Consider the following 57,671-nt stretch of genomic DNA (forward strand, 5'->3'; position numbering starts at 1 on the left):
CGCCGGCCCCCGTGCGAGGGCCGGCCATCCTTGAGGATGCCGGCCCATCGACGTTCCGTACTTCCTGCGGCGCGCCTCGCATCCACGCATCCACATGTCCACGCTGGCATCAACGGCGTTCGTGTCCGCGTTCGCATCGGCGGCGTCCGTGTCCACGCTCGTGCCGATGTCGTACGCGTCCGCGCTTGTGCCGGTGCTTCGTCTCGATGTCGCGTGGCCGCTCCGCGTGTCGCGCGGATGCGGGGGAGGATGGTTCAGAGCTTGCGGAGAACCGCCACGACCTTGCCCAGGACGGTGGCCTCGTCACCGGGGATCGGGTCGTAGTTGGGGTTGTGCGGGACCAGCCAGACGTGGCCGTCCCTGCGCTTGAAGGTCTTGACGGTGGCCTCACCGTCGATCATCGCCGCGACCACGTCACCGTTGTCGGCCACGGGCTGCTGGCGTACGACCACCCAGTCGCCGTTGGCGATGGCGGCCTCGATCATCGAGTCACCGGTCACCTGGAGGAGGAAGAGCGTGCCCTCGCCGACGAGTTGCCTGGGCAGGGCGAAGACGTCCTCGATGCTCTCCTCGGCGAGGATCGGGCCACCGGCGGCGATGCGCCCGACGAGCGGAACGTACGCGGCGGTCGGCCTGCTGATCGGCGTCTCGTCCTGGTCGGAGTCGGGGTCCACCCAGAGCACGGGCTCGCCGGGCAGGCGCACCTCCAGGGCACGGGGGCGGTGCGGATCACGACGCAGATAGCCCTTGCGCTGCAACGCCGTCAACTGGTGCGACACGCTGGAGGTGCTGGTGAGCTGCACGGCCTCACCGATCTCCCGCATGGACGGCGGGTAGCCGCGCTGCTGCACGGAGTCGCGGATCACCTCAAGGATCTTCCGCTGCCTGGGGGTGAGGCCAAGGGAGTCACGCCTTCGCACCGCCAGGTCGCTGACGGCCGAACCGTTCTCGTCGTGCTGGCTCATACGAACTCCTCGCCTCCCGATCTGTGTTGAACGCGTCGCACACAGCGACCATATCTCGGCCCAAGATCATATTCAAACAATTGTTCGAATGTCCTCGATATCGGCCACGCCGTGGTGTACAACATCGTACGGGAGTTCGATCGACATCGTGTTCGATTCGCCGATCTTTCTTCGATATGTGTTCGGCCAGGTCGAGGGGATGGGGGTCACCATGAAACCGACCACGACGACACCGCGATCCACGTCCGAGCCACGGTCCCGGGCCGCTCGGCGGTCCCCGGGCGTGCCGGGTGCCCCGCGCCTGCGGCTGGTGCCGCCGCCGAGGTCGGAGGCCGATCCCGGACGGGAGGCGGGGCCGAAACGGGAGGTGAGGCCCGGCCGGGAGGCGAGACCGGTGCGCGAGCCGGTGCGCGGTCCGAGGTCGGCCACGGGCCCGGATCGCACGCGGGCGTCCCGGCCCGAGGGGGCGCCGGGCGACACCCGCGGTTCCCGGGGAGCGGCTCCCCGGGTTTCCCGCTCGAACGCGGGCCCTTCCGGCGTGCGGCCCGCGGCGCCGGGGTCCGTGACGCCGGGCTCCGTGTCGCCCGGGTCCGGTCCGGCGGGGTCCGTGCCGCCCGGATCCGCTCCGCTCCGGCCCGCCGCACCCGGGGGCGGTACGTCCCGCTCGGCGTCACCCCGCTCCGGTGCGGCCCGGTCCGGCAAGTCCCGGTCTGACAGGTCCCGGTCTGACAGGTCCAGGTCTGAAAGGCCCCGGTTCGGTAGGTCTCGCCTGGGTGGGGTGGCGTCTGTTCCGCTCCGGTCCGTCCCCTCCAGGTCCCGCGGGTCCCGGTCCGGTCCTTCCGGGGCCGGCGCTCTTCGGCCGGGTGCTTCCCGGTCCGGGGCGGTCCGGCGGCCGCTCCGGCTCACCCGGCGGGGCAGGATCGTGGCGGTGGTGACGCTGGTGCTGTTCGCCCTGGGGGTGATCTGGATCGGCGGCCGCATCGACGTGGCCGTGGCGGGCGAGCGGGCCGGCACGCAGGCCCCGTTCCGGATCGCGGCGCACGTCGACGACACGCCCCGGCAGGGCGCGGCGACGCTGACATAGGTGGGGGCGGCCCCGCGGGCGCGCCCCAGGGGCCGATACGGAGCGGTGAGGAACAGTCGCGACCGGCCGCCCCGCGGGCGCGCGGTCCCACCGCGCGCCCGGGACGCGGGTGAGGCGGGTGACGTACGAGGTGGGGGTACATCCGGTCGGCCGGCGACACGCCGGGGAATAACGGCTGATCAGCGACTTCGCGCCGCAAGGTCCTTTCAACTTGCGTTCATGGTCGCGCACTTCTACGGTTGGAACCACAACATCTAGTGGCTGCACCTCAACACTTCACCATAGATTGTGTTTCCATTACCGCCTCTCGACTGATCGAGAGGCGTGCGCGAGCGTTTTCTCGTGCGTGCCGTGGGACGGGTGGGGTGGGTGTGCCGCTTCGGCAGGTCAGGAAGGCGGCACGCGTGCACTGTCCGTTCTGTCGTCATCCTGACACCCGGGTCATCGACAGCCGTTCCACCGAGGACGGAGGCGCGATCCGCCGCAGGCGCACCTGCCCCGACTGCGGGCGCAGGTTCACCACGCAGGAGACCGTACTGCTCATGGTGAGCAAGCGCAGCGGCGTGACCGAACCGTTCTTCAGGGACAAGGTGATCGCCGGAGTCCGGCGGGCCTGCCAGGGGCGGTCCGTCGGCGAGGACGCCCTGGCGCAGCTGGGCCAGCGGGTCGAGGAGAGCATCCGCTCCACCGGGTGCGCCGAGATCGCGGCCCACGAGGTCGGGCTGGCCATCCTGGGTCCGCTCCGCGAGCTGGACGAGGTGGCGTACCTGCGCTTCGCGTCCGTCTACCGCGGATTCGAGACCCTGGCCGACTTCGAGGCCGAGATCGAGCAGCTCCGGGCGGAGCGCTCCGCAGAACAGAAGTGAGACAGACCCCGGCGCCGGGGGTTGGGACGGCGCGTTGGTGTGATCCGATTCGCGGGTTCCACGGAGCCCCAGGAGGGGGAAAGTCATGACGGAGACCGTCAGCGGCACAGTGTCACGCGGGGGTAAGCGCCCGCGCAAGGGTCTGAAGATGAAGCGGATCTTCACCACCCCGGGCGTGCATCCCTACGACGAGCTGACCTGGGAGCGTCGCGACGTCGTCATGACCAACTGGCGCGACGGCTCGGTCAACTTCGAGCAGCGCGACGTCGAGTTCCCCCGCTCGTGGTCGGTCAACGCCGCCAACATCGTGACCACCAAGTACTTCCGCGGCGCGGTCGGCACCCCGCAGCGCGAGTCGAGCCTCAAGCAGCTCGTCGACCGGGTGGTGGGCGTCTACACGAGGACCGCGGTCGAGCACGGCTACTTCGCCACCGACGAGGACGCCGAGATCTTCGACCACGAGCTCAAGCACGCCCTGGTCAACCAGGTCTTCAGCTTCAACTCGCCGGTCTGGTTCAACGTCGGCACCGCCTCGCCCCAGCAGGTGAGCGCCTGTTTCATCCTGGCCGTCGACGACCAGATGGAGTCCATCCTCGACTGGTACAAGGAAGAGGGTGTGATCTTCAAGGGCGGTTCGGGCTCCGGCGTGAACCTCTCCCGGATCCGCTCCTCCAAGGAACTGCTCTCCAGCGGCGGCACCGCCAGCGGCCCGGTCTCCTTCATGCGCGGCGCGGACGCCTCCGCGGGCACCATCAAGTCCGGGGGCGCGACCCGCCGGGCCGCCAAGATGGTCGTCCTCGACGTCGACCACCCCGACATCGAGGAGTTCGTCGAGACCAAGGCCCGCGAGGAGGACAAGGTCCGCGCCCTGCGCGACGCCGGGTTCGACATGGACCTGGGCGGCAAGGACATCGTCTCCGTCCAGTACCAGAACGCCAACAACTCCGTGCGCGTCTCCGACGAGTTCATGAGCGCGGTGGAGAAGGGCGAGAAGTTCGGCCTGCGCGCCCGCCTCACCGGCGAGGTCATCGAGACCGTCGAGGCCCGCGACCTGTTCCGCAAGATGGGCAAGGCCGCCTGGGAGTGCGCCGACCCCGGCGTCCAGTACGACGACACGATCAACGACTGGCACACCAGCCCCGAGACGGGCCGCATCACCGCCAGCAACCCCTGCTCGGAGTACCTGCACCTGGACAACTCCTCGTGCAACCTGGCCAGCATCAACCTGCTGAAGTTCCTCAGGGCCGACGACACCTTCGACATCGAGAACTTCGTGAAGGTCACCGAGCTGATCATCACCGCGATGGACGTCTCCATCACCTTCGCCGACTTCCCGACCGAGAAGATCGACCAGACCACCCGGGCCTACCGCCAGCTCGGCATCGGCTACGCCAACCTCGGCGCGCTGCTCATGGCCACCGGCCACGCCTACGACTCCGACGGCGGCCGCGCCGTGGCCGGGGCCATCACCTCGCTGATGACCGGCGCCTCCTACCGCCGCAGCGCCGAGCTGGCCGCGGTCGTGGGCCCCTACGACGGCTACGCCCGCAACGCCGAGGCGCACAAGCGGGTCATGCGCAAGCACAACGAGGCCAACGACGCGCTGCGCACCTTCGCGGAGATGGACGGCTCCATCCACCGCGAGGCCTCCCGGCAGTGGGCCGAGTGCCTCAGCCTCGGCGAGCGGAACGGCTACCGCAACGCGCAGGCCTCGCTGCTCGCCCCCACCGGCACCATCGGCCTGATGATGGACTGCGACACCACCGGCATCGAGCCCGACCTGGCCCTGGTCAAGTTCAAGAAGCTCGTCGGCGGCGGCTCCATGCAGATCGTCAACCAGACGATCCCGCGCGCGCTCCGTCAGCTCGGCTACCAGGAGGAGCAGGTCGAGGCGATCGTCGAGTACATCGCCGAGCACGGCCACGTGGTCGACGCCCCGGGCCTGAGCCGCGGGCACTACGAGGTGTTCGACTGCGCCATGGGCGAGCGCGCGATCGCCCCCATGGGCCACGTCCGGATGATGGCCGCCGCCCAGCCGTTCCTGTCCGGTGCCATCTCCAAGACCGTCAACCTTCCCGAGTCCGCGACGATCGAGGACATCGAGGAGGTCTACCTGCAGGGCTGGAAGCTCGGCCTCAAGGCCCTGGCGGTCTACCGCGACAACTGCAAGGTCGGCCAGCCGCTGTCCGCCTCGGGACGCAAGACCGAGGGCAGGAAGGCCGACGAGAAGGCGGCCGCCGCGGCCGAGCCGGAGATCAAGGTCGTGGAGATCAGCCGCCCGACCCGGCGCCGGATGCCGAACCAGCGTCCCAGCACCACCACCCGCTTCACCGTGGGCGGCGCCAAGGGGTACATGACCGCCTCCTCCTACCCCGACGACGGCCTCGGCGAGGTCTTCCTGAAGATGTCCAAGCAGGGCTCGACCCTCGCCGGCGTCATGGACGCCTTCTCGGTGGCGATCTCCATCGGCCTGCAGTACGGGGTGCCGCTGGAGACGTACGTGGGCAAGTTCGTCAACATGCGCTTCGACCCGGCCGGGATGACCGACGACCCGGACGTGCGCATCGCGGCCTCGGTGATGGACTACATCTTCCGCCGCCTGGCCCTGGACCACCTGCCCTACGACGACCGCGCCGCCCTGGGGATCTTCTCCGCCTCCGAGCGCGCGGCCCAGCAGCGGGGAGAGGACCCGGCGCCGATCCAGACCGAGGCGGTCATCGCCGAGCTCGCCACGTCGGCCCCGATCGAGGAGCCGCAGCCCCGCTCCGAGGCCGAGCCGGTTCCCGTGGAGACCCCGCGGCGCGGCGGCTCCCTGGAGTCCCACGAGGGCCGCACCGCCGACGCGCCGCTCTGCATGACCTGCGGCACCACGATGCGCCCCGCCGGAAGCTGCTACGTCTGCGAGGGCTGCGGCTCCACCAGCGGCTGCAGCTGAAACAGATCGGGATACGACATCGTGAGAAAATTCACCCGATCGTCCATAGGAAACAAGCGCTTGGCGGTTTTGCCGCGCTAAGGGTGTAATCAAAAGAAGTGGGAAGCCAAATATCAGGCTTCCCACTTCTGCTGTCTCGTTAGCCCGTGAAGCACGGATGATGGCTGGCTAGGCGAGATCGGGTGCTGATGGATCGGCCAGATCGAGGATGCGTGCCGCCGTATCGAGGAGTTGCTTGTAGGTGATGACCACGATTCGCGAAAGGTGAGAATTGTAGACACGGAGGGTCTCGTTGATCTGAGTTTCAGAAAATTCGGTCTGGAAAGCGGGGTGGCCGATGACAAGAACGGCTGTCGCGCGCCGGGTGTCAACGCCGTGGCTGAGGATCGCGTCACGGTTCTCGTCGAGGAGTTTCAGATAGTTCTGTATCTGGGCCATGCCTTTGTGGACTTCCTCTGCGGGGATGGTGGATGTCCGATGGCTTTGGATCACCTTGACGGCGGCGCGTTTTAGTTCGACGACGTGCAGGGTGCCGTCGGGGCGGAGCAACGGGATGTCGAGCTCCAGGCCGCGGGTCAGCCTACGGCGTAGGGACTGGCCAACATACTCGCCGCTGAACAGCCACCATGCGCCAGTGAGTGCTTTCTGGATCTGGGACTCCGAGCTGTACGGATGCTCGACCACCCGCCGGATCTCAGCCAGTTTCCTGCGGCGAAGACGGAGCTGCATTCCGGCGAGGATCGTTTCGGCGTCGGCGCGGGAGAGGATCGTTCGTGACTCCGGCGGCAGCTCTGTGACGGGGTGACTTGACGTGGTGAGGGGTTCGTACGCAGAGCGCCGTAGCAGAGCGTTGGCCAGCCGAATACCGCCCTCCTCATCCAGCCTGTGGACCCGGTAGATCCCCGCCTCGCGGTCCTCCACGACTTGGATCGATGCTCTGGCCAGTCGTCTGAAATGGTCTCGCGCCTCGGCGACTTCAGCTTCCGGATACTGTTCGAGAAAGTCCTCGAAGATCGATGAGATCGCCAGATGCGTGTTCGAGGCCATCAATTCGAACATGCCGAAGGTCTGGTTCGAGGTTCCACCGAACAACTGGTATTTGTCCTCCAGGTCAGGGCTCAGGACCCGGCCCGTGGCGTAGCCCAGTGCGTCGTCGAGTCGGGCGGTGGACTCTAGGTCGTCTCCGGTTTCCGCCTGCCTGATCGCGAATCGGATGAGGTCCAGCATCGTTTTTCCACCTCGGTAGGAAGTACCGATGTGGTCAAGGACGTCTTGAACGGCTGACTTGACCTGATCGGATACGGCGAGCGAGCGAGTGAGCATCAGGAGCGATGTAAGCGCATAGTCCGAACGGATCTTTTTTCTGCCAGCCAATACCGTCAACTCCCTGTGCCGTCCGGGCGACCCGCTCGTCCGGGGTTCCAGACGCTGCCACACGCCGCCGACAGAACTCGGTTGTCAGCCAGAACTGAGGGATGAAACGGGTGAGTCGGCGTGGTTGTTATCATCTCGGCTATGCATGAGGAGCGGTCAACAGGACCCAAGGGCTTCAGGTAGCCCGTCAGGAGATACCTGGCGGTGTCATCAGGGAGTCCTATGTCCCGCACCGTCCATCATGTTTCCCGATCGCGTTCCGGTATCGGTCATGTGTCTGGTGGTCCTTGGCGGTCGGTGACTGTCGTTGATCTGCGGTACAGCGACGCGTGCCTGAAGGAGGCGGTCCGGGACGGTCGTCGGCCGTACCCGAAGCTCGTCCGCCGTAGGACGATCGTCTACTCCTGGGCGCGGGTTGATCTCCATGATCGATTCGTGTCGCGACAGGCGGGCGTCGAAGAGCGCCGGGAACGGCAGCGACTTCGTCGTTCTGCCGCAGTGATTCGTCAGGTGATCAACGCCGTAGTCGATGATTGTCTTGCCAATGAGGCGCTGGAAGATCTCGACGTCCCGCCGGCACGGCACCGCCGTAACGCGGTCTGGCTAGCGTGATCGCCTGAGGAATACCGCACCTTTGGAATAAGTGCACTGCCCCGGCATCCCGGGCCGACAGGCGGCCCCCGCGTAGCGCCCGGCGGTGAAAAGGGGGGCCGGATCCGGATCCGGCCCCCTTCCGGCGTTCTCAGAGGGCCCTCACGGCGAAAGGGAGCAGCCGATGACCGACGCGGACACCCGGCGGGAGACGCGGACGGGCGAGCAGGTGCGCGACTACCTGCTCGCCCAGCTCAACGCGACCCTCCGCCGACCGGGCATGTACGGCGGGGAGACGGCCCTCAGGCTCTTCTTCGACGCGATGGCGTTCACGGACGATCGCGAACAGGCCTGGAGGGAGGAGCAGGACTCTCTGCGGGAGCGAGGGGCTTTTCTCAGCACGGGCGTTCGAGGTGCCTTCGAGTCCCTCTGGGATGCCGGGACCGAGGACATGGTCGCGTCCGTCTACGCCGAGTGCGCCCATCGTCACGGCTGGCTCCACCTGGACCGTGTCCTGCCCCGGGACGAGTACGACGGGCTGATCGGTGTCGGCGAGACCTGGTGCGAAGGCGATCGTACCCTCGGGCAGATCCTCGGCATGGCCGGACCGCCGTCGCTCCACTGCGGTGGCACGAACCCGTACCGGCCCAAAACCCTGGTGTACGCGACGGAGCACCCGCGAGATCCTTTGCTCTGCCTGCATTTCTGGAACGAACTCCTCGAGCCGAGCACGGATCGGGTCGCCCTGTACGACGAGCCGGTGCTTCTGGCCGTCCGCGTCGGAGGTGCCGACTTCGCGGACGGCTTCACCTTCACACCGACCGGCACGAACCGGCGCTGGGAAACCTAGTCGGCTGGATATGTCGGATGTGCCTTGTCTTGTGGGTTTTTGATTGCGAGGCGTCGGCCGGGGTAGTCGGCCCGAGGCCGTCGTACCGCCGGCCGGAACGGTGGACGCAGGGCCCTGGGGCCGGGCGCCCGTCGCGACGCGAGCGGTGGGGTCACGCGGGTGCGGGAGCCCGCGTGACCCCAGCGCCGCCGGTACGAACACGCTTCGAGGAAAGGTGAGAACGTGTCAAGCAACTCTGGACAGACCGGTTCCCAGGCGGCGTCGGCCGCGGCCGAGACGCTGAACGACTCCGGCTCGACCGAGAAGGAGAAGTCGGCCGCGGCCAGCGCGCTGTCGCAGGCTCCGCAGAGCCAGGGGGAGACCGGTTCCGAGGCGGCGTCGGCCGCCGCGAAGACGCTGAACGACTCCGGCTCGACCAAGAAGGAGAAGTCGGCCGCGGCCAGCGCGCTGTCGCAGACGCCGTCGGACTCCGACGAGAAGTAGACGTCCACGCTCTCCCCGTCCGGCGGGCCCGTCCATTCCGGCGGGCCCGGCGGGCACGGGGGTCAGGGGGCGGGCAGCCGGTTGACGGCGTGGTCGCCGCTGCCCCACAGGTACTGGACGGCGTACGAGCGCCAGGGCCGCCAGGCGGCGGCACGGCCGGTGAGGGCGGCCGTGGTGACGGGAAGGCCCGCCCGCAGGGCGGCGGCGCGGACCCCCAGGTCGGTGGGGAGGAAGGCGTCCGGGTCGCCGAGGGCGCGCATCGCGATGGTCTCGACGGTCCACGGCCCGAATCCCGGGAGCGCTGAGAGCCGTGCGCGGGCCCTTCGGCGGTCGCAGCCGGGGCGCAGGTCGATCTCGCCGGAGGCCAGGGCGGAGACCAGGCCGACGAGCGTGGCGCGGCGGGCCCGGGGGAGGGCGAGGGCGGAGGGGTCCAGCAGGGACAGCGCCGCCGGTGTGGGGAAGAGGTGGGTGAGGCCCCCGCCGCGGTCCGAGATCGGTTCGCCGTGGGCGACGACCAGCCGGGCGGCGTGCGTGCGGGCCGCAGCCGTGGAGACCTGCTGGCCGAGCACCGCGCGTACCGCCAGTTCCGCGGGATCGACCGTACGGGGCACCCGGCGCCCGGGGGCGGCGGCCACGAGGGGGGCCAGCACCGGGTCCTCGGCGAGGAGACCGTCCACGGTGGCGGGATCGGCGTCCAGGTCGAGCAGGTCACGGCACAGGCCGATCGCGGCGGGCAGGTCGCGGGGGTCGGTGAGGTCCAGCAGGCAGCCGACGTGCCCGGTCAGAGGCCGCAACGCGACGACGCCGTGGCCGTGGGGGAGCCGCAGGGTGCGGCGGTAGGCGCCGTCCCGCCACTCCTCCACGCCGGGCACGGCGGTCGCGGCGAGATGCCCGAACAGGCCCTCCGCGCAGAGCGGCGCCTGGAACGGCAACATCGTCGACAGGACGCCGGTGCCGTCCTGCGGGCGCCGGTCGGGAACACGTTCCGCGTCGTCACGCATGTCACCAGCATCGCCGGTGCCCGCCCCGGGAGGGACCGCGCCCCCGCGGGTCACCGGCCGGCCCGCTCCCGAAGGGGCCGGAGAACGCGGAAAGACCCGCACGCAGGCGGGTCTCCTTCGTGGTGGGGATCAGGCCGCGGGGGTGGGGCCGCTCGTCCTCGGGAAGCGCAGCACGTTGCGGCCGGTGTAGGCGCCGAGGTCGATGACCTTGGCGTCACCGGGCACCCTGCGGCGCGACGCGGAACGGATGTCCCTGATCGTGAGCCGTGCGACGTACGGCGGCACGGCGACAAGTCTCCTCATTGAGCCCCCCGGCGTGATAGTTCCGTTATGGGAAGTGTTTACAGGCTTGTCCGTAAAACTGTTGTAAAGCCCGAAATTAGTAGGGGAGTGGACGTCCCGAGGGAGACCGCAGGTCCAGGCCGAAGGTTCGGGCCCGGCGCGTCCTCCGCCGCCGGAGGATCCTGGCGTGTCGCATGATCTGCTCCCTTCCCGAGCCGGTTGCGTTCCGTCTCGTCCGACGCCGCCTGCCCGGCTTTCCCGGAGGCCGTGCGGAGCAAACCTAGCCCTCCCCACTCTTTGGATCAACCGTTTTGACGACGCCGGGCGTTCGTTCGTGTACGCGGCGTGACGAAGCGCCGGACTCGCGGATGGGTCGTCTGTTTCTCGTGTGGCACGCGCGCCGTGCGGATACGGCCGGTGCGAGCCCGGATACTGTGGCCACGGCCGGTTACCGGTGTCCCCGAGTCCTCGAACGGCTCGCCCCGTCACACCGGGAGCGGGCATCCTGGAGCACGTCACCGGCGTCGCCTTCCGCCGGCCGCGACCCGCCGGCGATCCGACGACGATCCGACGACGATCCGACGGTGGCCGGGAGGGTCCGCACACCGTTCAGGCAAGGAGGGCGAGGCATGTCCCGGGTGGACGAGAACACCCCCGCGAGCACCCCGTGAGCACCCGCGAGCCTTTCCCTCCGTCCGAGCGTCCGAGATCACCGTTGAACGGAGTGTGAGTTGAGTACGGCACTTATCGACGGTGATCCCCAACGCCTGGGTGACTACTGGCTGGCCGGCCGGCTGGGCGCGGGAGGCCAGGGCGTCGTCTACGAGGCCTACGACGCCGAGGGGCGCCGGGTCGCCCTGAAGGTCCTGCACGGCGACGCCGGGGCCGACCCGGAACTGCGCGAACGGTTCGGCCGCGAGGCCGCGGCGGCCCGCCGCGTCTCCTCGTTCTGCACGGCGGGGGTGCTGGACGCGGACCTGGAAGGCCCCCGGCCGTACATCGTCAGCGAGTACGTCGAGGGCCCCAGCCTGCGCAGGGCGGTGACCGAGGGGCGCCGCTTCACCGGGGGCGACCTGCACCGGCTGGGGACCGCGATCGCCACCGCGCTGACGGCCGTGCACGAGGCCGGGGTCGTCCACCGCGACCTCAAGCCCGACAACGTCCTGCTGGGACCGGACGGCCCCCGGGTGATCGACTTCGGGATCGCCCGGACGATCGACATGTCGACGACCGCGACCGGCATGGTGGCGGGCACCCCGACCTACATGGCTCCCGAGATCTTCATGGGCCGGCGCGCGACCACCGCCGTGGACGTCTTCGCCTGGGGCGGGATCATGGTCTTCGCCGCGACGGGCGCCGACCCGTTCCGGGCGGAGAGCCTGGGCGGGGTCATGCACCGCGTGCTGTCGCTCCAGCCCCAGCTGGACATCCTGCCCGAGCACCTGCGGCCGTTCGTGGCGGCCTCGCTGGCCAAGGACCCCGCCTCCCGGCCCACCGCCAGGGACCTGCTGCTCGCGCTGGTCAGCGGGGACGGGGCCATCGACACGCCGAGGCTGCTGGCGGCGGGCAGCGACGCCGGCGCCCGGATCCGCGCCACCTCGGCCGATCCCGCGCTCGGCACCCTCGCCGAGGACGCCTACGCGGGGCTCGGCCCGGCCGAGCGGGAGCTGGCCCCCGAGGTCTTCCTGCGGCTGGTCACCGTCGACGACGACGGCCGCCTGGTCGTACGGCAGGCGCAGTGGGGCGAGCTCCTCGACGGGCGCCAGGAGGCCGAGACGGCCGCGGTCCACCGCCTGCTGAAGGTCTTCGCCTACCTGGTCACCCACGACGAGCGGGAGGTGTGGCTGTCGCGTCCCGCACTGCCGCAGGCCTGGCCCCGGCTGCGCATGTGGGTCCGGGCCAACCGCGACGGCCTGGCCGTGCACCGGGGGATCCTCACCGCCGCGCGCCGCTGGCAGACCCAGGGACGCAGGGACGGGGACCTGTTCCAGGGCAGCAGCCTGGAGAACGCCATGCACTGGGCGGCCACCGGCCGCCGCAACATCACGCTCAGCCCGATGGAACGCGACTTCCTGGAGGCGGGCGCGGCCCTCACCCGGCGCCGTGCCCGCCGCAACCGGGTGCTGTCGGCCACGCTGGCCGTACTGCTGGTGGTCGCGCTCGCCGCCGGCGCGCTGGCCGTGCAGCAGGGCAGGGTGGCCGACGCGCGCAGCGTCGTCATCGCCTCCCAGCGCGACGAGGCCACGGCCGCCCGGCTCGCGGCGACCGCCGAGACGCTACGGATCGCCGAACCGGTCACGGCCATGCTGCTCAGCGTGGCCGCCTGGCGGCTGAAGCCGGTGACCGAGGCCAGGGCGAGCCTGACGGGCTCGCTGGCCCAGCGCGAGACGGCCACCTTCCACGATCCGGCCACCGGCATCCAGACCCTCAGGCGGCTGAGCGCCGACGGCCGCACGCTCGTCAGCGTGAGCGACGGCGAGGTGCGCCTGTGGGACGTACGGACCGGAAAGCGCGTCGGCGGCTTCACCGGGGTCGGCGGCGACCTCTACGGCATCGCGCTGAGCCCGGACGGCGGGAGGCTCGCGGTGGCCGGCGGCATGAAGGTCAAGGTCTGGAACGTCAGGACCGGCAGGCCGACGCGGTTCTCCGCCCCCGTCCAGGGGCGCTCCGGCGGGGGCGACACCGGGGTGTTCTTCGGGCAGGCCGACGACTGGCTCGCGATCACCCAGGGGGAGAGCATCGGGCTGTGGAACGTCACGACCGGCAGGCGGGTGGCGCCGCCCGTGGTCACCGGGGACTTCGACATCTCGGCAGACGGGAGCGCGTTCGCGATCAGCGCCCTCGGCGGGGAGGTGGCGGCCTTCACCCTGGAGGACCTGCGCAGGATCCCGCTGGCGAACGGCACCTGCACCGGCGACTGCATGAGAACCCTGGCGTACGCGCCCGACGGCGGGACCATCGCCGTCGCCAGGGGCAGGAGCGTCGAGCTGCGCGAGGCGTCCACCGGGGCGAAGATCGACCTGCTGTTCGAGGAGGGCGCCACCGGCGGCCTCGTCTTCAGTCCCGACGGGAACTTCCTGGCCACGGCCACCGACACGGCCCTGCGCCTGTGGCGGGTCCGCGACGGACGGCTGCTGCTCACCCAAAGGGTCGACGCCCACAACCCCCAGGTGGCCTTCGACCCCGACGGGCGCACCCTGCGCTACCTCACCGAGGACTCGGTGACGAGCCTCGACGTCTCCGCGCTGACCAGGCCCGACGCGCTGAAGGGGGAGCGGGAGGGCTGGTCGGCCCTCAGCCCGGACGGGCGGCTGCTCGCCTTCCGCGCGACCGGGGCGAGCGAGATCCTGATCCGGGACGTCCGCTCGCGCGCCAGGGCAGGCTCGCTGCGGGTCGGTCCCGAGGGGTCCGACGGCGCCTTCAGGATGGCCTTCAGCGCCGGCGGCGAGCGGCTGGTGGCCACGACCGGCGTCGACGACTCCCCGCTGGCCGTCTGGGACACCGCCACCTCCACCAGGCTCCCCGCCTCCTTCGCCGTCCCCCGTCAGGGCACGGTGTCGGCCGCGGCGATCAGCGCCGACGGCACCGCCGTGGCCGCCTACGTCCTCCACTACGACGACGTTCTCGAAGAGGGCGGGGAGGTCCACGTGTGGGACCTGCCCGGCGGACGGCTCCGCTGGTCACGGCCCCAGCCGGTCGTCGAGCAGATGACGTTCACCCCGGACGGCGAGGCGCTCGCGGTCGCGGGCGGGGACCAGCGGCTGCTGGACGCCCGCACCGGAAAACCGTTCGGCGACGTCTACGGATCGCCCACCGTCGGTATCCCGGCGACCACGATCGCCTTCGGCGGGGACGGGTCCCGCTTCGCCGTCGCCGACCGGATCGGGCGGGTGTCGGTGCTCGAGACGCGCGGCAGGAAGCGGGTGGGCACCATCATCCGTGGTGAGGCCGGCACCGGGGCCCTCCTCACGTACTCGCCCCGGGGCGACGTCGTCGCAGCGGCGGTGAACGAGCGGTCGGTGGGGCTCTGGGACGTCGCGACCGGGCGCCGCCTCGGCCAGCCGATCGTGGCGCAGACCGGGAACCTCCACTCGCTGGCGTTCAGCCCCGACGGGACCCGGCTGTTCGCCGCCGACTCGGTGGGCACCGTGACCGCGTTCCCGGTCGACCCGGAGGCGGTGGCCCGCGCCGTCTGCGAGCGCGCGGGGCGCACCCTGTCGCGCGAGGAGTGGCGAACCCACCTGAAGGACCTGCCCTACCGCGACGTCTGCGCCGGGGGATGAGAACCTTCGTCCCCGAGGCCGCATCGAACCCCGAGAGAGTGGCGCGGGCGATCAGTGGAGGCTCGGCTGCGCGAGTGGATCGACGCCGGTCGTGGCCGCCCGGTGGCGCGCGACCGGCTCGCCCGGCTGCCGCCCGCGCTCTCGCCGTCACGGTGGTCCTGGTGACGGCGCTGGCCGCGGCGTCGATCGTGGCCGGTTCGACGGTCTGATCGGGTGGATGTCTGGGTAGGACCCACGGGAAACGGCCATGAGTTTTCGGGGGGAGACATGGCGAGCTGCGAGACGTGCGGCAACGACTACGACATGAGCTTCGAGGTGCACGCCCAGGGCGGGGTGCACGTCTTCGACAGCTTCGAGTGCGCGATCCAGAAGATGGCGCCGATCTGCGAGCACTGCGGGGTCCGGATCGTCGGGCACGGGGTCGAGGCCGACCGGCGCTGGTTCTGCTGCGCCCACTGCGCCCGCATGGAGGGGGCGGACACCATCGTGGACCGGGCCGGCATGAAGGTCTGAGACCGGCCCGGGCCCGGCGACGGCGGAACGCGCGACAGGAGACGTCACCGGTGCCGGCGGCGAGGTGGCCGGAGCGAGACCCCGGGACGGGAGGGCCGGGGCGAGGAGGGTCAGGTCGCCGGGGCGGTGACGAGGCCCTCGCGTCGTTCCACGACGATCACGACGATCGCCAGTGCCGTCAGCGCGGTGAGCTGCGCCAGGGCCGACCACAGGCCCGGCGCGACCGTCGCCAGGGCGGCGAGCGCGCCCCAGGTCCGCGGGCCGTTGCCCGTCATGCCCAGGACGCGCCGGAACCAGGCGCCGCCCACCATGAACAGGGTGAATCCCACGGCCAGGGTCAGGGCGGCGCTGAGCTTCAGCGGGTCGGTCGGATGGCCGATCGCCTTCTTGACGCCCGCGGAGACCGCGACGATACCCAGCAGCATCGGGATGTGCGCGTAGAAGTAGGCGCCGAGGATCAGCCGGGTACGCCGCACGGGCTCCGCCTCCTCCAGGGCGTGCTCGGCGCGCGTCTCGTCGTCGCCGCCGAAGTAGAGCCACCACAGGCAGGCGGCCAGCGCGAGGCCGAGCACGGCCGCGACGCCGAGGGCCAGGCCGACGTGGAGTCCCTTGGCGCCGATGCCGAGGGCCACGATCGACTCGCCGAGCACCACGATCACCAGCAGGCCGTGGCGCTCGACGATGTGCCCGGCCCGGAGGTTGAACCCCTTCTGCCCGATGTAGTACGGGCTGCCCCAGAGCAGGACCACCGCGGCGGCCCAGAGCAGGTAGGTGTACGGGGCGGGGACCAGGGCGGCCGCGCCGACCAGCGCCGTCCCGCCGAGGTTGAACGGGAGCACCCTGGTGATGGCCGAGGTGCCCTGCAGGTACAGCCCGGAGTGCACGACGACCAGCAGCAGGTACCCGATCGTGAAGGCCAGGCCGTCCCCGTCGAACACGGCGGGGATCGACAGCGCCACGATCATGAATCCGGCCATGCCCAGCAGGATCAGTACCCTGCGGGCGGGCCTGGTGGGCGGGACGGCGTTGGTCAGCCAGGCGTACCCGGCGTACATCCACCAGATGACGCCGAAGACCAGCAGCACGCGCAGCGCGCCCTCGAGGGGACGGCCGTCCTGCAGGCCGTCCACCATGAGGCCGGTGAGCTGGGTGACGGTGAAGACGAAGACGAGGTCGAAGAAGAGCTCGAGCGTGGAGACACGCAGCTCGGTCTCCTGGGGTGCGGGCACGGCCCGCTCCGCGAACCAGCCGGGGAGGCGCATTCGATCATTGTGCAGGTATGACATCTCATGCGAAACCGTTTATCTCACATCGAAGCATGCTGCCGGGGCGACAGGCCCCACCGGCCGGGACGTCCTGCGGGGGACTCCCCGGCCACCTCTCGCGCTCTTCCGGCCGCCGCCTTCCGGGCGGCCCCGGAACCGTGCGTCCGGGACCGCCCGGGGAGGAACGATGTCAGCACTCGATGAAGATGCTCCGCCAGCCGACGGGTGTCCTCTGCTCGGCGTTGCGGTCGGAGGGGAGCCGGAAGTGCATCTGGCCGTGCGTGCCGGGCTGGTTGTACATGCGCCCGGACTGCCCGTCGCCGTACCACTTGTAGGAGCCGTTGAAGGGGATGTCGGACGGTCCGCACGCGTCGATCACGGCGGATCTGCCGGTGAACCCCGGCCCCTCGTAGGCGATGTACTGCGAGGCGTAGGCGGCACCGGCGGTGATCGCGACGATCCCGGCCGTCAGGGTGGACACGAGGATGGTTCTCTTCACTGCGCTCCTTGGGGACGAGGTTCCGTGTTTCCGCGCGCCCGCCCGGGTGCGGCGGCCAGGGCCGGAGGGCTCCGGGGTGCCCTGACCGCCATCCCGCTGCGGGACGGAGCCCATCATGCACGAAGAGTGACGACTCGATTACTTACCGTCACGACAGGATGTGGTCACCTCGCTCACGCGGGTCCCGCGATGAGCCCGCACCGGCCGTCATCGGGACACCGCCGCCGGAAGCACCGATCCTGGATCACGGCCCCTGGATCACGGAGTCCGTGACCCGGACTCCGGGTCACGGACTCCGGGTCATCGATCTCGGGGCGCCGGTGTCGAAGCGCTCCCACCCGGACGCCCCCGCCCGGGTCTCGTCGTCGGGCGACCGGCCGGTGCCGTCCCCCGGTTCAGCCCTCGGAGGGTGTCTCCTTCTGCCCGGCCACCAGGGTGTCACCGGTCGTCCCGGGGGCGGGCGGGGGAGCCGGTGCGGACGGGGCCGCCGTGGCCCTCGGCCCGCTACCTCCCGCGGGAGGCCTGCGGGTACGAGTGCGGGGGCGGGCGGCGGGGAACTCGGCCGTGTCGGCTCCCGACTCCGTGTCGCTCCGCGGGCCGCTCCCGGGAGCGGCCTCGGCGGTGGCGCTCCGGGAGGCGACGTCCCCGGACGGGGCGGACCCCGCGAGGGAGGCGGCCTGGCCGGAGAGGGACGGGTCGGAGAAGGACGGGCCGGGACCGTCGCCGGGCCTCTTCCCCGGGACGGGTGCGGCCGCGGCCGGCCGGGCGTGCGTCTCGGGCTCGCGCAGCGCGGCGATGACGTCGTCGGCCTCGGCCTCGGCGGCGAAGTCCTCGGCGGCCTCGGCCTCCCGGCGCTTGATCACCACCATGTGGTCGACCGACAGGCGGCCCGCGCCGCCGACCGCGAGCAGGATGGAGGCCGCCCCGAGCGCGACGATGAGCTTGGTGTCACCCCCGGTGAGCGGCAGGCCGGTCTGGCCGCTGGCCAGGAAGAACACGGCGAGGGCCTCGGCGAACAGCAGCAGGCCGCAGGCGGGCACGGCGAGACCGGCCACCAGCAGTGCCCCGCCGATGAGCTCCATCAGCATCGTGGTGGCCGCCCACACGTAGGGGCCGGGAGCCTCCAGGGTGGCGAACTGGGCGGCGGTGGCGTTCAGGCCCGCTTCGAGCTTGTGCCAGCCGTTGGCGAAGAAGATTCCGCCCACGCCCAGCCTGGCGGCCAGCGAGGCGAGATCGTGGAGGGTTCGTCGCACGGCTCCTCTTTCCGGTTAGATTCACCGTTCCTGCCCATGCCTGACCGATAGATGACCGTACCGGAGTCTTCCAAACCCCGGCAGGCCGTCCCCGGTCCGTACGTCGTCCCCGTCGCCCCCGGGATCCGGCGGTCCACCTGGCACACGCGCGAGGAGGGATCCGGACGGCGGCTCTCCCTCACGGTGAGCCGTCCCGCCCCTCCCGCGACCGGCCGGGCACCAGGAGCGCCACCGCCAGCGCGGTCGCGCCGAGCATCAGGACGCTCACCACGATCGTGGTGTGCAGACCCGAGACGAACGCGAGACGGGCCGCGGCGAGCAGGGCGTCCCCGCCCGCGCCGCCGATCTCCCGCGCGACGTGGGCGGCGGAGGCGAGCGACTGGCGGGCCTGGTCCATCGCACCGGGACCGATCCCGGGGACCTGGGCCAGCGAGGGGGCGTACACGATCGTGGTGATCGTGCCGAGGACGGCGACCCCGAGGCCGGCGCCCAGCTCGTAGGCGGTCTCCTCGGTGGCGGCGGCACTGCCGGCGAGCGCCTCCGGGGTGGAGGACATGATCGTGTCGGAGGCGGCCAGCAGGGTGACCTGGATGCCGAAGCCGATGCCGACGAAGCAGAACGTCAGCGCGATGGGATGCCCCTCGGTGCCCCACGCCAGGGTGGGGGTGAGGGAGAGCGCGGTCAGCGCCAGCCCGCCGCTCATCGTGGCGCGCAGGCCGAACCAGCGCAGCAGGCGCGCCCCGGCCAGCCCTCCCGCGACCGAGGCGATCATCAGCGGGAGCATCCGCACCGCCGCCTGGAGCGGGCTGTCGCCGAGGACGAGCTGGAGGTACTGGGCGAGCATGAGCTCCAGCCCGACCAGGGCGAAGACCGTGAGCAGCACCCCGCCCACCCCGGCGCAGAACGCGCGCCGCCGGAACAGGTCCAGGTCGAGCAGGGGGAAGGGCAGCTGTCGTTGCCGGCGGACGAACCACACCAGCATCCAGGCCCCGGCCAGGAACACCACCGCTCCCTCGGGGTGACCGGCCCCGGCCTCCTTGAGGCCGAAGGCCAGCCCGAGGATGCCCAGTACGGACAGCAGCGCGCTGAGCGCGTCCCACGGGCGGTTCGAGCGCGTCCGGCCTCCCGGCAGGAGCCTGGCCGCGGTGGGCAGCAGGACCACCAGGATGGGGACGTTGATCAGGAAGACGGCGCCCCACCAGAAGTGCTCGACGAGCACTCCCCCCACCAGGGGGCCGACCGCGGCCCCGGCCGCCGCCACCGCGCTCCAGATCCCCAGCGCGACCGCCCGCTCGTGCCGGTCGGTGAAGACCTGCCGGATGATGGAGAGGGTGGCGGGCATGATCATCGCTCCGCCCACGCCGAGCAGGGCGCGGGCGGAGATCAGCGCGGACGGGGTCGGCGCGAACGCGGCCGCGGCCGAGGCGACGCCGAAGACCAGGTATCCGACCAGTACCAGGCGTTTTCTGCCGTATCGGTCACCGAGCGTGCCGAAGGTCAGCAGCAGCGGCGCGACCACCAGCGAGTAGACGTCGATGATCCACAAAAGCTCGACAGAGCTCGGCTCCAGGGCCGCTGTCAGCGTGGGGACCGCGATGTGCAGCACGGTGGCGTCCACCGCGATCAGCAGCAGGCTGAAGCAGAGCAGGGCGAGGATCGACCACCGGCCGGCCCCGGATGCCCGCGGGTCGCCGTCCATGTGCCTGTTCCGGGCCACGACGCTTGTCATGGGCGGCTCAGGAATTGTCAGCCTGGACGAACATGCGTCGCAGCTTAGGCGAAGTCCGGCAGTGCCCGGGTGGGGATTCAGTGATGCATCTATAGATATGTCCGTCTTGGTGGTGTCTCTCCTGACCTCTCTAGAGAGATACAGGGTTGTACCGCCGTCTAGGCAAACGGTGATACCGCACCGACCATGGCGGTCGTGGGGGATCAGCGTGAGGCTCGTGAGCCGGCGTGGTGAGCGGGTCCGGCGGGCCGGAAGGCCCCGCCCCGGTCCCGCCGCCCCGGGACGAGACCGACCCCCGCCAGTGGTGCGAGGCGGCCGTCTCCTGGCTGGCCCTGGGCCGGCCCGAGGCCGCCCTGGAGGCCGCCCGGCGTGCCCTGGATCTCGGCCCCGCCCCCGGGACCGACGCGGAAGCCGGCATGAGACCCGGCGCGAGATCCGCTGCGGGATCCAGGGCGGGAACCGCCGCCGGATCCGGAGCGGGATCGGGATCTGTGGCGAGAGCCGGGGTGAACTCCGGAGTGAGAGCCGCAGTGGAGTCCGGCACGAGGCCCGAAGCGGGGTGCGGCGCCGACTGGGGCTACCGCCTGGCCAGCCTGGCGTTCGAGAGACTCGGCCGGGACGCCGAGGCCGTGGCCGCGGCCGAGGAGGCCGTACGCCTCGCGCCGGGCTCCTGGACCGCGCGGATGCGCCTGGGCGCGGCGCTGCGCCGGGTTCCGGGACGCTGGCGCGAGGCGCGGGCGCAGGCCGCCAGGGCCGTCCGCTACGCCCCTGAGGAGCCCGACCCGCACGTCCTGACCGGCGATCTGGCGCTGCTGCGCGGCGAGTACCGCCGCGCCGAGGACTCCTACCGGAACGCGCTGCGCCTGCTGCCGGATCACACCGGCGCCCGGATCAACCTCGGCCTGACCCTGCTGCGCCGGCAGCACCCGCGCGCCCACCACGACCCGGCCTGGCCGGTCGACCCCCGGGAGACGGGCCGTGCCAGGCGCGCCCTGGAGACGTGGTCGCGACAGACCAGGTCACTGCTGGCCCTCGCGCTCGTCGCCGTCTGCGCGGCGGAGTTCGGGCTCGGCCTGGCCGGGGTCGCGCGGATCGGCGGCGCTCTGGTGCCGCTCGCCGTCCTGGCGATCACCCTGCGGCAGGCGCGACGGGTCAGGCTCTGGCCGTACGTCCCCGGGATGCTCGCCCGCGACCCCTGGCTCGGGGTCTCGCTCCTGCTCACCCCGGTCGCGGTGGCCGCCTACGTCGCGATCGTGGCCGGCCTGCTCTTCTCACCGTCCCCGCCGGACCTGCCGTCCCCGCCGGACCTGCCGTCCCTGCCGGACCTGTGGTCCCCGCCGTCCTCACCGGGCGTGCCAGGAACACCGGGGACACCGGGGATCCTGTGGACGGTCCTCGCCGGGGTGGTGCTCCTGTCCGGTGCGGTCCCGCTCGTCCTGCGCGTCCTGGCCGGCGTCTGGCGCGGCCGGCCGGTCAGGGCACTGGCCGAGTTCGCCGCGGCAGGCGACGACCGTACGGCCCGGCGCGACCTGGACGTGACCCTCTGGCTGGTGGCGGGACGGGCCTGGTCGGTGTCCGCGGTGGCCGCGGCGGCGGTCGCCGCCGGAGGCCGGCGGCTCTGGGCCCTGAACGCGCTCGTCGTGCTCGTCGCGCTCGCCGTGCCGTTCGCCCTCGGACGGCTGCGCGCCCGGCCCGGCCTCGCGTCCTGCCTGAGCCGGGCCACGACCGCGGACCGCGGGCTGGCACTCGCCCTCGTCCTGCCCGCCGTGGCGGCGCCGCTGCTCGGGGTGGCCGTCGTGGCGCCGGGGCTGGGAGCCGTCCCGGCGGGGGAGTGGGCCCGGCGGGCGGCCCTGGTACTGCTGGCCGTGCCGGTGGCGGTGTACGCCACCGGGGCCGTACGGGCGTGGTGGCGGGGGGCGCCGGGGCCGGGGCGGGGCTCGCTGGTCATGTGCGACGGCTGCGCCGACCGTCTTCCCGGCGACGCCGGCCCCTCGGTGGGGCTCAGCGGGGAGGTGCGTGCCGCCTTCACCCACGCGCGGGAGGTGGTGCTCGCCTGCACCGGCCCCGGCGGGCCGCGCACGCTGGCCGTCGGCGCGGTCGGCTCGGTCGGGCCCGGCGGCGAGCTGCGCCTGATCGCGGCGTCCGAGGCCTGGGACGCCGCCGAGCACGACCCCCGGGTGGCGGTCTTCGTCGCGGACCCCCTCGACCGCCGCTTCTGGGCGGAGGTACGCGGGATCGCGATCGGCGACGCCGAGAGCGCCCTGCTGAGGGTCACGCCCAAGGAGGTGACGGTCGCCGACTACCCGGGACGCCACCAGGGACGTCCCGGCCGCGACCGGCCCGATCCCCCTGACCGACCCGACCCAGAAAACTGACCCGCTCTCCACGAAGGGATCGTCTCCGCGCCCGGCCCGCCGCCGGGTCGTTCCCGCACGCCACGGCTTGCCGCGCGGTGACACTTTCCTGCCCGTGTCCCGGACCGCCCGCGCGGCGACCGGCGGCCTGGGGCCCGTGCCCCGCCCGGGGCCGCCGCCGGTGACCGGGTCGTCACGCCCGGCTGCGGCCCGGTCGCGGCCCGCCGCGCGCGGGACTCGGGAGCGGCCCCGGTGACCATGGGACGCGCGGGACGGCATCGGCCGGGCCACGCCGCGCGGGACGCCGTTTTCATCCGCTCTCATCTGATATCTGATCGTGCTCGACCGGCGGCGTGGCGCGACGCTCAGGCACGCGCAAACGTCCTTCCGGTGCGGTATAACCGGGGGCGGACCGGGGAGGCGTGATGCGGGAATCCAGCAGGGCCCGGCCGGCGGGGCGCGCGGCCGCACGGGATCTGTTCGAGCAGGTGCGGTCGGGGTACTTCCGGCTCTCGCCCCCGCTGCGCAGGCTGCTCTACGCCGCGGTGCTGGTCGGGGCGGTCGCCCTGGCGTTCGGCGTCGGCTGGCCGGTCCTGAACACGCTCTTCGTCACGCTGACGCTGCTGAGCTTCACCGCCCTGACCCTGAGCTTCCCGCGCGCCGCCGCCACCCTGCTGGTGATCCTCCTCTGGCTGGCGGCGCTGATGGTCGTCCGCGGCGGGTACGGCTGGGACTCCCCGGTCTCGACGGCGCTGATCCTGCTCGCCCCCCTCGTGGGCGGCGCCGCCCACCTGATCCGCTGGGTCACGCCGTGGGTGACCGCGGCCATGGCCCTGGCCGCCGCCGCGCTGGTGGCGCTCGTGTTCGGCACGCTGCTCACCGCCCTGGTGCCCGCCGTCGCGATCTGGGCCGCGTACGCCGCGGCGGGCGGGGTGCTGGTGCACCGGTTCCTCCAGGCGCGCCGGGCGCGGGCCGCGGCGACGGCGGAGCAGCCCCAGGCCCGGCTCAGGGTCCGCGAGGGCGGCCACGCCGCCCCCGTCGCGGCGGGCGAGCGGGACGTACCACCGCCGATCTCGGTGGAGGAGGCCCTCGGCGAGCTGGACGCCATGATCGGCCTGGCCCCGGTGAAGGAGCAGGTCCGCTCCATCGCCGCCTCGATCGAGGCCGCCAGGCTCCGCAAGGAGGCGGGGTACGCCACCGAGCCGCCGATGCGGCACTTCGTCTTCGTCGGCCCGCCCGGCACCGGCAAGACCAGCGTGGCCAGGACCGTCGCCAAGATCTTCTACGCCTTCGGCCTGCTGGAGACCCCCTACGTGGTGGAGGCCCAGCGGGCCGACCTGGTGGGCGAGTTCCTCGGGGCCACCGCGATCAAGACGAACGAGCTGGTCGACCGGGCACTCGGCGGGGTGCTCTTCGTCGACGAGGCGTACAGCCTGATCAACTCCGGCGACGGCCAGCCCGACAGGTTCGGCTCGGAGGCCGTGCAGACGCTGCTCAAGCGGGCCGAGGACGACCGCGACCGGCTGATCGTCATCCTGGCCGGATACGAGAAGGAGATGACCTCCTTCCTGTCGTCCAACCCCGGCCTGTCCAGCCGCTTCTCCAGCCGGGTCCGCTTCCCCAGCTACGCCCCCGACGAGCTGCTGCGGATCACCGAGCTGCTGCAGCGGCGCCGGGGCGACCGGATGGCGCCGGAGGCGGTGCCCGCCCTGCTCGCGCGCTTCGAGGACGTCCACCGGCGGGTGATCGTCGACGAGCTGGGCAACGCCCGGTTCGTCCGCAGCCTGGTGGAGGCCGCCGCCCAGGCCAGGGACGTGCGCGTGGTCGGGGCCGGCGGCGCGCCGACCACCGAGGACCTCGTCACCACCGCCGAGGGCGACGTCGTCAAGGCCTTCGACGAGCTCACCGCCCGCTACCGGAGCTACCAGGCGGCCCCCTCCCTGGAGGAGGCGCTCGCCGACCTCGACCGGATGGCGGGCCTGGAGCCCGTCAAACGGCAGGTGCACGCGATCGCCGCGCAGCTCAGGGTGGCCAGGATGCGCGAGGAGCGCGGCCTGCCCACCCCGCCGCAGATGCGGCACTTCGTCTTCGCGGGCCCGCCGGGCACCGGCAAGACCACCGTGGCCCGCATCCTGGGCCGCATCTTCGCCGCCCTCGGGCTGCTCTCCCAGCCCGACGTGGTGGAGGCCCAGCGGGCCGACCTGGTCGGCCAGCACCTGGGAGCCACCTCGATCAAGACGAACGAGCTGGTCGACCGGGCGCTCGGCGGGGTGCTCTTCATCGACGAGGCCTACGGCCTGGTCAACTCCGGCTACAGCGGGGGCGACGCCTTCGGCACCGAGGCCGTGCAGACGCTGCTCAAGCGGGCCGAGGACGACCGCGACCGGCTGGTGGTCATCCTGGCCGGGTACGAGCGGGAGATGAGCGCCTTCCTCGCCTCCAACCCGGGCATGGCCAGCAGGTTCAGCCAGAGGGTGCTGTTCCCCTCCTACTCCCCGCGGGAGCTCGCCGAGATCGCGGTGCTGCTCGCCGACGGGTCGGGCGACAGGTTCGACGACGCCGCCCGGCGCGACCTGGACGAGGTCTTCACCTGGGTCTGCGACGAGGGCCTGATCGACGGCCTGGGCAACGGCAGGTTCGCCCGCTCGCTCTTCGAACGCGCCGCGATGCGCAGGGACGTCCGCCTGGCCGCCCTCGGCGACGCCACCGCCAGCGCCGCCGACCTCACCACCATCACCAGCGCCGACCTGCGCGCCGCCGTGGACGAGCTCGCCGGGAAGTGACCGCCGGCTCCACCGGCGCCGTCGTCCACCGAGATGCCTCCGATTCGGTACGCTATGCAGCCTGTCGGTCGCAGAGTGTAGCAAGATGGTGGCCGACAGCGGCGGGCCACGGAGGAGGAACGATGGCGGGATTCCTGGCCCGCAGGCTGCTCAACTACCTGGTGCTGATCGTCGTGGCCACCAGCCTGGCCTACATGCTGGCCGCCTCGGCGCTCGACCCGCGCTCCAACTACGAGGGCCGCAACCCTCCCATCCCCGCCGCGGTCGTCGACGCCCGCCTGTCCGACCTCAACCTCAACGACCGCGTCCCCCTTCTGGAGCGCTACCTGACCTGGGGCGGGGCCGTCGTCCGCGGCGACTTCGGCCGTACCGTGACCGGCGGCTCGGTCGGCGAGGACCTCGGGCGCCGGATCGGCGTCACCCTGCGCCTGATCACGATCGGGCTGGTCCTCGGCAGCGTCACCGGTGTCGCGGTCGGCGCCTACGCCGCGGTCAGGCAGTACGGCGCCTTCGACCGGATCTCGACCGGCCTGTCGTTCGGCGTGCTGGCCGTGCCCACCGTGGTGCTCGCCAACATCCTGATCATCGCCGCGGTCCGGTTCAACGAGCTGGTCGGAGCCCAGGTCTTCCTGGTCAGCGGTGAGGCGACCCCCGGCCTGGGGGGCGGCCCGGTCGCCGTGGCGCTCGACCGGGCGCAGCACCTGGTGCTGCCCACCCTGTCGCTCTCGCTGAGCCTGGTCGCGATCTACAGCCGCTACCAGCGCAACATGATGCTCGACGTGCTCGGGGCCGACTTCGTCCGCACGGCCATGGCCAAGGGGCTCAGCCGCCGCGCCGCGCTGACCCGGCACGCGCTGCGCACCGCGCTGATCCCCGCGGTCACCTACTTCGCCTTCACCTTCGGGGCGCTGCTGGTCGGCACCACCTTCACCGAGAAGATCTTCGGCTGGCACGGCATGGGGGAGCGGCTGGTCGACTCGATCTCCACCAACGACGTCAACACCGTCGCCGCGGTCGGCTGCTTCGCCGCGCTGGCCGTGCTGCTGGCCGCGCTGGCCTCCGACGTGCTGCACGCCCTCCTCGACCCGCGCGTCCGGACGGGGTGAGCCGCGGATGACCATCGCCGACGAGGAGCTCGCCGACCAGCGGCTCGGTGACGGTGTCAGGGCGCCCGCGACCAGGCTGCGGCAGGTCGCCGGACGCCTGCTGGCGGGAGGCCGGGGCCGGGCGGGCTGCGCGCTGCTCGCGCTGATCTTCCTGCTGGCCTTCGCCGGCCCCTCCCTCAGCCCGTGGACCCACACCGCCAAGGACTTCACGGCCTTCCTGGCCCCGCCGTCGGCCGAGCACTGGTGGGGGACCCTGCAGACCGGCGCCGACGTGTACGCGGTCACGCTCCGCGGCATGCGGAGGTCGCTGGTCGTCGGCCTGCTCGCCGCGGTGGTCGGCACCGCGCTCGCCGCCGTGGTCGGCGCCTTCGCCGGGTACTTCGGCGGCTGGACCGACCGCTCGCTGACCTGGGTGACCGACCTGCTGCTGGTGCTGCCCGCCTTCCTGATCCTGGCGATCATGTCCCCGCTCTTCGCCGGGGGACAGTGGCCGGTGTTCGTGCTGGTGCTCGCGCTCTTCCTGTGGATGGTCACCTCGAAGATCGTCCGGAGCGTGACGGTCTCGCTCAGGGAGCGGGAGTTCGTCCAGGCGGCCAGGTTCATGGGCGTGCCGCCGACGACGATCATCTTCAGGCACGTCCTGCCGAACATGTCCTCGCTGCTGGTCGTCGACACCACGCTGAACGTCAGCGCCGCGATCCTCACCGAGACCTCCCTGTCCTACTTCGGCTTCGGCATCCAGCCCCCCGACGTCTCGCTGGGGGGCCTCATCGCCGACGGCGCCCGGACGGCCGTCTACGCGCCCTGGACGTTCTGGTTCTGCGCCGGCCTGCTGATCCTCACGGTGCTCGCGGTGAACCTGGTCGGCGACGCCCTGCGGGACGCGCTGGACCCCACCTCGCACCGGGACGGGAGGACGAGATGACGACCGAGCGCTCCGCGAGCCCCGCGGGTCCCCAGGGGGCCATGGGGTCCATGGGCGCGGAGCCCTGGGCCGGACCGCCGGGCCTCCTCGATCCCGGCCCGGTGCCCGGCCACGGGGTCTCCCCGCCGGACGCGCCCGCCCCCGTGCTCGAGGTGAGCGACCTGCACGTCACCTTCGGCTCCGGCTCGTCCGCGATCCGCGCCGTCAGGGGGATGGGGTTCGCGGTCCGCCCCGGCGAGGTGCTGGGCATCGTGGGGGAGTCCGGTTCCGGCAAGTCCGTCACCTCGCTGGCCGTGATGGGCCTGCTCCCGGGGCACGCCCGCGTCACCGGCTCGGTGCGCCTGCACGGCAGGGAGATCCTGGGCGCCCCGGAGCGGGAGCTCACCGCCCTGCGGGGCCGTACCGTCTCGATGGTCTTCCAGGACCCGCTCTCCGCCCTCACCCCGGTCTACCGGGTCGGCGACCAGATCGCCGAGGCGATCCGCGTGCACCGGCGGGTCGGCGCCGCGCGGGCGGCCAGGCGCGCCGTCGAGCTGCTGGACCTGGTCGGCATCCCCGACGCCGCGCGGCGCTCCCGGGCGTTCCCGCACGAGTTCTCCGGCGGGATGCGCCAGCGCGTGGTGATCGCGATGGCGATCGCCAACGACCCCGACGTGATCCTTTGCGACGAGCCCACCACCGCGCTCGACGTCACCATCCAGGCGCAGGTGCTCCAGGTGCTCCAGACGGCACGCCGGGAGACCGGCGCGGCGATCGTCGTCATCACCCACGACCTGGGCGTGGTGGCCGGATTCGCCGACCGGGTCCTGGTGATGTACGCCGGGCGCCCGGTCGAGGTCGGCCCGGTCAGGGAGGTCTACCACCGCCCCCGCATGCCGTACACGATGGGCCTGCTCGGTTCGGTCCCGCGTCTGGACCGCGGCCGGGAGCGGCCGCTGGTGCCCATCGCGGGCAGTCCTCCCTCACCGGCGGCGCTGCCCGCGGGCTGCCCGTTCGAGCCGCGCTGCCCGATCGCCGTGGCGGCCTGCGCCGCGACCGAACCCGAGCCGGTGCCCGCCGGCTCGCCCGGACACCTCGCCGCCTGCCTGCGCGCCGGCGAGATCGAGGCGTCGGGCTGGACCCCGGCCCAGGTGTACGGCGTGCGCGACACCGAGGAGCCCCTCGTCGCGGGGCCGCGTCCGCGCGCCGGGCGCGAGGTGGTCCTGGCCGTCGAGGACCTGGCCAGGCACTACCCGCTGACGAAGGGGACGTTCCTGCGACGGAGGGTCGGCACGGTCCGCGCGGTGGACGGCGTCGGCTTCGACGTCCGCGAGGGTGAGACCCTCGGCCTGGTCGGGGAGTCCGGCTGCGGCAAGACGACCACCCTGATGGAGATCCTGGAGCTGGCCGCCCCGCAGCGGGGCCGGATCACGGTGCTGGGCCACGACACCTCCCGGATGAGCGCCCGCGACCGCATGGCCGTCCGGCGCGACGTGCAGGTGGTCTTCCAGGACCCGATGGCCTCCCTCGACCCCAGGATGACCGTGTACGACATCCTCGCCGAGCCGCTGCGCGCGCACGGCGCCCGCAGGCCGGGGCCGAGGATCCGCGAGCTGCTCGGCCTGGTCGGACTGGAGCCCGGCCACGCCGCCCGTCACCCGCAGGACCTGTCCGGGGGGCAGCGCCAGCGGGTGGGCATCGCCCGCGCCCTCGCGCTGGAGCCCCGGCTGGTCGTGCTGGACGAGCCGGTCTCGGCGCTCGACGTCTCCATCCAGGCCGGGGTGCTCAACCTGCTGGGGGAGCTGCGGTCCCGGCTGGGCCTGTCGTACCTGTTCGTGGCGCACGACCTGGCCGTGGTGCGGCACATCGCCGACCGGGTCGCGGTCATGTACCTGGGCGCGATCGCCGAGATCGGGGCGGTGGAGCGGGTCTACGACACCCCGCTGCACCCCTACACGCGGGCGCTGCTGTCGGCGATCCCGCTCCCGGATCCCGACCTGGAGCGTTCCAGGAACCGCATCATGCTCCACGGAGACCTTCCCGGACCGGCGGACCCGCCCTCGGGCTGCCGGTTCCGCACCCGCTGCCCGCTGCTGCGGACCCTCGGAGAGTCCGACCGGGAACGCTGCGCGGGCGAGGAGCCACGGATCCGGGAGCTGGGGGACGACCACGGCGTCTCCTGCCACTTCGCCGAGAGGTCCCTCGTCCCGTGAACCAGCCACGCGAGCCGTCCGCATCCGTCCGCCCAGCCCCAGGTCCCGGGAGGAAGACAGTGACATCGATCCGGCAGGTGGACGCGTTCCCGGCTCCGCCGCCCCGCCCGCTCCCGGCCGTCCTCCCGGTCCTGCTCCTGGCCCTTCTCCTGCCCTGCGCCCTGACCGGGTGCGGCGCCCGGGACGAGGGCGCCGGAGCGCGCAGACCACCCGCCTCGGCGGTCAAGGCCTCCGACGTCAACCCGGTCGCCCGCGACCGGGTCGCCGACGGCGGCGTCCTGCGCTGGGGCCTCAACGAGTATCCGTCCAACTGGAACCTCAACCACATCGACGGCAACCTGACCACGGTCAAGAAGGTCGTCGACGCCCTCATGCCCTCCCCCTTCCGCTCGGACGCCAAAGGGCAGATCGCCCCGAACGCCGACTACCTGACCCGGGGGAGGGTCACCTCCGCCGGGCCCCGGCAGGTCGTCACGCTGACCCTGGACCCGCGCGCCCGATGGTCCGACGGCACCCCCATCACCTGGGAGGACTACCGGGCCCAGTGGCAGGCGATGAGCGGCCGCGACGGCGACTACCGGGTGGCGAGCACCACCGGCTACCAGGACATCGAGAAGGTGACCAGGGGCCGGGACGACCACCAGGTCGTGGTGACCTTCGCCAAGCCCTTCGGCGACTGGCAGTCGCTGTTCGCCCCGCTCTACCCCCGCACCACCAACGCCACCCCCGAGGCGTTCAACAACGCCTGGCTGAACCGCATCCCGGTGACGGCGGGCCCGTTCAGGTTCGTCTCGTTCGACCCGACCGCCAAGACCGTCACGCTGGCCCGCGACGACCGCTGGTGGGGGGATCGTGCCAAGCTGGACCGGATCATCTACAGCTCCCTGGAGAGCGACGCGCTGGTCGGCGCGTTCAGCAACGGGGAGCTCGACACCTTCGACATCGCCCCGTCCGCCCCCGACTACGCCCGCGCCAAGGCCACCCCGGGCGCGGTCGTCCGGCAGGCGGCCGGGCCGGACTTCCGGCACGTCACGATGAACGGGGAGAGCGCCGCCCTGTCCGACCCCCGGGTCCGCCGGGCCGTCGCCATGGGCATCGACCGCCAGGCCATCGCCCAGTCCGACCTGCAGGGGCTCGACTGGCCGATCGTCCTGCTGAACAACCACTTCTTCATGAACACCCAGGAGGGGTACCGGGACAACGCCGGGGAGACCGGCCGCCACGACCCCGCCGCGGCGGCACGGGAGCTGGACGCGGCGGGCTGGCGGCTGGAGGGCCGGACCCGCAGGAAGGACGGCAGGGAGCTGACCCTGCGCTTCGTGGTGCCGTCCGGCCTGCAGATCACCAAGTCCGAGGCCGAGCTCGTCCAGGACATGCTCGCCCGGATCGGCGTCGGCGTCACCCTGCAGTCGGTGCCCACCGACGACTACTTCACCAAGTACGTCATCCCCGGCAACTACGACATCACCGCGTTCGCGTACGTCGGCACGCCCTATCCCGTCTCCAGCGCCTACGGGCAGTACGCCGACGCCACGCGGCGCGCCGACGGCACCCGGCAGTGGAACGCCAACCTCGGCCGCATCGGCTCCCCGCGGATCGACGCCGCCATGAACAGGGCGACCGCCGACCTGGACCCCGCCGAGGCCGTCGCCGACACCAACGCCGCCGACAGGCTCATCTGGCAGGCGGTCAACGTGGTGACGCTCTACCAGCGCCCGCAGAACGTCGCGGTCAAGGACACGCTGGCGAACTTCGGCGCACGCGGGTTCCTCGACCTGAGATACCAGGACATCGGCTTCCTGCGGTGAGGCGCCGGTCCGCGACGGATCGTCGACCTGTGACGGGCCGTCAGGCCGTGGTGAGGCATCAGGCCTGTCGGGGCGTCGATCCGCAGCGGGTCGTCAGGTCGTGGCGGGGCGTCGGATCGCGGTGAGGCGTCAGGGCGGCCCGAAGGGCCGGCCCCGCTCCAGCAGGGCGTCCACCGCCGCCACGGCCCGCTCCAGCCGGGTGGCGGGGGAGCCGGTGACGACCAGGTGCGGCATCCCGGCGGCGGCCAGTTCCTCGCGGAAACGGGCGTCCATGCCGTGGCGGATCGCCTCCCCGTCGCGCCAGCCGTCCTGCTCGAAGGGCACGTCCCGCACCGAGGTGTGGATCCACAGGTCGTGCCGGGCGCGACGGTGCACGGCGGTCACCTCGGGGGAGGGGACGCCGAGGTAGCGCTCGTGCCACAGGGCGGTGGTGAAGGCGTCGGTGTCGCAGACCAGCAGCGGCGACCCCGTCCTGGCCGCGGCCTCCTCCCAGGCGAGCTGGCGCTCGGCGATGAGGGCGAACTCCTGCGACTCCCAGCGCAGGTCGTCCAGCCACGGTTCCGGCAGCCCGGCGTCCTTGGCGCGGCGGCGGGCCCGTGCGAGCTTCTCCTCGCAGTACGTCCTGCCGTACTCGGGAACCCAGCGGGTCGCCGCCCACGGCCCGCCGCGTCCCGCGTAGTGCGCGGCCAGGGACCTGGCCAGCGTGGTGGTGCCGCTGGACTCCGCGCCGACGACCACCACCCGCCACGCCAGGTGGGCCCGTACGGGCGCCGAGAGGTAGTCCCAGCAGGAGGCCGGATCGTCCCTGACCATCGTCCCGCTGACCGGGAACCGCACCCGCCCCGCGTCGACGTCGACGGCGACGGCGCCGAACCGGCGCGCCAGCTCCGGCCCGTACGCCTCGGAGGAGAGGACCGCGTCGATCTCGGGGACCCGTCCGTGCGCCAGGGCGAGGGCGTGCCGGAACACCTCGACGTGCGCCGACCAGATCTCCGGGTCGTCGTAGTCGATCTCGACGTCGTCGACCACCGGGGCGATCGTCACGTTGGCCTGCGGGTGCGCCTCGCGCAGCCAGGCGGCACGCAGTGCCAGCGGGACGGTCTCCTCGGTCGAGGCGGCGACCACCACGCTCACCGCGGCGCACCGGGCGGCGGCCGTGTCGATCAGGTGGTGGTGGCCGGCGTGCGGGGGGTAGAACTTGCCGATCACCAGCCCGTGGGCGAACTCGGGGGCGCTCGTCACCGTGCCACCCGCTCGTCCGGCGGCGCGGCGGGGGAGGGGCGGGACGCCAGGTCCGCGCGCCAGGCCCGCAGCCCGGCGACGCAGAGCCCCAGGAAGATCACGTACAGGGCGGAGGTCAGGTGGAGGCCCTTGTAGAGGTAGAGGGGGATGTAGATCACGTCGGCGGCGATCCACAGCCACCACGACTCGACCAGCTTGCGGCTCTGCCCGTAGGTGGCCAGCAGCGACAGCGCGGTGGTCAGGGCGTCCCAGAACGGTACGTCCGAGTCGGTCCACCTGGTCAGGACGGCGGTGAGCGCGGCGGTGAGGGCGATCCCGCACCCGGCCGGCACCGCCCATTCGCCCGGCCCGGTGCGGCGGACCGGGAGCGGGGTCCGCCCGGCTCCGCCGTACAGCCACTGCCACCACCCGTACAGGCCGAGGGCGACGTAGACGACCTGCAGGGCCGCGTCGGCGTAGAGCTTGGCGGTCAGGAACACCGCGCCGAGCAGGATCACGTTGACGACGCCGATCGGCCAGTTCCAGATGTTCTGGCGGACGACCAGCCAGACCGTGAGGATGCCGGTGGCGAACCCCAGGAGCTCGGCCCAGGTGGTCGGGGTGGTGCCCAGGGTGAAGGCAGGCCGCATCAGGGGGGCGAGTATGTCGGCGAGTGACATGCGATCTCCTCAATCGTCATAGTGACGATAACCGGTCCCCGGGACGCCGGTGACCCCCGGGGGTCCCGTGGCGGCGCTTCCCGCCGCCGTCCCCGTCACGGTCGCCGCCCGACCGGCGACATGACCGAACCGAGCGGAGACCGGGCCGGACCGAGCGGGGGGCCCGGCCGGACCGAGCGGGGGACCCGATCAGACCGGAAACCCGCCCGGGCCGAGCGGGAAACCGGCCGGACCGAGCGGTTCAGGCGAGGCGGAAGCGGACCCGGTCACCGGGGCGGAGCTGGGCGGCCACGGCGAGATCCGCCGAGGTCAGGACCCCTACGACCGGGTACCCGCCGGTGGGCGGATGGTCGGCGAGGAAGACGATCGGCTGACCGCTGGGCGGCACCTGGACGGCCCCGGCCACCATGCCCTCGCTGGGCAGCTCGTCCTGCCGTGCCCGTTCCAGCGGGGCGCCGCGCATCCGCAGGCCGACCCGGTTGCTGTCCTGGCTGACCTCGTACGGCTCCGCGCAGAGGGTCGCCGGCGCGCCCGGGGCGAACCAGTCGTCCCGGGGCCCCGGCAGGACCCGCAGGAGGGCCGTCCCCGCCGGCGGGAGCGGCTGGGGCGCCGCGTCCACGGTGATCGCCGCCAGGCCGCCGGTCGCTCCCAGGGGCAGGACGGCTCCGGCGCGGAGCGGGGCGGGGCCGAGTCCGGACAGGGAGTCGGTCGAGCGGCTCCCCATCGTGACGGGCAGGTCGAGGCCGCCCCGGACGGCGACGTAGCAGCGCAGACCGCGCTCGGGCGCCCCCACCCGCAGCCGCCCGCCCGCCGGGACCCAGAACGGCGCGCACATCCCCTGCGGCACGACCGCGCCGTCCCCCCTGCCCGGGGAGTGCCGGACCTCCAGCGGGCAGGGGGCCCCGGTCACGGCGACCCAGGCCCCGGTGGTGAGGCGCAGGTGGGCGCCGCCGAAGGTCAGCTCGATCCCGGCCGCGCCCTCGGGGTTGCCGACCAGGCGGTTGGCCAGCCGCAGGCTCGGGGCGTCCGCGGCACCCGAACGCGGCACCCCGAGGTGGGCGTACCCCGGCCGGCCGAGATCCTGCACGGTGGCGTACGGCCCCGGCGCGATCACCTCGATCATGGTGCGCGGACCGCCTCGAAACGCACCCGCGTCCCCGGCGTGAGCAGGGCGGGCGGATCGGCGTCCACGTCCCACACGGCCGTGGCGGAGCGGCCGAGCAGCCGCCATCCGCCGGGGGAGGCCGAGGGGTAGACCGCCGAGTACGGGCCCGCGATCGCCACCGACCCGGCCGGTACCGACGTGCGCGGGGTGTCCAGCCGGGCCACGTGCAGCGCCGGGTCCAGCCCGGTGAGGTAGGCGAACCCGGGGGCGAACCCCAGCCAGCCCACCGTCAGCTCCAGACAGGTGTGCCGCTCGACCACCTCGTCCCGGGAGAGCCCGCTCAGCGCGGCCACCTCGTCGAGGTCGGCGCCGTCGTACACCACCGGGAGGGTCACGGTCGCCGGGCGGGGGCCGTCGCCCGTGCCCGGCCGGGCCGCGGCGTCCAGCAGGCGGGCGAGGTGCTCGCGCAGCCGCGCCGCGTCGGCCCCCGGCGCGGTGACGAGCACCGTGGCGGGACCCGGCACGATCTCGACCACCCCGGCCGGCCGGTCGGCCCGCAGCAGGGCGTCCAGCCGGTGGGAGACCTCCAGCGAGCCGGTCTCCACCAGCAGCGCGTGCTCCCCGGCCCGCCGGATCACCGGGCGGCCCTGACCGGTGGCCCCGGGCGCGATCCCCTCACGCCCCCGGCGCCCCGCACGCGGGACCCGTTCACGCCTGGCCCGTTGACACCCGGCCCTTTTGTGCCTGGCCCGTTCACGCCGGGCACGTCAACGCGGGCCCTCCCGCGCGTGCCCGTCACGCGAAGGCCCTCAGCGTCACCCCGGCGTCCACCAGGCCGTCGCGCACCGCCCGGGCCAGCAGCACGGCGCCGGGGGTGTCGCCGTGCACGCAGATCGAGCGCGCCTCGACCGCCACCGGGGTGCCGTCCACCGCGTCGACCACCCGCTCGGTCGCCATCCGCACCGCCCGCCGGGCGACCGTGGCCGGATCGTGCAGCACCGCCCCGGGGGAGCGGCGCGGGACCAGCGTGCCCGCCCCGGTGTAGGCGCGGTCGGCGAAGGCCTCCACGACGGTCGGAACGCCCTCGCGGGAGGCGATCTCGTGGACGGCCGACCCCGGCAGGGTCAGCACCGGCAGGCTCGCGTCGTGGTCGGCGACCGCGGCCACCACCGCCCCGGCCTGCTCGGGGTCGCGGCAGATCCGGTTGTACAGGGCGCCGTGCGGCTTGACGTAGGAGACCCGTCCGCCCATGGCCCTGGCGATGCCGTCGACCGCCGCGAGCTGGTACAGCACCTCGGCGCAGAGCTCCTCCGCGTCGACGTCCATCTCGCGGCGGCCGAACCCGGCCAGGTCCCGGTAGGAGACCTGGGCACCGATCGCCACCCCCCGGTCGACCGCGGCCGCGCACGTGCGGCGGATGGTCAGCGGATCACCGGCGTGGAAGCCGCAGGCGACGTTGGCGCTGGTCACCACCTCCAGCAGGGCGGCGTCGTCGCCCAGCCGCCAGATGCCGAACCCCTCGCCCAGATCGGCGTTCAGATCGATGACCATGGTCCACCTACACCGGAGGCTCGTCGGGAATGTCGGCGATGTCGTCGAGGGCGATGGCCAGCTCCTCGGGGTCGTCCCCGATCCGCTCGGCGATCTCGATCAGCACGTGCAGCACGTCGTGCCGGTCGTGGCCCAGGTCCAGCAGCCGCTGGGCGGCCTCCCACAGCTGTGGCGGATCGCCCTCCCACAGGCGGGCGGCGATCTCCTCGTGCCAGGCGAGGTGCTCGTCGCGGTCGTGGCGGTCGAGCTCGCCGGCGTGGTCGATGCCCAGCAGGATCCGCCGGTCGCCCTCGTCGGCGGGGTTGAGCAGGCCGAGCTGGACGTCGCCGTGCGTGCCCTCCAGGAAGGGGAACGCGAACACCCGCCTGGCCAGCGCCGACAGGTCGCCGTCGGGCAGCAGCCGCTCCAGCAGGTCGCGGTCGAGCCCGAACGTCGTCGGGTCGCGGTAGGCCTCGGCGAACTTGCCGGTCGCCTCCCAGACCGCGTCGAGCGTGGCCCGCAGCCCCTCGTCGGGCAGCCCGGTCCTGGCGGCGGCGAACCGCGCCCAGGCCCCCAGCACGTGGGGCACCGCCTCCTGCTCGGAGCTGTTCAGCATCACCTTGCGCGGCAGCCAGTCGAGCAGGAACGTCTCGCACTTGGTCGGGCTCACCCGCAGCGGGCGGCCGAAGTCCTGGTCGCAGCCGTAGTCGATGATGTGGTCGGCGCAGCGGGAGGCCGCCGACGGGTCGGACAGGTGCTCGGCCGCGTCCGAGGAGAGGAACTCCGCGGCCAGCATCGCCCGGCGGTCGCGGCTGTAGGGGGCCTCGCTGTGCAGCGGGGCCGGTCGCTTGCGGCCGGGCGGCAGCGCCTTGATCCGGGCCCGCGCGAAGGCGTGGTAGGCGCTGTAGCTGTCGCTGACCGGCACCGCCGCCCTGCGGTGGCCGTACTCCGCGGTGGCCTTCATCGCCGACGCCAGCAGCGCCCTGGCCTGCTGCGGCTCGATCTCCTGGAAGCGGAGCATCGGGTTGCCCTCCGACTCGGCCCGCACCTGCTCCAGCAGCTTGTCGACGTGCGAGGAGACCCAGGCGTCGCGGGCGATGCCGCGCATGTTGTAGTCGACGATCATGACCAGCGCGTGCCGGTCCTCGGCGCTGTCGGACCCCCGGTAGCCGAAGGTGCACACCACGGTGTCCTGGTCGCCGTACGCGTCGCGGGAGACGAAGCAGCCGGTCGTCTTGACCACGCCCAGCCGGTCGGCCCAGCGCGGCCTGGCCACGTCGCGCTCCATGAGCGCCAGGGCGGCGCCCTCGGCCTTGGCGGCCTGACGGGCCGTGCCGAGGTAGGCGAGCGTGATCAGCAGGGTGAGCGCGGCGGGGGTGCCCGCCTTGGCCGCGTAGTCGACCAGGCCCTCGCCGAGCACCTGCTCGGCGTCGCCGCGCTTCAGCCGGCGGCCCCACCAGGCCCCGACCATGTCGGAGACCATCAGCTCGGCGTCCAGCGGGCTGCGCACCGCCAGCAGCTCGCGGGCGGCGAGCAGCATCTCGGAGAAGACCGCCTCGGGGGACCGGCTCTCGCGGGGGTCTCGCCGGTGTCGCCGGATCAAGCGGTCTCAGCCTCCCCCGTCGGCCAGGTGAGCCGGTGACGGACACCTCCGCCGCGCCGACCGACCCGCTCGCCTCGCTCGCTCACGCCCCGACCTTCTCGCATTCCCGGTCCAAACGGTGCGTAGAAGACGGCCGGGTCCCCCGATGCTACCGGGGACCGCGGGGCGGCGGCGCGGAGTTGACGAGGGCGAGCAGATGCTCACGGGCGACACGCTCGACGACCTCGGGGGTCGCCTCGACGCCCAGATGCTCGGCGCAGGCGCGGACGTCGGCCACGCACCTGCCGATCGTGCCGGCCGGGACGGTCAGGAACTCGGCGGCCAGACGGGAGATCACCGGCTCGTGAGCGCCGATGGAAGGCCCGGAAGGTCCGGAAGACCCGAAAGGTCCGGAAGGCCTGGAAGACCCGGCGAAGCGGGTGGCGAGAACGGGCATGGAAGTCGCATTCCTCCGGAGTCCCGGGGGGCATCCCCCGGATGTGTCGGCGGGGACGTGCGTTCTCATTCCACAACTTATCTCGGGAGTGTCAACCCTCGGAGCGGTGATATGGAAAGCTGGCCCCGTGTCTTGACTGAATTCTGCAACAGAGGAGTAAACGAGTCTTCCCGAAGGGGGAGCCGGATTGACGGCGAATCAGTAGCCTGAAGCTCGCCCGCGAGGCCGACGGAGATGAGGTGGGGAGTTGCCGGGACGGTCCGGCTCGATCCTGCTAGGGTCCTGGCCGCAAACGTTCGGAGTCGCGGAGCCGGCCGGTCGGCGCCCGCGCGGAGGCCCCCGCGCCCCGGCACGGGGATTCCGGTCGTCACGGGAACGGCGTTCAGGGGGTGTGCCCACCGCATCCGGGGCGGGGCTTCCGTCCGCGCCTGCCCATCGCCGATGATGTACTCCAGGATCCGGTCCCCCGGAGCCGCGCTACGCCAATTCGCAAGTTTGGAGATGTGCCTCGTGGGAGACCCTGGCACGCGACGGAGGTGCCGACCATGAGCGCCGAGACCTCCGTGCCCCGTTCCCGGGAGTCGGGTGTGGACATCTCAGACTCCGGCCTGTTGCAGGGCCTGCTGTCGCAGTCGCCGTTCGCCTTCGCGTTCTTCGACCCGGACGGCCGCTTCGAGCGCGTCGACGAGGTCTTCGCCGACGTGGTCGGCCTGCCCGCCGAACGCCTGGTCGGCCGGGCCCCGGCCGAGCTGCTGTCGGCCGACCTGACCGCCCTCATCGAGGGTGCGGTACGGGCCATCGTGGCCAAGGCCGAGGTCAAGGAGGACCAGCGGATCCGGGTGCGCGCCGCCGACGGCGACCCCCGGCACTGGTCGCTGACCTTCTCCCCGATCCACGACGGCTCCGGCGCGCTCCGGGCGGTCTGCCTGGTGGGCGTCGACGTCACCCGCAGCAGGCAGGTCGAGGAGGACCTCAGGCGCAGCGAGGAGCGCTACCGCTCGCTGGTCGAGGCCCAGTCCCAGCTGGTGTGGATCACCGCTCCCAACGGGACCGTGCGGGAGGACGCGCCGCAGTGGCGGGCCATCACCGGCCAGGGCCTGGAGGAGTACCTGGCCCACGGCTGGCTGGAGGCCGTCCACCCCGACGACCGCCCGCAGACCGAGGAGGCGTGGCGCGAGGCCCTGCGCGGCCGGAGCATGTTCGAGTGGAGCTACCGGGTCCGCACCCGGGCCAGCGGCTACCGCTACTTCGAGGTGCGCGCCGTCCCGATCATCCGCCACAACCGGGTCGTCGAGTGGGTGGGCGCCAACACCGACGTCACCCCGCAGCGCGAGGCCGAGGAGATGCGCGGCCGCCTGACCGACCAGCTCGGCGCCGCCGCGCTGCGGACCGCCCGCCTGCAGGGCGCCACGGCCATACTGGCCGAGGCGCTCACCGTCGAGCAGGTGGTCCAGGTGATCATCGACGTCGGGCGCACGGCGCTGGCGGCCGACCGGTCCGCGGTGGCGCTGCTCGACGTGGACAGGGCCGCGCTCAAGCTGGTCAACAGCGGAGGCATCCCGGAGGTCCCGGGCGCCCCCGGCGAGGAGATCCCGCTCTCGCACTCCAGCGTGATGACCATGGCGGTCAACAGCCGGCGCCCGGTCTTCGCCGAGTCTCCCGAGAGCCTGCGCTCCCAGCTCGTGGACGCGGGCGGCGACGACGAGGCCATCACCGGCTTCCTCGCCCACAGCGACGAGCGGGCCTGGGTGGGCCTGCCGCTGCTGGCGGCCGGCCGCGCGCTCGGCGCGCTGCGGTTCTCCTTCACCCGCCCGCAGAAGATCTCCCAGGAGGACGGCGTCTTCCTGGAGGCGCTGGCCGGGCAGTGCGCCCTGGCGGTGGAGCGGGCGACGCTGTTCGAGCGCGAGCACCGCACCGCCGAGACCCTCCAGCGCAGCCTGCTCCCGGACCGCCTGCCGGTGATCCCCGGCCTGGTCCTGGCCCAGCGGTTCCGCTCGGGCAGCCGCCACGTGCAGGTCGGCGGCGACTGGTACGACGCGTTCGTGCTCCAGGACGGCCGGGTCGCGGCCGTGGTGGGCGACGTCATGGGCAAGGGCGTCAAGGCCGCGGCCGGGATGGGCCGGATCCGCAACGCCATGCGGGCCCTGGCGCTGACCAACCCGCCGCCCGCGGCGGTCCTCACCGGCCTGGATCGGGTCTTCGAGGCGACCGAGGAGGAGGAGCAGGTCACGACCCTGGCCTACATGGTCGTCGAGCCCGGCACCGGGGAGGGAACGCTGGCGCTCGCCGGCCACCCGCCGCCCCTGCTGGTCTCCCCGCAGGGGGTGCCGCTGCTCTGCGACGGGGAGCCGGGCACGCCGCTGGGCTGGCCCACCAGCCGCAGGCAGTTCCGGTTCTGCGTCCCGCCGGGTCACACCGCCGTCCTGTACTCGGACGGCCTGGTGGAGAACCGCAAGCGCGGCCTCGACGCCGGGCTTGCCGATCTTTGCTCTGTTGTGACCGAAGCGCCACCCGAAGTGGTGGGAAGCCCGCACATGTTGCTGGACTTCCTCGTCGATCGAATGTTGTCCGGGTATGAGCAGGATGACGACGTCACGGTGCTCGCGATTCACGTCCCAGCAGCCACGAAGAGTGACTGAATGAAACAGTCATAACGGTTGCTTTCGGGTATCGGTGCCTCGCTTCCGTACGCACTACTCTCTTGGTCGGCCTAGGGTGGAGGGCAACCGCCAGGAGGCGGCCGTATGGATCACGGTGTCATGCCACAATGCTGGACAGGTGCGTCGCGGCTCGCGCGACCTCGCTAATCACGATCAGGGGTTAAAACGCCACTGATCGGGCATCTGGATCCATTCTCGTCACGCTTTCCTTCGAGAGGTGTTCGTGTCGCCTGCAAGTTCGACTCGCTCGAAGCCATCCGAGCTGAACGAGCCCGTCATTCAGCAGCTGATGGAGCGGGGGCGCTCGCAGGGGTTCCTCGAGTCCGAGGATGTCCGCAAGGCCGTCGAGGAAGCGGACATTCCGATGGCGCAGGTCGCTGGAATCCTGCGAAGCCTCAGCAAAGAGGGCATCACCGTACGGCTGACCGCCGAGGACTCCGCGGGTCCCAAGAAGTCCCGCCCCTCCAAGAAGCCCCGCACGGCCCCCGCCGCCCCGGCCGTCAACAAGAAGACCAAGACCGCCACGGCGGCGGCCAAGGAGCAGCCGGAGACCGTCACCGCGGTCGTCAGCGGCTCCGAGTCCGCGCCCGCCGCGAAGAAGCCGGTTCCCGCTCCGCCCAAGAAGGCCGCGCCCGCGGCCAAGAAGCCGGTCCCGGCCCCGCCCAAGAAGGCCGCGCCCGCCGGCGCCGCCGCGGCGGCCTCCGCGACCGCCGCCCCCAAGCCGCCCGCCGGTGAGGACGACGAGGTCATCGACCTCGAGGACGTCGAGATCGAGGACTTCGACCTGGAGGCCGTGGCCGAGGTCGAGGTCGAGGTGGAGGTCGAGGTGGAAGCCGAGGCCGAGGTCGAGGTGGAGGCCGAGGCCGAGGTCGAGGAGGAGCCCAAGGTCGTGGCCGTCGAGGTGAACGAGGACGAGGTCCTCATCCTCACCGACGACGACGACGACGCCCCGGTTCCCCAGGTCGCCGCCGCCGGCGCCACCGCCGACCCCGTCAAGGACTACCTCAAGCAGATCGGCAAGGTCCCCCTGCTCAACGCCGAGCAGGAGGTCGAGCTCGCCAAGCGCATCGAGGCGGGCCTGTTCGCCGAGGAGCAGCTCGGCACCGACGGCGAGAAGCTGCCGGTGGACGTCCGGGCCGAGCTGGAGTGGATCGCCGAGGACGGCCGCCGGGCCAAGAACCACCTGCTGGAGGCCAACCTCCGCCTGGTGGTCTCGCTGGCCAAGCGCTACACCGGCCGCGGCATGCTCTTCCTGGACCTGATCCAGGAGGGCAACCTGGGCCTGATCCGCGCCGTCGAGAAGTTCGACTACACCAAGGGCTACAAGTTCTCCACGTACGCCACCTGGTGGATCCGGCAGGCGATCACCCGCGCCATGGCGGACCAGGCGCGGACCATCCGCATCCCGGTCCACATGGTCGAAGTGATCAACAAGCTGGCCCGCGTCCAGCGGCAGATGCTCCAGGACCTCGGGCGCGAGCCCACCCCGGAGGAGCTGGCCCGCGAGCTCGACATGACCCCCGAGAAGGTCGTCGAGGTCCAGAAGTACGGGCGCGAGCCGATCTCCCTGCACACCCCGCTGGGTGAGGAGGGCGACAGCGAGTTCGGCGACCTCATCGAGGACTCCGAGGCCATCGTCCCGGCCGACGCGGTCAGCTTCACGCTCCTGCAGGAGCAGCTCCACTCCGTTCTGGACACGCTGTCCGAGCGCGAGGCGGGCGTGGTCTCGATGCGCTTCGGCCTGACCGACGGCCAGCCGAAGACGCTGGACGAGATCGGCAAGGTCTACGGGGTGACGCGCGAGCGCATCCGGCAGATCGAGTCCAAGACCATGTCCAAGCTCCGCCACCCGTCCCGGTCGCAGGTCCTGCGCGACTACCTCGACTAGGGCGCGGTCCCAGGACTCAAGGACACGTTCCGACCCGAAGGCCCGCGCCGCCCGGCGCGGGCCTTCGGCGTTAACGCCGGTGTAACGGCCCGGTAGCACACCGAGTGGAATGATCTTCTAGGCTTCCGCCCCATGGGTGTGGCGGAGGTTGACGGGACTCGCGTCCACGGGGTGCGGATCATCACCGAGCATCCGTGGTCGGACGCGGTGCTCGACGACGCGTTCGCCGCGGTGCGCGGGAGGGTCCTGGAGGCCGGCGCGGCGGCGATCGGCGCGACCCGCGGCGATCCGGAACGCCGGGCGCTCCGCGTCGAGGCGCTGTCCAGGGCGGCCGTCGGCCAGAGCCGCACCGTCGAGGCGCTGGCGGTCCTGCACGGGGCCGACCCCGACCTCTGGCTCTGGCTCGGGCGCACCCGCATCGAGGAGGCCTGGGCGATCAAGCCGGACGTGCGGGCGCGCGCCGTGCAGGCCCGGCGGCTCCAGGCGTTCCAGGAGGCCATGGAGGCGGCCAGGGATCCGCTCCTGCTCGCGGCGGCCCTCGCCCCGTCCGACCCGGTGCCGTGGGAGGCGATGATGTGGCTCTCCCTCGGCCTGGACCGGCCACGCCAGGAGAAGGACGCGCTCTGGTCCGAGGTCGTCCGCCGGCACCCGGCGCTCTATCCCGCCGCGGTGGCCCGCCTCATGGCGCTCTCCCCGGCCTGGGGCGGCGGCGCGCACGAGATGCTGGGGTTCGCCAGGCAGGCCGCGGCGCGGGCCCCCGACGGGGACCCGATGGCCGCGCTGGTGCCGCTGGCGCACTTCGAACGGGTGGCGTCGGGACGCTCACCGATGTCCCGGGGCGGCTGGTTCTCGGACGAGGCATTGCGCGAGGTCGTCTCGTACGCGGGCCGGTGGCTGGGCCGCGACTCCCACCCGCGCGCGATCGAGGCGCACAACCTCTTCGGGGCCGCCTTCTACCTGGCCGACCTGCGCCGGCCCGCGCGCGGGCACCTGCTGCGGACGAACGGCAGGGGCAGCCGGTTGCCGTGGTCCTACCTCGGAGACCCCGCCCAGCAGTTCGGCAGGGCCTGCTCGCGGCTCCACCTCGTCGCGGCCTGAGGCCCGCCCTCCGGGGAGCACACCGGCGGGAGGGGACGGGGCCGACCGGGGTGGACGGGATCGAGGGGGCCGGTGAACCGAGGAGCGGAGGATCACACCATGACGTCGAGCGTCCACGACCTGCCCGCGGCCGGGGCCGCGCCGAGAGCGACGGAGTGACCGAGATGGTCCAGCACCTTCGCGAGCTCCTCGGGACTCCGCGGGTCGGTGTCCCCTTCCAGCAGGGAGCGGGCGATCACCCCGCGGGTGGCCTTGGCCATGTGGCTGACCACCTTGCCCTGCCGCAGCACCCGTACCGCCACCGCCCTGGTGCCCGGCCGCCAGGCCGCGGCGTAGGTGCTGGAACGCAGGTCCACCACCAGGCCGGGCTCGGCGTCGAGCAGCGGGGTGATCCGCGGGCGCCAGAAGGCGCCCAGGGCGCCGAGCGGCGGCAGCCGAACCGCCATGGACAGCCGGTACGGCGGCACGCGGTCACCGATCCGCAGCACCCCCCACAGGCCGGAGAAGATCAGCAGGCTCTCCGACGCCCGGGCCGCCGCCTCCGGGGAGAGCGAGGCCAGGCCGAGGTTGTCGTAGAGCACCCCGGTGTAGAGGGCGGCCGCGGTCAGGGTGGGCGCGGTCCGCAGGAGCAGGTTCCTGCCGATCTCGCCGGCCGTTCCCGGGGAGAGCCCGAGCACCTCGGGGGCCGTGTCCCTCCCGCACAGGGCGGTGAGCGCCTCCAGCACGTCCCCCCTGGCCGGGGCGAGGGCGGGGAAGCTCAGCCGGGAGAGCTCCAGGGCCGGGCCGTCACCGCGCGAGGCCTTTCCCTCGGACGGGGGCAGCAGAATCAGCACGGTTGCCGAGCATAGTGCGGCGACCGGGGAGTTAGGATCCTTCATCATGATCGATGGGGGCTTCGACCGGCTGGTCGACCAGGCATGGCCCGCGATCCACCGGACGGACGCGGACGGCTGGGTCCTGCGCGCCTCGGGCGGGGTGACCAAGCGGGCGAACTCCGTGCTGCCGCTCGGTGAGCAGGATGATCTCCAGGCGGCCGTGGAGCGGGCGGAGGGGTTCTACGCCGAGCGGGGCCTGCCGTGCGTCTTCTCGATCGGAGGCGGCGCCACACCGGGCCTGGACGGGGTGCTGGAGGCGCGCGGCTACCGGAGGGTGGACCCGACGCTGGTCATGACCGCCGACCTGCCGCCGGACGAGGCCGGAAAGCACGGGAGCGGGGACCACGAGGTCCGGAGCCACGAAAACGGGGCCGGGGAGCACGGGAGCGGGGATCACGAGGCCCGGGGCCACGGAAACGGGGCCGGGGGACGCGGAAGCGAAAAGCCCGGGGCCTGGAGGCGCGGTGACGCGGAACACGGGACCGCGGAGCGTGCGGCCAGGGTCGAGCTCGCCGGGGAGCCCTCGCGGGCCTGGCTGGACACCTGGTGGAGCGTGGACGGCAGAGGCGGCGCCGACGGCCTGGAGACGGCCGCGCGCATCCTCACCGGAGTGCCCGCCACGTACGCGTCGCTGGGCCGTGAGGCCGTGGGGCGCGGCGTCGAGCAGGGCGAGTGGTTCGGGATCTACTCCATGGCCGTGCTGCCGTGGGAGCGGCGTCGCGGGCATGGCACAAGGGTGTTGCGTGCCCTGCTCTCGCACGCCCGAGGGCGGCGGGGGCAGGGCACACAGCGGGCATATTTAGTCGTGGTGGAGTCGAACACCGCCGCCACGACGCTCTACGAGCGTCATGGCTTCACGGCGACGGGCCGATATCACTACCGGGTCCGATGATGACTCCATCCGTCGGATTATCGTTCGTCGTTGCCTGCCGGTGCCGGAGTGTCGCTGAGACGCGCGGACTCATCCTGAATGCTTGCGCCCTTGTCTCTCAGCACTGCCACATGCTGACGCCCGTGGTGGGCGCAGAACAGCAGCTCCCCACCTACGGGCAGGGTCGCGCGGATGTAAGCCTGGGCGCCACACCGGTCACAGCGGTCCGCAGCGGTCAGCTGCTTGGCGGGGGCGAGGGTTCCAGTCACGTATCGCCTTTCAGGTCATCCCCTGAGGTGGAGGATCTGGCGCAGTCACTTGAGAGAACATCTAACCCGATACGAACGTTCCCAATCGACCCCCTGCTACGCCCAGAGCAGAAAGTGACCCACAGTGATGATGACCACGCCGGACGTGACGACGGCGCCCTCCAGGAGGCGGACCTGTACCCGCTCCGGCGCGAAGAACGGTAAGCTGCGCACACGTGTTCGACAGACGGGGAGTGGGGCGTGACCGCAGTTAGCGCGGAGACGGGTTATACGGCCCGCCACCTGTCGGTGCTGGAGGGTCTGGAAGCCGTCCGCAAACGCCCCGGCATGTACATCGGCTCCACCGACAGCCGCGGTCTCATGCACTGCCTCTGGGAGATCGTGGACAACGGGGTCGACGAGGCCCTGGCGGGGCACTGCACCCGCATCGAGGTCGAGCTGCACGCCGACGGCTCCATCGAGGTCCGTGACAACGGCCGGGGCATCCCGGTGGACGTCGAGCCCAAGAGCGGCCTGGCCGGCGTCGAGCTCGTCTACACGAAGCTGCACGCGGGCGGGAAGTTCGGCGGCGGCTCCTACGGCGCCTCGGGCGGCCTGCACGGCGTCGGCGCCTCGGTCGTCAACGCCCTGTCCTCACGCCTGGACGTCGAGGTCGACCGGGGCGGCACGATCCACGAGATCAGCTTCCGCAGGGGCGTTCCCGGCGTCTTCGACGGCGACGGGCCCAAGGCGAAGTTCAAGAAGAAGTCCGGGCTCCGCGACGGCGGCCCCGCCGCGAGGAACGTCACCGGCACCCGGGTGCGCTTCTGGGTCGACCACCAGATCTTCCTGCCCGAGGCCGAGGTCTCCCTCGACGAGATCCACGTCCGCCTCCGCCAGACCGCGTTCCTGGTCCCGGGCCTGACCCTGTCCGTGCGCGACAGCCGCGGCGAGGAGCCCGTCGAGGAGGAGTTCCACTTCGACGGCGGGATCTCGGAGTTCACCGAGTTCCTCGCCCGTGACGAGGCCGTCTGCGACGTGCTCCGCCTGCAGGGCACGGGCCACTTCCACGAGACCGTCCCGGTCCTCGACGACCTGGGGCACATGACCCCGACCGAGGTGCAGCGCGAGCTCACCGTGGACGTGGCGGTGCGCTGGGGCAAGGGCTACGACAACACCGTCCGCTCCTTCGTCAACGTGATCGCCACCCCCAAGGGCGGCACCCACGTCAACGGTTTCGAGCGCGCGCTCGTCCGCACGCTGAACGAGCAGCTGCGCGAGACCCGGCTGCTCAAGAACGGCGACGCCCCGGTCACCCGGGAGGACATCATGGAGGGGCTCACCGCGGTGGTGACCGTCCGGGTGCCCGAGCCGCAGTTCGAGGGGCAGACCAAGGAGGTCCTGGGCACCTCCGCGGCCTCCCGGATCGTCGCCCACGTCGTCTCGCGCGAGCTCAAGGAGCTGCTCACCAACCCCTCGCGCACCGCCAAGCCGCAGCTCCGCGCGGTCCTGGAGAAGATCGTCGCGGCGGCCAAGGCCCGCATCGCCGCCCGCGAGCACCGCGACAACCAGCGCCGCAAGACCGCCCTGGAGAACTCGGCGCTCCCGGCCAAGCTGGTCGACTGCCGCAGCGACGAGGTGGACCGCAGCGAGCTGTTCATCGTGGAGGGCGACTCGGCCCTGGGCACCGCCCGGGCGGCCCGCGACTCGGAGTTCCAGGCGCTGCTGCCGATCCGGGGCAAGATCCTGAACGTGCAGAAGGCCTCGGTCGCGGACATGCTCAAGAACGCCGAGTGCGCCGCGATCATCCAGGTCATCGGCGCGGGATCCGGCCGCTCCTTCGACATCGAGGCCGCCCGGTACGGCAAGGTCATCCTGATGGCCGACGCCGACGTCGACGGGGCGCACATCCGCTGCCTGCTGCTGACCCTCTTCCACCGGTACATGAAGCCGATGGTCGAGGCCGGGCGGGTCTTCGCGGCCGTGCCCCCGCTGCACCGGATCGAGGTCACCAACCCGGGCCGCGGGGACAGGTACGTCTACTGCTACTCCGACGCCGAGCTGCACCGGGTGCTGCGAAACCTGGAGAAGCGGGGCAAGCGCTGGAAGGATCCGGTCCAGCGCTACAAGGGCCTGGGCGAGATGGACGCCGACCAGCTGGCCGAGACGACCATGGAGCCCCGGCACCGCACCCTGCGCCGGGTCCGCATCCAGGACATCGAGGAGGCCGAGCGCATCTTCGCCCTCCTGATGGGCAGTGACGTGGCCCCGCGCCGGGAGTTCATCGTGGGCAGCGCCGCCGAGGTCGACCGCGACCACATCGACGCGTAGACCCGGCGCCCCGCCCCGGAGGGCGGACGCCGGGCCCGGTGCTCGGATTCGGGCCTCACCCCGAACCGGGCCCGATGCCGGTCGCTTCGGGGTGAGGCCCGGCACGGGCCGGTCCGGAGGCCCGGAGGCCGCGACTCCGGGCCTCAGAGGCTGGATGCCGGGGCCTCAGATGTCGATCGGCATCAGCTTCCCGGTGCGCACGTCGTAGATCGCGCCGCCCACCGGCATGCCCGCCGGGAGGAACGGGCTGGTCCTGATCCGGGTGAGGTCGTGGCGCAGCGCCGCGTCCTGGTCGGGGACGGTGTGGAAGTCCAGGCTGCGGGTGTCGACCCCGCGCCGGGCGGCGATCGCGTGCACCTCGTCGTCGGTGACCTTGGTCATGCCGCAGTCGGTGTGCGGCATCACCATCACCCGCTCCACCGCCAGCAGGTTGACGGCCAGGACGAGCGTACGCAGGACGTCGTCGGTCACCCGGGCCCCGGCGTTGCGAAGGATCTTGGCATCGCCCGGTTTGAGGCCGAACACCCCCAGGGGGTCGATCCGCGAGTCCATGCAGGTGACCACCGCGAGACCGCGCGCGGCCTTACCGGTCAGCTCGGCGTCGGTGAACGTGGCGGAGAACTCCTCGTTGGCGGCCAGCAGGTCGTCGAAGTCACTCACGTACGCATCCCTCGGTCGTTGGAATCAACGGATCAATGATGCTTCATTCCCGTTTCGCGCTTGTTTCCGGGCCCGTATCGCGTGACGACTTGACCAAGATCCTGCCACCGTCCGTCACTTGCGGTGATGATGGCGTCACCCGACGTCCGGCAGGGATGGAGACGTGATGAGCAGGACCGAATCGCTGGCCGACTATCTCCGTGACCAGGGGAGACGCAAACTGGATCGGGTCGAGGCCAGGGACGGGGGGCGCAACGCGCGCTCGGCGCTGGCCCTGCTCGACGCGGCCGTCTACACCCGGTCCCTGGAGGACGACGACCCGTTCGTCCGGCTCCTGGTGGAGGCGGGATGCTTCGGGCCCGACGGGGACGGCGACTTCGGCCCGACGGACCGGGTCGCCAAGGTCGTCCGTTTCTGGGAGACGGGTGAACCCTGGCAGCTGCTGATGGCGATCCGGTTCGCGCTCCAGGGCGCGCTCACCTGAGACCGCCACGCCACGATCCGGACCGGTCACGGGGGGGGCGACGCCGGGTTTGAGGGGGCGCGCCGGGGAAATACGGACCGGGCCAGGGGGAGGGGTAGGGCGGGCCGGAACGCCCGGCTCCCACCGGAGCCGGGCGGCGAGCACCGCCGGGGGTTTCCGGTGGCACTATCGGATATCCCGTTGACGCCGACGTCAGGAGGAAGTGTGAGCATCGCACGATTCAGGTCGATCGTTCTGGACTGCCCGGATCCCCACGGACTGGCCGACTTCTACCGTGCCCTGCTGGGCTGGAAGATCGACAGCGTGAGGGACGACTGGGTGGTGGTCGTCGGCGACGGTCCTGGACGGCTCTGCTTCCAGCTCGCCCCCGACCACCGGCCGCCCGACTGGCCGGGCAACGAGAGGCCGCAGCAGTTCCACCTGGACCTGACCGTCGACGACCTCGACGAGGCCGAGAAGGCCGCCCTGGAACTGGGTGCGGTCAAGCACCGGCACCAGCCGGCCGAGGACGAAGAGGACGGAGAAGGGGATTTCCGGGTTTTTCTCGACCCCGCCGGGCACCCGTTCTGTTTCTGCGTGGATTGACCGTCCTGGAGGATCTCAGGCCCTTCTGGAGGGTCCCGGGCCGCCCGGGGACGGTCCCGCGCTACTCCCGCGGCCTTCCCGGGCTCATGCCGGCCGGGGATTCGCGCCGGAACCGCGATCCCTGAGCGGGCACGGGCCGGAGGGCCCGTCCTCCGGCGGAGCCCGGAAGGCCCGCTGCCGCCAGACCTGGAAGGTCCCTCTCGACAGGGCCGAAGGCCGGCCCCGTTCGTGAGGCCGGCCCCCGGAAGAGTCGAAAGATCACTCCAGGGCGGGGCCGGAAGGCTCACTCCCGGCGGGTTCGTACGGTCAGCCCCCGACGGGAGCGGGTGAGCCGGAAAGCTCCCCGCCGGATGCCCGGGACTCCCGGGGCCCGCCCGCGCCGAGGGCACCACCCACGGCCGAGACGGTGTGGGTGAGCCGGAGCCCCGAGCCGTCGCGGCGGCCCAGCTCCTCGGGCAGCGGCACGGGCTTGCCCACGGCCGAGGCTGCGCGGACCGGCGCCGGACCCGCCCAGGCGAGCAGCAGGACGTCCTCGCCCTTGAGGAAGCGCTGGACACGGACGCCGCCGGTGCCCCGGCCCTTGGCCGGGTACTCGGAGAAGTCGGAGATCTTGGCGCCGCCGACCTGGGTGCCGGGCAGCGCGGTCGACGAACCGGCGATCGTCACCACGCGCGACTCGCGGGTGGGATCGAGCGCGCCGAACCAGATCACCGTGGCGCCGCCGTCCAGCCGGACGCCGGCCATGCCGCCCGCCGGACGGCCCTGCGGCCGGACGACCGAGGCGGGATAACGCAGAAGCTGGGCGTCGGAGGTGATGAAGACCAGATCGTCCTCCTCGCTGGTCAGCTCCACCGCGCCGACCACGCTGTCGCCCTCCTTGAGACCGATGACCTCGAAGTCGTCGCGGTTGGCCGGGTAGTCGGGCACGACCCTCTTGACCACGCCCTGGGCCGTGCCCAGCGCCAGGCCGGGCCCGTCGGGATCGAGGGAGCCGAGACCGACGACCGTCTCACCGGGGTTGAAGGTGACGTACTCCGCGACGGGGTGGCCGCCCGACAGCGAGGGCGGGTTGGCCGAGCGGGGGAGCGTGGGCAGGTCGACCACCTGGACCCGGATCATCCGCCCCTGGTTGGTGACCACGCCCACCTCGCCCCTGACCGTGCTCCGCACGGCGGAGAGCAGCACGTCGTGGGCCGAGCGATCGCCGTCCGCGGACAGCGGGGAGTCGTCGTGCGTGCGGGCCAGCAGGCCGGTGGAGGAGAACAGCACCAGGCACGGGTCGTCGGCCACCTCCAGGGGGGTCGAGGCGTTCCTGGTCACCCCCGAGGCCTCCAGCAGCACCGTGCGGCGCGGGGTGCCGAAGGTCTTGGAGACCTGGGCGAGCTCGTCGGAGACCACCTTGCGCAGCCTGTCGTCGGAGGACAGGATCGCGGTCAGCTCGGCGATCTCGTCGCGCAGCGTCTGGCTCTCCCGGTCGAGCTCCAGCTTGTCGTAGCGGGTCAGCCGGCGCAGCGGGGTGTCCAGGATGTAGTTGGCCTGGATCTCGGAGAGGTCGAAGACCTCCCGCAGGCGCTCACGGGCCTGGGAGGAGTCCTCGGAGGAGCGGATGACTCCGATGACCTCGTCGATGTTGAGCAGGGCCACGATGAGGCCCTCGACCAGGTGCAGGCGCTCCTCACGCCTGCGCCTGCGGTACAGCGAGCGGCGGCGGACCACGTCGATGCGGTGGTCGACGTAGACCTGCAGCAACTCGCGAAGACCCAGCGTGCACGGCTGGCCGTCGACCAGCGCCACGTTGTTGATGCCGAAGGTCTCCTCCATCGGCGTGAGCCGGTAGAGCTCCTCCAGCACGGCCTCGGGGATGAAGCCGTTCTTGATCTCGATGACCAGGCTGAGACCCTTGTGCCGGTCGCTGAGGTCCTTGAGGTCGGAGATGCCCTGGAGCTTCTTGGCGGTGACCAGCTCCCGGATCTTGGTGACCACGCGCTCGGGGCCGACGTTGAAGGGCAGCTCGGTGACGACGATGCCCTTGCGCCGGGGGCTGACCTGCTCCACGGCGCACTTGGCGCGCATCCGGAACGTGCCCCGGCCCTTGGCGTACGCGTCCCGGATGCCGTCCAGGCCGATGATCGTGCCGCCGGTGGGCAGGTCGGGGCCGGGGACGAAGCGCATCAGGTCGTCGAGCGTCGCGTCCGGCTTCTTGATCAGGTGGCGGGCGGCGGCGATCACCTCGACGAGGTTGTGCGGGGCCATGTTGGTGGCCATGCCGACCGCGATGCCGGTCGCCCCGTTGACCAGGAGGTTGGGGAAGGCCGAGGGCATGACCGTGGGCTCGGTCTCCTGGCCGTCGTAGTTGGGCTTGAAGTCGACGGTGTCCTCGTCGATCGACTGCACCATGGCCATGGCCGCCGAGGCCAGGCGGCCCTCGGTGTAGCGCATCGCGGCGGGCATGTCGTCGGGGGAGCCGAAGTTGCCGTGGCCGTCGATGAGCGGCAGGCGCATCGAGAACGGCTGGGCCATCCGGACCAGCGCGTCGTAGATGGCGGTGTCGCCGTGGGGGTGGAGCTTGCCCATCACGTCGCCGACGACACGCGAGGACTTCACGTGCCCCCGGTCGGGCCGCAGGCCCATCTCGCTCATCGAGTAGAGGATGCGACGCTGGACCGGTTTGAGGCCGTCCCTGGCGTCGGGCAGCGCACGCTGGTAGATGACCGAGTACGCGTATTCGAGGAAGCTGGTGCGCATCTCGGTGGAAACGTCGATGTCGACGATCCGCTCCTCGAAGCCCTCGTCGGTCGGGGGTGTGGTCGTCCGTCGGGCCATCTGTTTTCCTGCGCGTGCGCCCCGGCGGTCAGGCCGGGGGGAGGCGCATCCTCCTTCTGTCTTCGTGGGCGAACCGTTGGCGCCGGCTCCCGGAGAGGACCGGGCCGGAATGTCCGGCGGGAGACCGGCGACGGGGGCGACCGGGCATCGTACCGAGACTCGATACCATACCGAGGTCGCCCGACAGTTCCGGGTCCCGCCCGTCCCGCGGCGGGGATCTTCGCGATCCTGCGTGCCCCGGAGGGCCGCCGGGATCGCCGCTGGCACTCTCGCCCGGACACCGTGCCCCCGCGTGATCCTGGGCGTTTCCGGGGCCGCGGGGGTCGTGAGGGCCAGAAAGCCGCCCTCCCGCGCATCTCAGGGGCCGTCAGGGGCACCGGGGCGGGGACCCGCGCCCGGCCAGGGGCCGGGAGTCTCGCCCTCGCAGGCGTCCCCGGGCACGTTCACCCGCGTGTCGTAGACCCTGAAACCGCGGGCGAGGTAGTTGGCGACCGCCACCGGGCCGTCGAGGGTGCAGGTGTGCAGCCACACCCTCCGGGTCGGCTCCCGTCCGGGCCACCGGCCGGCCAGGTCCCAGGCGCGGGCCGTCACGGCCGCCAGCAGGTGCCCGCCGAGCCCCCTGCCCATCGCCCAGGGCAGCAGCCCGAAGGAGGCGATCTCCACCGCGCCGTCGTCCTGCGGGGCGAGTTCGGCGTAACCCGCCGGGGTGCCGCGGTGGTAGGCCACCCAGGTCTCCACGCCGCCGTCCAGCCACGTCGCCCACTCGGCCCAGGTCCACGACAGCCGCTCGGTCCAGTGCCAGTCCCCGCCGACGGCCGTGTAGAGGAACCGGCCGAACTCGGGGGAGGCCTCCTCGGCGCGTACGACGTCGACCTCGATCGACGGCGGTCTCGCGGCCCGCAGGTCCGATCGCGAGGTCTGTTCGAGGTATCGGGTGATGACGTCCATGGTGGATGCATCAAACCACGACGCGGAACCGGGCGGGCCCCGCGCACCGCGGACGCGTCCCGGCCGGTCCCGCGACCCCGGCCCCTCCTGTCAGGGCCGTTCCTGGCCACCCGTGCGCACGTTCACTTGACCAAGCGGTTGCTTGATTAAGAGGGCCGGTCTACCCTCGGGAAAAAGGGCGGGCCACGGTCCGCCCGATCAGGTGAACGCCGTACGGCCACGATGGAGAGGCGTCCGAGGATGGTCGAGTTCAAGCCCGTGACCAGGCACATCGGCGCCGAGGTGAGCGGCGTCGACCTGCGTAGGCCGTTGTCGCGCGACCAGGTGGAGGAGATCCGCCGGGGCTGGCTGGAGCACAAGGTCCTCTTCTTCCGCGACCAGCCCATCGACGACGAGGAGCACATCCGCTTCGCGGAGAACTTCGGCACCATCAACCACCCCGCCTTCAAGAAGGACGGCGGCACCCCCGTCCACGTCCTCGACCAGATCGACCCCAGGGGCGAGGGCGGCGACGAGTGGCACAGCGACAACACTTTCGAGCCGGTCCCGCCGATGGGCTCGCTGCTGCGCTGCGTGCAACTGCCCTCCGTCGGCGGCGACACCCTCTGGGCCAACGCCCAGCTGGCCTACGAGACGCTCTCGCCTCCCCTCCAGCGGCTCTGCGAGGAGCTCACCGCCATCCACGACATCACCGCCTCGATGAGGAAGGCCATCTCCAAGGGGCACGACTTCGACCTGGCCGAGGTGCAGGCCAAGTGGCCGCCCATCGAGCGTCCCGTGGTACGCGTGCACGCCGAGACCGGCCGCAAGGCGCTCTTCGTCAACCGGGCCTCGACCACCCGGCTGGTGCAGCTCTCCGACCGCGAGAACGAGGCCCTGCTGCCGTACCTGATCGACCACATCCGCTCGCCCGAGTACCAGGTCCGGCTCAACTGGCGCCCGGGGACCCTGGCCTTCTGGGACAACCGCGGCACCCAGCACTACGCGGTGGCCGACTACACCGAGCGCCGCCGCATGCACCGCGTGACGATCAACGCCTTCCCCGAGCACGTCGACCCCGGCTGACCCCCGCTGGCCCCGCCCGATCCTCCCCGTCCCGCGCCCCCGGAGGGGGAGAACGCGCCCGGGCGGGGAGAAACAGTCGGCCGGACCTGGTACCAATGACCGGGTGAGCGAAGAGCTGATGCTGCGCGAAGAGGCCGAGGAGCGGCTGCGGGCGCTCGCCGGGGAGCACGCCCGGCTGCGCGAGGACCAGTGGGCGGCGATCAAGGCCCTGGTCATGGACCGGCGGCGCGTCCTGGTGGTGCAGCGCACCGGGTGGGGCAAGTCGGCGGTCTACTTCATCGCCACCGCGCTCCTGCGCGAGCTGGGCGAGGGCCCGACCGTCATCGTGTCGCCCCTGCTGGCGCTGATGCGCAACCAGATCGCCGCCGCCGAGCGCGCCGGGATCAACGCGGTCACGGTCAACTCGGCCAACCCCGAGGAGTGGGAGCAGGTCTACACCCAGGTCGCCGAGGGCGAGGTGGACGTGCTGCTGGTCAGTCCCGAGCGGCTCAACAACCCCGACTTCCGCGACCACGTGCTGCCCGAGCTGGCCGAGAGCGCCGGCCTGATCGTGGTCGACGAGGCGCACTGCATCTCCGACTGGGGTCACGACTTCCGCCCGGACTACCGGCGGCTGCGCACCCTGTTCGAGGAGCTCACCGAGGGCGTGCCGATCCTGGCGACCACCGCCACCGCCAACGCGCGGGTGACCCGCGACGTCGCCGAGCAGATGGGCGAGGAGACGCTCGTGCTGCGCGGCGCGCTGGAGCGCGACAGCCTGCACCTGGGGGTCGTGCGCCTGCGCGGCGCCGAGCAGCGCCTGGCCTGGCTCGCGCAGACCCTGCACGAGCTGCCCGGCTCCGGCATCGTCTACACGCTCACCGTCGCCGCCGCCCAGGAGATCGCCGCCTACCTGCGCGAGCAGGGGCACGAGGTGATCGCCTACTCGGGGCAGACCGAGCAGGCCGAGCGGCTCGCCGCCGAGCAGGCACTGCTCGACAACAAGATCAAGGCCCTGGTCGCGACCTCGGCGCTCGGCATGGGCTACGACAAGCCCGACCTGGGCTTCGTCGTCCACGTCGGCGCCCCGCAGTCCCCGGTCGCCTACTACCAGCAGGTCGGCCGGGCCGGGCGCGGGGTCGAGCGGGCCGAGGTGATCCTGCTGCCCGGCGCGGAGGACCGCGACATCTGGGCCTACTTCGCCTCGCTGGCCTTCCCGCCGGAGCCCGTGGTGCGGTCCGTGCTGGCCGCCCTGGAGGAGGGCGGCGTGATGTCCACCGCCGCCCTGGAGAACCGGGTGGACCTCAGCCGCAGCCGCCTGGAGACCATGCTGAAGGTCCTCGACGTCGACGGCGCGGTGCACCGGGTCAAGGGCGGCTGGGAGTCCACCGGCGAGCCTTGGGGCTACGACGCCCCGAGGTACGCCCGGGTGGCCGCCGAGCGCGAGGCCGAGCAGCGCGCCATGCTGGAGTACATCGACACCACCGGCTGCCGCGAGGAGTTCCTGCGCCGCCGCCTGGACGACGACACCGCCGCCCCGTGCGGGCGCTGCGACAACTGCACCGGCACGCACCGCGGCGCCGAGGTCGACGAGCGGGCCGTACGCGCCGCGGCCGACCGGCTGCGACGGCCCGGGGTGGAGGTCGAGGCGCGCAGGCAGTGGCCGACCGGCCTGACCGACCTCAAGGGCAGGATCAAGCCCGAGCTGGGCGCCGAGCCCGGGCGGGCGCTGGGCAGGCTCACCGACATCGGCTGGGGCAACCGGCTGCGCGCCCTGCTCGCCGAGGGCGCCCCGGACGGGCCGGTCCCCGACGACGTCTTCGCCGCCGTGGTCACGGTCCTCTCCTCCTGGGAGTGGGGGACGCGCCCGGTCGGCGTGGTCGCGGTGCCCTCCTCCACCCGCCCGCTGCTCGTGCGGAGCCTGGCCGAACGGCTGGCCACGGTCGGGCGGCTGACCTACCTGGGAGACCTCGGCTACCGGTCGGGCCCTCCCGGGCGGCAGTTCAACAGCGCCCAGCGCGTCCAGGCGATCCGGGGCACCCTGGCCATGCCCGCGGCGCTGGGCGCGGCCGTCGCCTCGGCGGGAGGTCCGGTCCTGCTCGTCGACGACCTGGTCGACACCGGCTGGACGATGACGCTGGGCGCCGCCATGCTCCGCCACGCCGGCGCCCCGGCCGTGCTGCCCCTCGCCCTGGCGGTCACCAGCTAGGGGACGCCCCGGACCGTGGCCCGCGCGAGGTCCGCGCGAGGTCCGGGTCCCGGCGGGCGGGGAGGCCGGCGGGCGGGGAGGCCGGCGACCGGCGGGTCGCCGCGTTCAGGAGCGGTCCGGCACCTCCGGTGCCCTGACGTGGTCGTCGATCTCGCACAGGCGCCGGTCGGAGCTGATCTCGTCGAGGTAGGTCCGCAGCGCCGCGGTGCGCGCCTCGGCCTCGTCGACGAGGGCGACGGCGACGCGGTTCCAGTCCTGCGGCCGGGGGGAGTCGGGGAGCGCGGCGAAGATCTCCGCGATCTCCCGTACGGTCAGCCCGACGCGCTGGGCGACCCTGGCGACCTTGATCCGGCAGGCGGCGAGGTCGTCGAAGCGCCGCTGGTCGCCGGTGGTGCGGTAGGCGGTGATCAGCCCGTGCTGCTCGTAGAAGCGCACGGCCGAGGGTGCGACCCCCGCCGCCGCCGCGACGTCCTTGACCGACAGGGTGAAGCCGGACGGGATGTTCGCTGCGATGCTCATCCGGCCATGATGCCCGGCGAACCGGTTTGACTTCACCATATGTCGAAGGCTGAGCATCGTGCCATGACCACTGCGACACCTTCGTACGACACCGCCTCGCCACGACCCCACCGGGCCGGGCCGCCTCCGTTGCGGATCGCCGTCATCGCCGCCAGCGTCCGCAAGGAGCGGCTGAGCCGCACGCTGGCGGACTGGGCCGCGGGCAGGGCGTCCGGCTCCGGCGTCGACGTCGACCTGATCGATCTGGCCGAGTGCGACCTGCCCGACGACCGGGAACTGCAGCCGGGCGGCGGCCCCCGCTCCGTGATCGCCGACCGCATCGAGCGTGCCGACGGGTACGTGATCGTGACCCCGGAGTACAACCACAGCTACCCGGCCGGCCTGAAGCGTGCCGTCGACTGGCACTACGGCGAGTGGATGTTCAAGGCGGCCACCGTGATCTCCTACGGCGTACAGGGCGGCCTGCTGGCCGCCGAGCACCTGCGCGGGGTGTTCGCCGAGCTGCACGTGGTGACCACCCGCCGCGTCGTCGGACTGCGCGAGCCGTGGAACGACGTCCACGACGGCGGGTTCGCACCACCGCCCGGCCCGGGCGAGGCCGTCGACGAGGCGTTGCGCGAGCTCGCCTGGTGGGCGGAGACATTACGGGCCGCCCGTCGCGACCGCCCGTTCCGGCGTTGAGCGCGGCGGGACCGGCGATGGATCCTCGCGC

Annotated in this window: 46 protein-coding genes (1 of these 46 only partly in view); 25 read left to right on the forward strand and 21 right to left on the reverse strand. The window is 72.3% G+C overall.

Annotated features, from left to right (window positions below; all coding sequences use genetic code 11):
* Window positions 1-254: 254 nt before the first annotated feature.
* Entirely contained in the window at window positions 255-965 is a 711-nt protein-coding gene (gene lexA, locus ACLQ2R_RS13275) for a transcriptional repressor LexA (protein ID WP_425959774.1), read from the reverse strand.
* A gap of 928 nt (window positions 966-1,893) precedes the next feature.
* Here lexA and ACLQ2R_RS13280 point away from each other — a divergent pair.
* The 3 genes from ACLQ2R_RS13280 to ACLQ2R_RS13290 all read left to right on the forward strand — a co-directional run bounded on the left by ACLQ2R_RS13280 (window position 1,894) and on the right by ACLQ2R_RS13290 (window position 5,850).
* Complete coding sequence (locus tag ACLQ2R_RS13280; protein ID WP_425959775.1) at window positions 1,894-2,049, forward strand: hypothetical protein; 156 nt, start codon at window positions 1,894-1,896, stop codon at window positions 2,047-2,049.
* A gap of 404 nt (window positions 2,050-2,453) precedes the next feature.
* Window positions 2,454-2,915, forward strand: a complete 462-nt coding sequence (gene nrdR, locus ACLQ2R_RS13285; RefSeq protein WP_425959776.1) for a transcriptional regulator NrdR — start codon at window positions 2,454-2,456, stop codon at window positions 2,913-2,915.
* A gap of 85 nt (window positions 2,916-3,000) precedes the next feature.
* Window positions 3,001-5,850 (forward strand): vitamin B12-dependent ribonucleotide reductase, encoded by a 2,850-nt coding sequence (locus ACLQ2R_RS13290; protein ID WP_425959777.1) that lies wholly within the window; start codon window positions 3,001-3,003, stop codon window positions 5,848-5,850.
* A gap of 168 nt (window positions 5,851-6,018) precedes the next feature.
* On the opposite strand, the gene ACLQ2R_RS13295 is transcribed toward ACLQ2R_RS13290, so the two are convergent.
* Window positions 6,019-7,077 carry a Shedu anti-phage system protein SduA domain-containing protein gene (locus ACLQ2R_RS13295; RefSeq protein ID WP_425959778.1) on the reverse strand — a complete coding sequence of 353 codons (1,059 nt, stop codon included), beginning with the start codon at window positions 7,075-7,077 and terminating at the stop codon, window positions 6,019-6,021.
* A gap of 369 nt (window positions 7,078-7,446) precedes the next feature.
* Between ACLQ2R_RS13295 and ACLQ2R_RS13300 the strand changes: the two genes are divergently transcribed.
* From ACLQ2R_RS13300 to ACLQ2R_RS13310, 3 genes are all read left to right on the forward strand, one after another.
* Window positions 7,447-7,836: a hypothetical protein gene (locus ACLQ2R_RS13300; RefSeq protein WP_425959779.1), complete on the forward strand. Its 390-nt coding sequence runs from the start codon at window positions 7,447-7,449 to the stop codon at window positions 7,834-7,836.
* 163 nt (window positions 7,837-7,999) lie between these two features.
* The gene (locus tag ACLQ2R_RS13305) at window positions 8,000-8,665 is read left to right on the forward strand and encodes a hypothetical protein (protein WP_425959780.1); all 666 of its coding nucleotides are present in this window, start codon (window positions 8,000-8,002) and stop codon (window positions 8,663-8,665) included.
* Between the two features lie 222 nt (window positions 8,666-8,887).
* A complete protein-coding gene (locus ACLQ2R_RS13310; protein ID WP_425959781.1) occupies window positions 8,888-9,148 on the forward strand; it encodes a hypothetical protein in 261 nt (86 codons plus the stop codon).
* 62 nt (window positions 9,149-9,210) lie between these two features.
* Here the strand turns inward: ACLQ2R_RS13310 and ACLQ2R_RS13315 are convergent, their stop codons facing one another.
* On the reverse strand, window positions 9,211-10,149 hold the full coding sequence (locus ACLQ2R_RS13315) for a DNA-3-methyladenine glycosylase family protein (RefSeq protein ID WP_425959782.1): 939 nt from the start codon (window positions 10,147-10,149) through the stop codon (window positions 9,211-9,213).
* A 129-nt stretch (window positions 10,150-10,278) separates the two neighbouring features.
* A complete protein-coding gene (locus tag ACLQ2R_RS13320) occupies window positions 10,279-10,452 on the reverse strand; it encodes a hypothetical protein (RefSeq protein WP_425959783.1) in 174 nt (57 codons plus the stop codon).
* Window positions 10,453-11,162: 710 nt separating this feature from the next.
* Here ACLQ2R_RS13320 and ACLQ2R_RS13325 point away from each other — a divergent pair.
* Together ACLQ2R_RS13325 and ACLQ2R_RS13330 are read left to right on the forward strand one after the other, a co-directional pair.
* Window positions 11,163-14,714 carry a WD40 repeat domain-containing serine/threonine protein kinase gene (locus ACLQ2R_RS13325; protein WP_425959784.1) on the forward strand — a complete coding sequence of 1,184 codons (3,552 nt, stop codon included), beginning with the start codon at window positions 11,163-11,165 and terminating at the stop codon, window positions 14,712-14,714.
* A gap of 267 nt (window positions 14,715-14,981) precedes the next feature.
* On the forward strand, window positions 14,982-15,227 hold the full coding sequence (locus ACLQ2R_RS13330; RefSeq protein ID WP_362811646.1) for a hypothetical protein: 246 nt from the start codon (window positions 14,982-14,984) through the stop codon (window positions 15,225-15,227).
* 110 nt (window positions 15,228-15,337) lie between these two features.
* Here the strand turns inward: ACLQ2R_RS13330 and ACLQ2R_RS13335 are convergent, their stop codons facing one another.
* The 4 genes from ACLQ2R_RS13335 to ACLQ2R_RS13350 form a co-directional block, all read right to left on the reverse strand.
* A complete protein-coding gene (locus ACLQ2R_RS13335) occupies window positions 15,338-16,489 on the reverse strand; it encodes a low temperature requirement protein A (RefSeq protein WP_425959785.1) in 1,152 nt (383 codons plus the stop codon).
* 193 nt (window positions 16,490-16,682) lie between these two features.
* A complete protein-coding gene (locus ACLQ2R_RS13340) occupies window positions 16,683-16,991 on the reverse strand; it encodes a MiAMP1 family antimicrobial peptide (protein ID WP_425959786.1) in 309 nt (102 codons plus the stop codon).
* A gap of 395 nt (window positions 16,992-17,386) precedes the next feature.
* Window positions 17,387-18,244: a DoxX family protein gene (locus ACLQ2R_RS13345; RefSeq protein WP_425959787.1), complete on the reverse strand. Its 858-nt coding sequence runs from the start codon at window positions 18,242-18,244 to the stop codon at window positions 17,387-17,389.
* 178 nt (window positions 18,245-18,422) lie between these two features.
* On the reverse strand, window positions 18,423-19,973 hold the full coding sequence (locus ACLQ2R_RS13350) for an MFS transporter (protein WP_425959788.1): 1,551 nt from the start codon (window positions 19,971-19,973) through the stop codon (window positions 18,423-18,425).
* Window positions 19,974-20,491: 518 nt separating this feature from the next.
* On the opposite strand from ACLQ2R_RS13350, the gene ACLQ2R_RS13355 reads away from it, so the two are divergent.
* The 6 genes from ACLQ2R_RS13355 (at window position 20,492) to ACLQ2R_RS13380 (ending at window position 31,141) form a co-directional block, all read left to right on the forward strand.
* Window positions 20,492-22,348, forward strand: a complete 1,857-nt coding sequence (locus ACLQ2R_RS13355) for a hypothetical protein (protein ID WP_425959789.1) — start codon at window positions 20,492-20,494, stop codon at window positions 22,346-22,348.
* 404 nt (window positions 22,349-22,752) lie between these two features.
* Window positions 22,753-25,110, forward strand: coding sequence for an AAA family ATPase (locus tag ACLQ2R_RS13360; RefSeq protein ID WP_425959790.1), 2,358 nt, complete (start codon window positions 22,753-22,755; stop codon window positions 25,108-25,110).
* Window positions 25,111-25,232: 122 nt separating this feature from the next.
* Window positions 25,233-26,216, forward strand: coding sequence for an ABC transporter permease (locus ACLQ2R_RS13365; RefSeq protein WP_425959791.1), 984 nt, complete (start codon window positions 25,233-25,235; stop codon window positions 26,214-26,216).
* Window positions 26,217-26,223: 7 nt separating this feature from the next.
* Window positions 26,224-27,141, forward strand: a complete 918-nt coding sequence (locus ACLQ2R_RS13370) for an ABC transporter permease (protein ID WP_425959792.1) — start codon at window positions 26,224-26,226, stop codon at window positions 27,139-27,141.
* Window positions 27,138-29,333: a dipeptide ABC transporter ATP-binding protein gene (locus ACLQ2R_RS13375; RefSeq protein ID WP_425959793.1), complete on the forward strand. Its 2,196-nt coding sequence runs from the start codon at window positions 27,138-27,140 to the stop codon at window positions 29,331-29,333. Before ACLQ2R_RS13370 ends, ACLQ2R_RS13375 begins: the two co-directional genes overlap by 4 nt.
* A 59-nt stretch (window positions 29,334-29,392) precedes the next feature.
* On the forward strand, window positions 29,393-31,141 hold the full coding sequence (locus ACLQ2R_RS13380; RefSeq protein WP_425959794.1) for an ABC transporter family substrate-binding protein: 1,749 nt from the start codon (window positions 29,393-29,395) through the stop codon (window positions 31,139-31,141).
* A 129-nt stretch (window positions 31,142-31,270) separates the two neighbouring features.
* Here the strand turns inward: ACLQ2R_RS13380 and ACLQ2R_RS13385 are convergent, their stop codons facing one another.
* The 7 genes from ACLQ2R_RS13385 to ACLQ2R_RS13415 all read right to left on the reverse strand — a co-directional run bounded on the left by ACLQ2R_RS13385 (window position 31,271) and on the right by ACLQ2R_RS13415 (window position 37,617).
* On the reverse strand, window positions 31,271-32,383 hold the full coding sequence (locus tag ACLQ2R_RS13385; protein WP_425959795.1) for an AAA family ATPase: 1,113 nt from the start codon (window positions 32,381-32,383) through the stop codon (window positions 31,271-31,273).
* Complete coding sequence (gene pnuC / locus ACLQ2R_RS13390; protein WP_425959796.1) at window positions 32,380-33,042, reverse strand: nicotinamide riboside transporter PnuC; 663 nt, start codon at window positions 33,040-33,042, stop codon at window positions 32,380-32,382. The genes ACLQ2R_RS13385 and pnuC overlap by 4 nt, the downstream gene beginning before the upstream one ends.
* A gap of 241 nt (window positions 33,043-33,283) precedes the next feature.
* Window positions 33,284-34,165 carry a biotin-dependent carboxyltransferase family protein gene (locus tag ACLQ2R_RS13395; protein ID WP_425959797.1) on the reverse strand — a complete coding sequence of 294 codons (882 nt, stop codon included), beginning with the start codon at window positions 34,163-34,165 and terminating at the stop codon, window positions 33,284-33,286.
* Window positions 34,162-34,785: a 5-oxoprolinase subunit B family protein gene (locus ACLQ2R_RS13400; protein ID WP_425959798.1), complete on the reverse strand. Its 624-nt coding sequence runs from the start codon at window positions 34,783-34,785 to the stop codon at window positions 34,162-34,164. The genes ACLQ2R_RS13395 and ACLQ2R_RS13400 overlap by 4 nt, the downstream gene beginning before the upstream one ends.
* Before the next feature lie 157 nt (window positions 34,786-34,942).
* On the reverse strand, window positions 34,943-35,698 hold the full coding sequence (locus ACLQ2R_RS13405; RefSeq protein WP_425959799.1) for a LamB/YcsF family protein: 756 nt from the start codon (window positions 35,696-35,698) through the stop codon (window positions 34,943-34,945).
* Between the two features lie 7 nt (window positions 35,699-35,705).
* Window positions 35,706-37,217 carry a hypothetical protein gene (locus ACLQ2R_RS13410; protein ID WP_425960043.1) on the reverse strand — a complete coding sequence of 504 codons (1,512 nt, stop codon included), beginning with the start codon at window positions 37,215-37,217 and terminating at the stop codon, window positions 35,706-35,708.
* A gap of 211 nt (window positions 37,218-37,428) precedes the next feature.
* A complete protein-coding gene (locus ACLQ2R_RS13415) occupies window positions 37,429-37,617 on the reverse strand; it encodes a hypothetical protein (RefSeq protein WP_386245781.1) in 189 nt (62 codons plus the stop codon).
* 644 nt (window positions 37,618-38,261) lie between these two features.
* Between ACLQ2R_RS13415 and ACLQ2R_RS13420 the strand changes: the two genes are divergently transcribed.
* The 3 genes from ACLQ2R_RS13420 to ACLQ2R_RS13430 all read left to right on the forward strand — a co-directional run bounded on the left by ACLQ2R_RS13420 (window position 38,262) and on the right by ACLQ2R_RS13430 (window position 43,362).
* Window positions 38,262-40,355: a SpoIIE family protein phosphatase gene (locus tag ACLQ2R_RS13420; RefSeq protein WP_425959800.1), complete on the forward strand. Its 2,094-nt coding sequence runs from the start codon at window positions 38,262-38,264 to the stop codon at window positions 40,353-40,355.
* 310 nt (window positions 40,356-40,665) lie between these two features.
* Window positions 40,666-42,264 carry an RNA polymerase sigma factor gene (locus tag ACLQ2R_RS13425; protein ID WP_425959801.1) on the forward strand — a complete coding sequence of 533 codons (1,599 nt, stop codon included), beginning with the start codon at window positions 40,666-40,668 and terminating at the stop codon, window positions 42,262-42,264.
* 171 nt (window positions 42,265-42,435) lie between these two features.
* The gene (locus ACLQ2R_RS13430) at window positions 42,436-43,362 is read left to right on the forward strand and encodes a hypothetical protein (protein WP_425959802.1); all 927 of its coding nucleotides are present in this window, start codon (window positions 42,436-42,438) and stop codon (window positions 43,360-43,362) included.
* Between the two features lie 92 nt (window positions 43,363-43,454).
* On the opposite strand, the gene ACLQ2R_RS13435 is transcribed toward ACLQ2R_RS13430, so the two are convergent.
* Window positions 43,455-44,195: a YaaA family protein gene (locus ACLQ2R_RS13435; RefSeq protein ID WP_425959803.1), complete on the reverse strand. Its 741-nt coding sequence runs from the start codon at window positions 44,193-44,195 to the stop codon at window positions 43,455-43,457.
* Between the two features lie 46 nt (window positions 44,196-44,241).
* On the opposite strand from ACLQ2R_RS13435, the gene ACLQ2R_RS13440 reads away from it, so the two are divergent.
* Window positions 44,242-45,129: a GNAT family N-acetyltransferase gene (locus ACLQ2R_RS13440; RefSeq protein WP_425959804.1), complete on the forward strand. Its 888-nt coding sequence runs from the start codon at window positions 44,242-44,244 to the stop codon at window positions 45,127-45,129.
* Between the two features lie 17 nt (window positions 45,130-45,146).
* On the opposite strand, the gene ACLQ2R_RS13445 is transcribed toward ACLQ2R_RS13440, so the two are convergent.
* Window positions 45,147-45,377 carry a DUF7455 domain-containing protein gene (locus ACLQ2R_RS13445; RefSeq protein WP_344896189.1) on the reverse strand — a complete coding sequence of 77 codons (231 nt, stop codon included), beginning with the start codon at window positions 45,375-45,377 and terminating at the stop codon, window positions 45,147-45,149.
* 240 nt (window positions 45,378-45,617) lie between these two features.
* Between ACLQ2R_RS13445 and ACLQ2R_RS13450 the strand changes: the two genes are divergently transcribed.
* Window positions 45,618-47,687, forward strand: a complete 2,070-nt coding sequence (locus ACLQ2R_RS13450) for a DNA gyrase/topoisomerase IV subunit B (protein ID WP_425959805.1) — start codon at window positions 45,618-45,620, stop codon at window positions 47,685-47,687.
* Window positions 47,688-47,852: 165 nt separating this feature from the next.
* Here the strand turns inward: ACLQ2R_RS13450 and ACLQ2R_RS13455 are convergent, their stop codons facing one another.
* Window positions 47,853-48,347 carry a beta-class carbonic anhydrase gene (locus tag ACLQ2R_RS13455; RefSeq protein WP_386245810.1) on the reverse strand — a complete coding sequence of 165 codons (495 nt, stop codon included), beginning with the start codon at window positions 48,345-48,347 and terminating at the stop codon, window positions 47,853-47,855.
* Window positions 48,348-48,513: 166 nt separating this feature from the next.
* Here ACLQ2R_RS13455 and ACLQ2R_RS13460 point away from each other — a divergent pair, with 166 nt between their 5' ends.
* The gene (locus tag ACLQ2R_RS13460; protein ID WP_425959806.1) at window positions 48,514-48,831 is read left to right on the forward strand and encodes a hypothetical protein; all 318 of its coding nucleotides are present in this window, start codon (window positions 48,514-48,516) and stop codon (window positions 48,829-48,831) included.
* 204 nt (window positions 48,832-49,035) lie between these two features.
* Entirely contained in the window at window positions 49,036-49,416 is a 381-nt protein-coding gene (locus tag ACLQ2R_RS13465) for a VOC family protein (protein ID WP_425959807.1), read from the forward strand.
* A 306-nt stretch (window positions 49,417-49,722) separates the two neighbouring features.
* On the opposite strand, the gene ACLQ2R_RS13470 is transcribed toward ACLQ2R_RS13465, so the two are convergent.
* A complete protein-coding gene (locus ACLQ2R_RS13470; protein ID WP_425959808.1) occupies window positions 49,723-52,239 on the reverse strand; it encodes a DNA gyrase/topoisomerase IV subunit A in 2,517 nt (838 codons plus the stop codon).
* Between the two features lie 357 nt (window positions 52,240-52,596).
* Window positions 52,597-53,187, reverse strand: coding sequence for a GNAT family N-acetyltransferase (locus tag ACLQ2R_RS13475; RefSeq protein WP_425959809.1), 591 nt, complete (start codon window positions 53,185-53,187; stop codon window positions 52,597-52,599).
* 240 nt (window positions 53,188-53,427) lie between these two features.
* Here ACLQ2R_RS13475 and ACLQ2R_RS13480 point away from each other — a divergent pair, with 240 nt between their 5' ends.
* Together ACLQ2R_RS13480 and ACLQ2R_RS13485 are read left to right on the forward strand one after the other, a co-directional pair.
* Window positions 53,428-54,252, forward strand: a complete 825-nt coding sequence (locus ACLQ2R_RS13480) for a TauD/TfdA dioxygenase family protein (RefSeq protein ID WP_425959810.1) — start codon at window positions 53,428-53,430, stop codon at window positions 54,250-54,252.
* 118 nt (window positions 54,253-54,370) lie between these two features.
* Window positions 54,371-56,440, forward strand: coding sequence for a RecQ family ATP-dependent DNA helicase (locus ACLQ2R_RS13485; RefSeq protein ID WP_425960044.1), 2,070 nt, complete (start codon window positions 54,371-54,373; stop codon window positions 56,438-56,440).
* A gap of 105 nt (window positions 56,441-56,545) precedes the next feature.
* Here the strand turns inward: ACLQ2R_RS13485 and ACLQ2R_RS13490 are convergent, their stop codons facing one another.
* Complete coding sequence (locus ACLQ2R_RS13490) at window positions 56,546-56,959, reverse strand: MerR family transcriptional regulator (protein WP_425959811.1); 414 nt, start codon at window positions 56,957-56,959, stop codon at window positions 56,546-56,548.
* Window positions 56,960-57,022: 63 nt separating this feature from the next.
* Here ACLQ2R_RS13490 and ACLQ2R_RS13495 point away from each other — a divergent pair, with 63 nt between their 5' ends.
* The gene (locus ACLQ2R_RS13495; RefSeq protein WP_425959812.1) at window positions 57,023-57,640 is read left to right on the forward strand and encodes an NADPH-dependent FMN reductase; all 618 of its coding nucleotides are present in this window, start codon (window positions 57,023-57,025) and stop codon (window positions 57,638-57,640) included.
* A 17-nt stretch (window positions 57,641-57,657) separates the two neighbouring features.
* Window positions 57,658-57,671, forward strand: partial view of a DHA2 family efflux MFS transporter permease subunit gene (locus ACLQ2R_RS13500; RefSeq protein ID WP_425959813.1) — the beginning only. Its footprint extends 1,480 nt past the window's final position; only the first 14 of its 1,494 coding nucleotides appear in the window; the start codon lies at window positions 57,658-57,660; the stop codon falls past the right edge of the window.

The sequence above is a fragment of the Streptosporangium sp. DT93 genome (assembly GCF_049844535.1).
GTDB lineage: Bacteria > Actinomycetota > Actinomycetes > Streptosporangiales > Streptosporangiaceae > Streptosporangium.

Excerpts from the sequence above, each read along its gene's own strand:
- lexA (WP_425959774.1), bottom strand. The coding sequence starts at position 965 with ATGAGCCAGCACGACGAGAACGGTTCGGCCGTCAGCGACCTGGCGGTG.
- ACLQ2R_RS13290 (WP_425959777.1), top strand. The coding sequence starts at position 3,001 with ATGACGGAGACCGTCAGCGGCACAGTGTCACGCGGGGGTAAGCGCCCG.
- ACLQ2R_RS13295 (WP_425959778.1), bottom strand. The coding sequence starts at position 7,077 with ATGCTGGACCTCATCCGATTCGCGATCAGGCAGGCGGAAACCGGAGAC.
- ACLQ2R_RS13300 (WP_425959779.1), top strand. The coding sequence starts at position 7,447 with ATGTCCCGCACCGTCCATCATGTTTCCCGATCGCGTTCCGGTATCGGT.
- ACLQ2R_RS13305 (WP_425959780.1), top strand. The coding sequence starts at position 8,000 with ATGACCGACGCGGACACCCGGCGGGAGACGCGGACGGGCGAGCAGGTG.
- ACLQ2R_RS13315 (WP_425959782.1), bottom strand. The coding sequence starts at position 10,149 with ATGCGTGACGACGCGGAACGTGTTCCCGACCGGCGCCCGCAGGACGGC.
- ACLQ2R_RS13320 (WP_425959783.1), bottom strand. The coding sequence starts at position 10,452 with ATGAGGAGACTTGTCGCCGTGCCGCCGTACGTCGCACGGCTCACGATC.
- ACLQ2R_RS13330 (WP_362811646.1), top strand. The coding sequence starts at position 14,982 with ATGGCGAGCTGCGAGACGTGCGGCAACGACTACGACATGAGCTTCGAG.
- ACLQ2R_RS13335 (WP_425959785.1), bottom strand. The coding sequence starts at position 16,489 with ATGCGCCTCCCCGGCTGGTTCGCGGAGCGGGCCGTGCCCGCACCCCAG.
- ACLQ2R_RS13350 (WP_425959788.1), bottom strand. The coding sequence starts at position 19,973 with ATGACAAGCGTCGTGGCCCGGAACAGGCACATGGACGGCGACCCGCGG.
- ACLQ2R_RS13360 (WP_425959790.1), top strand. The coding sequence starts at position 22,753 with ATGCGGGAATCCAGCAGGGCCCGGCCGGCGGGGCGCGCGGCCGCACGG.
- ACLQ2R_RS13365 (WP_425959791.1), top strand. The coding sequence starts at position 25,233 with ATGGCGGGATTCCTGGCCCGCAGGCTGCTCAACTACCTGGTGCTGATC.
- ACLQ2R_RS13370 (WP_425959792.1), top strand. The coding sequence starts at position 26,224 with ATGACCATCGCCGACGAGGAGCTCGCCGACCAGCGGCTCGGTGACGGT.
- ACLQ2R_RS13375 (WP_425959793.1), top strand. The coding sequence starts at position 27,138 with ATGACGACCGAGCGCTCCGCGAGCCCCGCGGGTCCCCAGGGGGCCATG.
- pnuC (WP_425959796.1), bottom strand. The coding sequence starts at position 33,042 with ATGTCACTCGCCGACATACTCGCCCCCCTGATGCGGCCTGCCTTCACC.
- ACLQ2R_RS13395 (WP_425959797.1), bottom strand. The coding sequence starts at position 34,165 with ATGATCGAGGTGATCGCGCCGGGGCCGTACGCCACCGTGCAGGATCTC.
- ACLQ2R_RS13405 (WP_425959799.1), bottom strand. The coding sequence starts at position 35,698 with ATGGTCATCGATCTGAACGCCGATCTGGGCGAGGGGTTCGGCATCTGG.
- ACLQ2R_RS13410 (WP_425960043.1), bottom strand. The coding sequence starts at position 37,217 with ATGCTGCTCGCCGCCCGCGAGCTGCTGGCGGTGCGCAGCCCGCTGGAC.
- ACLQ2R_RS13420 (WP_425959800.1), top strand. The coding sequence starts at position 38,262 with ATGAGCGCCGAGACCTCCGTGCCCCGTTCCCGGGAGTCGGGTGTGGAC.
- ACLQ2R_RS13425 (WP_425959801.1), top strand. The coding sequence starts at position 40,666 with ATGGAGCGGGGGCGCTCGCAGGGGTTCCTCGAGTCCGAGGATGTCCGC.
- ACLQ2R_RS13440 (WP_425959804.1), top strand. The coding sequence starts at position 44,242 with ATGATCGATGGGGGCTTCGACCGGCTGGTCGACCAGGCATGGCCCGCG.
- ACLQ2R_RS13460 (WP_425959806.1), top strand. The coding sequence starts at position 48,514 with ATGAGCAGGACCGAATCGCTGGCCGACTATCTCCGTGACCAGGGGAGA.
- ACLQ2R_RS13470 (WP_425959808.1), bottom strand. The coding sequence starts at position 52,239 with ATGGCCCGACGGACGACCACACCCCCGACCGACGAGGGCTTCGAGGAG.
- ACLQ2R_RS13475 (WP_425959809.1), bottom strand. The coding sequence starts at position 53,187 with ATGGACGTCATCACCCGATACCTCGAACAGACCTCGCGATCGGACCTG.
- ACLQ2R_RS13480 (WP_425959810.1), top strand. The coding sequence starts at position 53,428 with ATGGTCGAGTTCAAGCCCGTGACCAGGCACATCGGCGCCGAGGTGAGC.
- ACLQ2R_RS13485 (WP_425960044.1), top strand. The coding sequence starts at position 54,371 with ATGCTGCGCGAAGAGGCCGAGGAGCGGCTGCGGGCGCTCGCCGGGGAG.
- ACLQ2R_RS13490 (WP_425959811.1), bottom strand. The coding sequence starts at position 56,959 with ATGAGCATCGCAGCGAACATCCCGTCCGGCTTCACCCTGTCGGTCAAG.
- ACLQ2R_RS13495 (WP_425959812.1), top strand. The coding sequence starts at position 57,023 with ATGACCACTGCGACACCTTCGTACGACACCGCCTCGCCACGACCCCAC.